Annotated in this window: 46 protein-coding genes (1 of these 46 cut by a window edge); 20 read left to right on the forward strand and 26 right to left on the reverse strand. The window is 41.2% G+C overall.

Features of this window, described 5'->3' with window-relative positions:
- From htpX to apbC, 3 genes are all read right to left on the reverse strand, one after another.
- Positions 1–208: the 5' end (the start) of a zinc metalloprotease HtpX gene (htpX, locus tag PSE69_RS11345; protein ID WP_272675238.1), read on the reverse strand. It extends 749 nt beyond the left edge of the window; the window shows 208 of its 957 coding nt (coding positions 1–208); its start codon is at positions 206–208; the stop codon falls past the left edge of the window.
- Between the two features lie 69 nt (positions 209–277).
- On the reverse strand, positions 278–838 hold the full coding sequence (locus PSE69_RS11350) for a LemA family protein (RefSeq protein ID WP_004917948.1): 561 nt from the start codon (positions 836–838) through the stop codon (positions 278–280).
- Between the two features lie 238 nt (positions 839–1076).
- Positions 1077–2189, reverse strand: coding sequence for an iron-sulfur cluster carrier protein ApbC (apbC, locus tag PSE69_RS11355; protein ID WP_004917946.1), 1113 nt, complete (start codon positions 2187–2189; stop codon positions 1077–1079).
- Between the two features lie 225 nt (positions 2190–2414).
- Here apbC and metG point away from each other — a divergent pair, with 225 nt between their 5' ends.
- The 5 genes from metG to PSE69_RS11380 all read left to right on the forward strand — a co-directional run bounded on the left by metG (position 2415) and on the right by PSE69_RS11380 (position 9070).
- Positions 2415–4442, forward strand: a complete 2028-nt coding sequence (gene metG / locus PSE69_RS11360; protein WP_004917944.1) for a methionine--tRNA ligase — start codon at positions 2415–2417, stop codon at positions 4440–4442.
- A gap of 155 nt (positions 4443–4597) precedes the next feature.
- On the forward strand, positions 4598–5071 hold the full coding sequence (locus tag PSE69_RS11365) for a CidA/LrgA family protein (protein ID WP_014657800.1): 474 nt from the start codon (positions 4598–4600) through the stop codon (positions 5069–5071).
- Entirely contained in the window at positions 5065–5760 is a 696-nt protein-coding gene (locus PSE69_RS11370; protein ID WP_004917940.1) for a CidB/LrgB family autolysis modulator, read from the forward strand. Before PSE69_RS11365 ends, PSE69_RS11370 begins: the two co-directional genes overlap by 7 nt.
- A gap of 177 nt (positions 5761–5937) precedes the next feature.
- A complete protein-coding gene (cdd, locus tag PSE69_RS11375; protein ID WP_004917936.1) occupies positions 5938–6825 on the forward strand; it encodes a cytidine deaminase in 888 nt (295 codons plus the stop codon).
- Positions 6826–7372: 547 nt separating this feature from the next.
- Positions 7373–9070: an NAD-dependent malic enzyme gene (locus tag PSE69_RS11380; RefSeq protein ID WP_004917935.1), complete on the forward strand. Its 1698-nt coding sequence runs from the start codon at positions 7373–7375 to the stop codon at positions 9068–9070.
- Between the two features lie 421 nt (positions 9071–9491).
- Here the strand turns inward: PSE69_RS11380 and PSE69_RS11385 are convergent, their stop codons facing one another.
- Positions 9492–9842 carry a hypothetical protein gene (locus PSE69_RS11385; RefSeq protein WP_004917933.1) on the reverse strand — a complete coding sequence of 117 codons (351 nt, stop codon included), beginning with the start codon at positions 9840–9842 and terminating at the stop codon, positions 9492–9494.
- 338 nt (positions 9843–10180) lie between these two features.
- Between PSE69_RS11385 and PSE69_RS11390 the strand changes: the two genes are divergently transcribed.
- Positions 10181–11026, forward strand: a complete 846-nt coding sequence (locus tag PSE69_RS11390; RefSeq protein ID WP_004917931.1) for a rhomboid family intramembrane serine protease — start codon at positions 10181–10183, stop codon at positions 11024–11026.
- A gap of 12 nt (positions 11027–11038) precedes the next feature.
- Here the strand turns inward: PSE69_RS11390 and PSE69_RS11395 are convergent, their stop codons facing one another.
- Both PSE69_RS11395 and PSE69_RS11400 read right to left on the reverse strand, forming a co-directional pair.
- A complete protein-coding gene (locus tag PSE69_RS11395) occupies positions 11039–11818 on the reverse strand; it encodes a sulfite exporter TauE/SafE family protein (protein ID WP_053110317.1) in 780 nt (259 codons plus the stop codon).
- A gap of 6 nt (positions 11819–11824) precedes the next feature.
- Positions 11825–12667, reverse strand: coding sequence for a MurR/RpiR family transcriptional regulator (locus PSE69_RS11400; RefSeq protein WP_121874780.1), 843 nt, complete (start codon positions 12665–12667; stop codon positions 11825–11827).
- Positions 12668–12944: 277 nt separating this feature from the next.
- Between PSE69_RS11400 and sanA the strand changes: the two genes are divergently transcribed.
- Entirely contained in the window at positions 12945–13646 is a 702-nt protein-coding gene (sanA, locus tag PSE69_RS11405) for an outer membrane permeability protein SanA (RefSeq protein ID WP_004917922.1), read from the forward strand.
- 54 nt (positions 13647–13700) lie between these two features.
- On the opposite strand, the gene yeiB is transcribed toward sanA, so the two are convergent.
- From yeiB to PSE69_RS11420, 3 genes are all read right to left on the reverse strand, one after another.
- Positions 13701–14858 carry a DUF418 domain-containing protein YeiB gene (gene yeiB / locus PSE69_RS11410; RefSeq protein WP_121874779.1) on the reverse strand — a complete coding sequence of 386 codons (1158 nt, stop codon included), beginning with the start codon at positions 14856–14858 and terminating at the stop codon, positions 13701–13703.
- 6 nt (positions 14859–14864) lie between these two features.
- The gene (gene folE / locus PSE69_RS11415) at positions 14865–15524 is read right to left on the reverse strand and encodes a GTP cyclohydrolase I FolE (protein WP_004917919.1); all 660 of its coding nucleotides are present in this window, start codon (positions 15522–15524) and stop codon (positions 14865–14867) included.
- 214 nt (positions 15525–15738) lie between these two features.
- Entirely contained in the window at positions 15739–16908 is a 1170-nt protein-coding gene (locus PSE69_RS11420; protein WP_121874778.1) for a YbfB/YjiJ family MFS transporter, read from the reverse strand.
- Between the two features lie 248 nt (positions 16909–17156).
- On the opposite strand from PSE69_RS11420, the gene moeA reads away from it, so the two are divergent.
- From moeA to PSE69_RS11440, 4 genes are all read left to right on the forward strand, one after another.
- Entirely contained in the window at positions 17157–18398 is a 1242-nt protein-coding gene (moeA, locus tag PSE69_RS11425) for a molybdopterin molybdotransferase MoeA (RefSeq protein WP_121874777.1), read from the forward strand.
- Positions 18398–19156 carry a molybdopterin-synthase adenylyltransferase MoeB gene (moeB, locus tag PSE69_RS11430; protein ID WP_004917908.1) on the forward strand — a complete coding sequence of 253 codons (759 nt, stop codon included), beginning with the start codon at positions 18398–18400 and terminating at the stop codon, positions 19154–19156. Before moeA ends, moeB begins: the two co-directional genes overlap by 1 nt.
- 162 nt (positions 19157–19318) lie before the next feature.
- Positions 19319–19654 (forward strand): zinc ribbon domain-containing protein YjdM, encoded by a 336-nt coding sequence (locus tag PSE69_RS11435; protein ID WP_004917906.1) that lies wholly within the window; start codon positions 19319–19321, stop codon positions 19652–19654.
- 279 nt (positions 19655–19933) lie between these two features.
- Positions 19934–20218: a hypothetical protein gene (locus tag PSE69_RS11440; RefSeq protein ID WP_259465988.1), complete on the forward strand. Its 285-nt coding sequence runs from the start codon at positions 19934–19936 to the stop codon at positions 20216–20218.
- A gap of 386 nt (positions 20219–20604) precedes the next feature.
- Here PSE69_RS11440 and PSE69_RS11445 read toward each other — a convergent pair whose 3' ends face one another.
- The 13 genes from PSE69_RS11445 to PSE69_RS11505 form a co-directional block, all read right to left on the reverse strand.
- Entirely contained in the window at positions 20605–21615 is a 1011-nt protein-coding gene (locus PSE69_RS11445; protein WP_014657791.1) for an MrpH family fimbial adhesin, read from the reverse strand.
- A gap of 54 nt (positions 21616–21669) precedes the next feature.
- Positions 21670–22215 (reverse strand): fimbrial protein, encoded by a 546-nt coding sequence (locus PSE69_RS11450; protein ID WP_014657790.1) that lies wholly within the window; start codon positions 22213–22215, stop codon positions 21670–21672.
- A 9-nt stretch (positions 22216–22224) separates the two neighbouring features.
- Complete coding sequence (locus PSE69_RS11455; RefSeq protein ID WP_121874776.1) at positions 22225–22767, reverse strand: fimbrial protein; 543 nt, start codon at positions 22765–22767, stop codon at positions 22225–22227.
- Complete coding sequence (locus tag PSE69_RS11460; protein WP_121874775.1) at positions 22764–23267, reverse strand: fimbrial protein; 504 nt, start codon at positions 23265–23267, stop codon at positions 22764–22766. Before PSE69_RS11460 ends, PSE69_RS11455 begins: the two co-directional genes overlap by 4 nt.
- An 11-nt stretch (positions 23268–23278) precedes the next feature.
- Entirely contained in the window at positions 23279–23890 is a 612-nt protein-coding gene (locus tag PSE69_RS11465) for a fimbrial protein (RefSeq protein WP_121874774.1), read from the reverse strand.
- A gap of 32 nt (positions 23891–23922) precedes the next feature.
- Complete coding sequence (locus PSE69_RS11470; RefSeq protein WP_116820407.1) at positions 23923–24672, reverse strand: fimbria/pilus periplasmic chaperone; 750 nt, start codon at positions 24670–24672, stop codon at positions 23923–23925.
- Between the two features lie 79 nt (positions 24673–24751).
- Positions 24752–27250 carry an outer membrane usher protein gene (locus PSE69_RS11475; RefSeq protein WP_154610507.1) on the reverse strand — a complete coding sequence of 833 codons (2499 nt, stop codon included), beginning with the start codon at positions 27248–27250 and terminating at the stop codon, positions 24752–24754.
- Positions 27251–27287: 37 nt separating this feature from the next.
- On the reverse strand, positions 27288–27818 hold the full coding sequence (locus PSE69_RS11480; RefSeq protein ID WP_004917888.1) for a fimbrial protein: 531 nt from the start codon (positions 27816–27818) through the stop codon (positions 27288–27290).
- Positions 27819–27863: 45 nt separating this feature from the next.
- The gene (locus PSE69_RS11485; RefSeq protein WP_014657784.1) at positions 27864–28379 is read right to left on the reverse strand and encodes a fimbrial protein; all 516 of its coding nucleotides are present in this window, start codon (positions 28377–28379) and stop codon (positions 27864–27866) included.
- Between the two features lie 141 nt (positions 28380–28520).
- Positions 28521–28847: a helix-turn-helix domain-containing protein gene (locus PSE69_RS11490; RefSeq protein ID WP_004917882.1), complete on the reverse strand. Its 327-nt coding sequence runs from the start codon at positions 28845–28847 to the stop codon at positions 28521–28523.
- A gap of 982 nt (positions 28848–29829) precedes the next feature.
- The gene (locus PSE69_RS11495; RefSeq protein ID WP_014657783.1) at positions 29830–31428 is read right to left on the reverse strand and encodes an ABC-F family ATPase; all 1599 of its coding nucleotides are present in this window, start codon (positions 31426–31428) and stop codon (positions 29830–29832) included.
- A gap of 354 nt (positions 31429–31782) precedes the next feature.
- On the reverse strand, positions 31783–32241 hold the full coding sequence (locus PSE69_RS11500; RefSeq protein ID WP_004917876.1) for a GNAT family N-acetyltransferase: 459 nt from the start codon (positions 32239–32241) through the stop codon (positions 31783–31785).
- Positions 32242–32258: 17 nt separating this feature from the next.
- Positions 32259–32834, reverse strand: coding sequence for a TIGR00730 family Rossman fold protein (locus PSE69_RS11505; protein ID WP_004917874.1), 576 nt, complete (start codon positions 32832–32834; stop codon positions 32259–32261).
- 363 nt (positions 32835–33197) lie between these two features.
- On the opposite strand from PSE69_RS11505, the gene rhtA reads away from it, so the two are divergent.
- On the forward strand, positions 33198–34085 hold the full coding sequence (gene rhtA, locus PSE69_RS11510; RefSeq protein ID WP_072502930.1) for a threonine/homoserine exporter RhtA: 888 nt from the start codon (positions 33198–33200) through the stop codon (positions 34083–34085).
- A 289-nt stretch (positions 34086–34374) separates the two neighbouring features.
- Positions 34375–34878 (forward strand): DNA starvation/stationary phase protection protein Dps, encoded by a 504-nt coding sequence (gene dps, locus PSE69_RS11515; RefSeq protein ID WP_004917871.1) that lies wholly within the window; start codon positions 34375–34377, stop codon positions 34876–34878.
- A gap of 90 nt (positions 34879–34968) precedes the next feature.
- On the opposite strand, the gene dinG is transcribed toward dps, so the two are convergent.
- The gene (dinG, locus tag PSE69_RS11520; protein ID WP_014657781.1) at positions 34969–37077 is read right to left on the reverse strand and encodes an ATP-dependent DNA helicase DinG; all 2109 of its coding nucleotides are present in this window, start codon (positions 37075–37077) and stop codon (positions 34969–34971) included.
- A gap of 241 nt (positions 37078–37318) precedes the next feature.
- Between dinG and PSE69_RS11525 the strand changes: the two genes are divergently transcribed.
- Positions 37319–37480, forward strand: coding sequence for a hypothetical protein (locus PSE69_RS11525; RefSeq protein ID WP_014657780.1), 162 nt, complete (start codon positions 37319–37321; stop codon positions 37478–37480).
- Positions 37481–37507: 27 nt separating this feature from the next.
- Positions 37508–38347 (forward strand): 3-mercaptopyruvate sulfurtransferase, encoded by an 840-nt coding sequence (gene sseA / locus PSE69_RS11530; protein WP_004917864.1) that lies wholly within the window; start codon positions 37508–37510, stop codon positions 38345–38347.
- 137 nt (positions 38348–38484) lie between these two features.
- Here sseA and PSE69_RS11535 read toward each other — a convergent pair whose 3' ends face one another.
- The 3 genes from PSE69_RS11535 to rhlE all read right to left on the reverse strand — a co-directional run bounded on the left by PSE69_RS11535 (position 38485) and on the right by rhlE (position 41198).
- Entirely contained in the window at positions 38485–38733 is a 249-nt protein-coding gene (locus tag PSE69_RS11535) for a GlsB/YeaQ/YmgE family stress response membrane protein (protein ID WP_014657779.1), read from the reverse strand.
- Positions 38734–38898: 165 nt separating this feature from the next.
- Positions 38899–39861, reverse strand: coding sequence for a tRNA dihydrouridine(16) synthase DusC (gene dusC, locus PSE69_RS11540; RefSeq protein ID WP_004917859.1), 963 nt, complete (start codon positions 39859–39861; stop codon positions 38899–38901).
- Positions 39861–41198, reverse strand: coding sequence for an ATP-dependent RNA helicase RhlE (gene rhlE / locus PSE69_RS11545; protein WP_036943538.1), 1338 nt, complete (start codon positions 41196–41198; stop codon positions 39861–39863). The genes dusC and rhlE overlap by 1 nt, the downstream gene beginning before the upstream one ends.
- Positions 41199–41489: 291 nt before the next feature.
- On the opposite strand from rhlE, the gene cecR reads away from it, so the two are divergent.
- The 5 genes from cecR to PSE69_RS11570 form a co-directional block, all read left to right on the forward strand.
- On the forward strand, positions 41490–42176 hold the full coding sequence (cecR, locus tag PSE69_RS11550) for a transcriptional regulator CecR (RefSeq protein WP_004917856.1): 687 nt from the start codon (positions 41490–41492) through the stop codon (positions 42174–42176).
- An 84-nt stretch (positions 42177–42260) separates the two neighbouring features.
- Positions 42261–43253, forward strand: a complete 993-nt coding sequence (gene hlyD / locus PSE69_RS11555; protein WP_116820406.1) for a secretion protein HlyD — start codon at positions 42261–42263, stop codon at positions 43251–43253.
- 12 nt (positions 43254–43265) lie between these two features.
- On the forward strand, positions 43266–45008 hold the full coding sequence (locus tag PSE69_RS11560; protein ID WP_060560670.1) for an ATP-binding cassette domain-containing protein: 1743 nt from the start codon (positions 43266–43268) through the stop codon (positions 45006–45008).
- Positions 45005–46144, forward strand: a complete 1140-nt coding sequence (locus PSE69_RS11565) for an ABC transporter permease (RefSeq protein ID WP_004917851.1) — start codon at positions 45005–45007, stop codon at positions 46142–46144. The genes PSE69_RS11560 and PSE69_RS11565 overlap by 4 nt, the downstream gene beginning before the upstream one ends.
- Before the next feature lie 12 nt (positions 46145–46156).
- The coding region (locus tag PSE69_RS11570; RefSeq protein WP_272675239.1) for an ABC transporter permease at positions 46157–47027 on the forward strand (871 nt) is incomplete at its 3' end.

The raw sequence follows: 47027 nt of genomic DNA on the forward strand, positions 1-47027 counted from the left end.
AAAAAGTAAGTCCTAAAATAATTAATGTAGCAACGGGAAAGCGTTTAAAGGTCGCAAATGCCAGCATATTTTCAAAAAAACCACCCCACTCATCAGGATGTGTCGCTGTATCCACTAATAATCCAACAATCAGTATAATGAAGATATAACTCACCACGACTAATCGTGTACGGATATTGTTTTTGCGTATGACGTTTCTAAAATCCATAACACTATACCCTGCCTAACTTTTCAGGGAGCATAAGGCCCCCTGATAAATACAATGGATTTGTTATCGTTAATCAAAGTTAATACGGCGGGACTCTTCACTTTTTATGGCTTCTTCATCAAGACGCCAATAATCTTTATCAATTTTTAAACTCGGAATGAGGTTAACGATAAAAACGGCTGGCATTGAGGCAATATAGGCTTTATACGCTTCCAATGCTCGGTTATAACCGCGTTTGGCAAATGACAGTTTATTTTCAGAGGAGACGATCTCCTCTTGCAAATTAGCCATGATGGCATCAGATTTCAGCTCAGGATACGCTTCTACTGCAACATTAATCGCACCACTAGAGACCATTTTAGACAAGGCATCTTCCGCTTCTTTCGCCTGAGCCCCTGTTGCTGTTTTCGCCTGAGTTCTTAATTCAGTAATTTTACTGAAAACTTCTGACTCATGGCTTAAATATTTTTTGACCGTTGCTAGTAAACTATCAAATACTTTTCCACGGCGGTCTAATTGTACCGAAATCTCAGTTTCACTCGATATAACAGCCTCACGCATTGCCACAATTCGGTTATAAAAGTAGATAACAATCAATACTAATACGACAATCAAAATTAAAAATTTCATAATCACCTTTTAGGCATCCGCCATAGGAAAAAAATGCAATATCAAAGCCCTAACGAGTAAGCATTAATAAAAAACAGATAATAAACATTCTACGCTATCATAATGAAATAGAGAAATACGCAAATAACAAATAAGAAAAGTTGGAAAGGGATTGGTCGATAAGGCGTATGGTTAGTAGATTGAAATATAAGGGGCTATCCCAGAAAACTGAAATAGCCCCTTCAAATAGAGACCGATATTAAACTGCTCGGAATGAGATCTCGGTCGGGATTTTTTCCCCTTCCCAATACATCAATGAAGAGATATTTGAGGCAATTTCACGGTAGATATCCGCAAATTCCCCTTCAGGATCACGCATCACAGTAGGTTGACCACGATCCAAATCTTCACGTAGAGAAATATGTAAAGGAATTTGCCCTAACAATTGCGTGTTATATTTCTCAGCGAGTCTCTCTGCGCCGCCTGTGCCAAAAATAGGTTCCACATGACCACAATTGCTACAGATATGTGCACTCATATTTTCGACGATACCAAGAACGGGTACATTGACTTTTTTGAACATCACAATCCCTTTCATTGCGTCCACCAGCGCAATATCTTGCGGCGTAGTGACAACAACAGCACCTGTAACAGGAATGTTTTGTGACAGTGTCAATTGGATATCCCCCGTTCCCGGTGGCATATCGATAACCAAATAATCTAAATCAGGCCATAAGGTATCTTGTAGCATCTGCATTAGCGCCTTACTTGCCATTGGCCCGCGCCACACCATTGCATTATCATCGGTGACTAAGTATCCAATAGAGTTTGTCGCAAGACCGTAGGCCATAATCGGAGCCATGTGCTGACCATCTGGTGAAGTTGGTCGCTCCATGGTGGTTCCCAACATATTTGGGATCGATGGGCCATAGATATCCGCATCAAGAATACCGACTTTCGCCCCTTCTTGGGCAAGTGCCAACGCTAAGTTGACAGAGGTACTGGATTTACCGACCCCACCTTTACCGGAACTGACGGCCAAAATGTTACGAACACCGTTAATACCCGGCAAATCATTTGCCCGTTTTAACGTGGTAATATCGTGACGCAATTTCCACTCAACCGCATGAGCGCCAGTCGCTTGTTTCAGTTCCGCCGTTTTTTCGCTGATCAGAGTCTGAAAAGGCCCCTTCCATACGAATGGCATAACTAGTTCAACATGCAACACATTATCCAACATTGCACAGTGATGTAATGCTTTGATAGAAATCAGATTACGCTTCAGTGTTGGGTGTGTAAATGAAGCCAAAACGGTGGAGACTTTTTCAGTCAGCAGTTCTGGATTGTTCTGCTCGGGGGATTTATCGTTCATCCCGGCTCCTTTATTTTATATTTTTAACACTATCGTTCTTTCACTGCTATTTATCATAACAGAGAACCATCAAAATAGTGACCGCCTTACTAACGAAAAGCCACTAAGAGTAAAAAATTCCTTTTTCACATAAATTACGGATTAATATTTTATTACCCTAGCCGCGAAACAATTGATCGGTTAACATCAAAGTCCCTTTTCAATAATGGAAGTAAGAAAGTTACTATGTCTCAAGTCGCGAATAAACTACTGGTAACCTGTGCGTTACCCTATGCTAACGGTTCAATCCATCTCGGTCATATTCTGGAACATATTCAGGCTGATATTTGGGTCCGTTATCAGCGAATGCGCGGCAAAGAAGTTCACTTTATCTGTGCGGACGATGCGCACGGCACACCAATCATGCTGAAGGCTCAGCAATTAGGTGTTTCTCCTGAAGATATGATTGCAGCAGTGAACAAAGAGCATCAGGACGATTTTGCTGGTTTTGCGATTAGCTACGATAACTATCACTCAACACACAGTGAAGAAAACAAACAGTTATCCGAGCTCATTTATAACAAGCTTAAAAACAACGGTTTTATCAAAAATCGCACTATTTCACAGCTTTACGATCCTGAAAAAGGCATGTTCTTACCCGATCGCTTTGTAAAAGGTACTTGCCCAACCTGTAAAGCAGAAGATCAATATGGCGATAACTGTGAGGTTTGTGGTGCGACCTATAGCCCAACAGAGCTGATTAACCCACGTTCCGTAGTTTCTGGTGCGACACCAGAGATGCGTGATACTGAGCACTTCTTCTTCGACCTGCCTGCATTTAGTGACATGCTACAAGCGTGGACTCGTTCAGGTGCCCTGCAAGAGCAAGTCGCCAACAAAATGCAAGAGTGGTTCGAATCAGGCTTACAGCAGTGGGATATTACCCGTGATGCGCCTTATTTTGGTTTTGAAATTCCAGATGCACCGGGTAAATACTTCTATGTGTGGCTAGACGCGCCAATTGGTTATATGGGGTCATTTAAAAACCTATGTGACAAACGTGGCAATATCAATTTTGACGAATTTTGGAATAAAGATTCAAAGACCGACCTCTACCATTTTATCGGTAAAGATATTGTGTATTTCCACAGCTTATTCTGGCCTGCAATGCTTGAAGGCAGTGGTTATCGTAAGCCAACTAACCTATTTGTTCATGGCTATGTGACTGTTAACGGCGCCAAAATGTCTAAGTCTCGTGGTACCTTTATCACAGCGCGTTCTTATCTGGATCACCTAGATGCCGACTGCCTACGCTACTACTATGCCGCGAAACTTTCATCGCGCATTGATGATATCGACTTGAACTTAGAAGACTTTGTTCAACGCGTTAACAGCGATATCGTCAATAAAGTGGTTAACCTAGCATCACGTAATGCGGGCTTTATTGCAAAACGCTTTGGCGGGAAATTGTCCGATAACATCGCAGACCCAGCGCTCTATCAACAATTTATTGACGCGGCACAAATTATTGGTGACGCCTATACAAGTCGTGAATATGGTAAAGCGGTGCGCGAAATAATGGCTCTCGCCGATCTAGCTAACCGTTATGTCGACGAAAAAGCCCCTTGGGTTGTCGCTAAACAAGAAGGTAAAGATCAAGAGCTTCAAGATATCTGTTCAATGGGCATCAATTTATTCCGTGTCTTGATGACTTACTTGAAACCTATTTTACCAGGGCTGGCAAAACGTGCAGAGGCTTTCCTCAATATCGAGCTTACATGGGATTCTATCACCACGCCGTTAACTCACCACGATGTTGCGCCATTTAAGGCGCTATTTACGCGTATTGAAATGGCGAAAGTCGAAGCTATGGTGGAAGCCTCTAAAGAGAGCATTAAGCCAGCTAAGGTGTTAACAGGTCCACTGGCCGATGATCCAATCCAAGAGACGATTACCTTTGATGACTTTGCCAAGATCGATCTACGCATCGCGCTTATCAAACAAGCCGACTTTGTTGAAGGCTCTGACAAGCTATTAAAACTGCAATTGGATATTGGCGGTGAAACTCGCCAAGTGTTCTCTGGTATTCGCAGTGCGTACCCTGATCCAAAAGTATTAGAAGGTCGACTGACCGTGATGGTGGCAAACTTGGCACCACGTAAAATGCGTTTTGGTCTGTCTGAAGGTATGGTGATGGCCGCAGGCCCTGGTGGTAAAGATATTTACCTGCTAAGCCCAGACAGCGGTGCTCAACCGGGTATGCAAGTAAAATAAAATAACGGTTCCCAAACAGGAAAGAGTTAATTATTAAGCGAAAAGCGGGGAATGATGAATTCTCCGCTTTTTTTATGCAGTTTTAACTGTGATCTATAGCACAATTATAAAGTTAATTGTATGATGAATACACTTAGCATAATAGGACGAGTCTCATGTCATTAAAATATGTGCTGATAACCGGATGGCAGTATTTGCGCGCTTTTGCGCTGCTTTATCTCTGTCTGATCGTTGGGAACCTGTTATCAACACTGCTTCCATTTACTGTTCCCGGTAGCATCATCGGTATGCTAATACTGTTTATGTTGCTAGCTCTGCAAATTATCCCAGCCCACTGGGCGCAACCTGGTTGTTCCATTCTTCTCAAAAATATGACCTTGCTGTTTGTACCAATAGGTATCGGCATCATGAATTATTATGGTCAATTAAGTCAGCAACTGGTTCCTATTCTCGTTTCTTGTTTTATTAGCACGCTAATCGTCATGGTCGTGGTGGCTTTTAGCTCCCACTATATCCATAAAGAGCGCCAAATTGTTGGGGTTAAACCTGATGAAGTTCCCCTCCCGCCTGAAGACACTATCAGCGTGACTAGCGATACTGAACAAAATAAGGGGAATGACAAATGCTAGAACATATCTGGTGGTCGTTACCACTAACAATTATTGTGTTTTATATTGCGAGAAAATTGTCAGTAAAATTAAAACTGCCTTTATTGAATCCATTGTTAGTCGCAATCGCCATCATTGTTCCATTACTGATTTTCACCAATACGCCTTATGAACACTATTTTGCGGGAAGTAAGATCTTAAATGACTTATTGCAACCTGCTGTTGTTGCATTAGCTTTCCCTCTATACGAGCAGATGCACCAAATTCGAGCGCAATGGAAGTCATTATTGAGTATCTGTTTAGCAGGTAGCCTAGTTGCTATGTTTACAGGTACTGCAATTGCTTTATGGCTCGGCGCAACACCGGATATCGCCGCCTCTGTCTTACCGAAATCCGTCACAACGCCGATTGCCATGGCGGTTGCTGATTCCATTGGTGGGATCCCTGCTATTAGCGCCGCCTGTGTCATTTTTGTCGGGATACTAGGAGCCATGTTTGGTCACGCCTTATTTGATGCATTGCGCATTCGCACTCACGCCTCACGAGGGCTAGCAATGGGAACCGCTTCTCATGCGCTCGGTACAGCTCGATGTGCTGAAATCAACTATATTGAAGGCGCATATAGCTCTTTAGCCTTAATGACCTGCGGGGTGATTACCTCACTGCTCGCCCCCTTTGTCTTCCCTGTTATTCTTCATCTTTTCGGCTAGACTCAAAACCAATAGAGGCTTATTTGCCTCTTTTGGTTTTTACCGCGTCAAAAATTTGAGATACATCTCTCAATTATAAGATGAGTTTCATTTATTTCATTTGAAAAGTGATATTAATCACATATGGTTTGGTGATTTATTACATAGAATGTAAATAAGTGATTAGGGAGGTATCTCATGCATTCAAGATTTAAGTCCGCTTGGTCTCAACTTCCAGAAAAGTTGCAAACCGCACTCAAACCCATTATTGATACGCCAGACTTTCAAGGGATGCTGAGTGCTGAACAAGTTAATCAGCTTAAAGCTGATTGTGGTTATAGTGATAGTGAATTGGCATTTTTATTATTGCCCTTCGCAGCCGCTTACGCCGTCACACCAATTTCCCACTTTAATGTCGGTGCGATTGCTCAAGGCATCAGTGGCAACCTCTATTTCGGTGCTAACATGGAATTTAGCCATGTCGCTATCGCACAAACCATCCATGCGGAACAGTGTGCCGTCACCCATGCATGGATGAAAGGTGAAAAACAGCTCACTTCCATCACCGTAAACCACACACCTTGTGGCCACTGCCGCCAGTTTATGAATGAATTACGCGGTGGCGGTAAAATCGCAATCCGTTTACCTGAGCGCCAGCCTGCAACATTACATGACTATTTACCCGATTCGTTTGGACCGGCTGATTTAGCAATCACAACGCTGTTAATGGATAGTGTTGATCACGGCTATAGCACACCAAGCCGTAATCGCTTGTTATGTGCTGCTATCGAAGCGGCAAACCAGTCTCATGCCCCTTATAGCCAATCTCACTCAGGCATTGCGCTACAGCTAAAAGATGGCTCATTATTCACGGGTCGCTATGCTGAAAACGCAGCATTTAACCCAAGCTTACCTCCTCTACAAGCCGCGTTGATTATGGTAAACATGGCAGGTAAAGACCTACACGCTATTGAGCAAGCGGTACTTGTTGAAAAACAAGATGCTATCGTTAAACAGTGGTGTATCACTGAAAATACCTTGCAGGCACTAGGCTGCCAACAAAAAGAGTTAATTTATCTTAATTAATCGTTTTATCGCTGATTGCCGCCAGAGAGTATGGCGGCAATTTGTTATATAGCCCTTCTCTACTTTTTAGTGTACTGCCCAATTCGACTTAAAGATTATCAATTGATTTATACGATCTTTTAATATTTCTATAAAACCATTCTTATCAAAAATATTAATACTCACAAAGCTCGCTGCGATTAAAATAAAAAATTCGTAAGATAAAGAATAATATTTATCGCTTAGAAAAGGTTAACTCTATAATTTTTCTTATGTATATTTAACACATTGCTCTAATTGAAAACATCTTACTTAACCTACACTTTGCTTCCCTACAATCGAGATAGATAGGCCATCCCTTCCATTTGACAAAAAGTAAGGGCTAAAAAGACCATTCCAGTGCAATTTCTTTCCATGGTGAAAAAATCGATTATATTATTTATCATATAGATAATGCTATTTAACAAATATTTTAACTCTTTGTATCAATAATCACTGTACATATTTTCTGTTTACCTTAGGATCTACATCGACTGTTGTTTTTTAATCGTCCAAAGAGTGATTTTTCATGGAACATGAATACGAAACAAAACGCCCTCTGTACATTCCCTATGCAGGCCCTATCCTGCTTGAATTTCCTTTGCTAAATAAAGGTAGTGCTTTTAGCGAAGAAGAACGTGCTAGCTTTAACCTATATGGTCTCCTACCTGAACAGGTAGAAACTATTGAAGAACAAGTTGAGCGTGCTTATCGCCAGTTAATCGATTTCAAAACCGATATCGACAAACATATCTACCTAAGAAATATCCAAGATACCAACGAAACCCTGTTTTACCGCCTGATTGATGCTCATTTGACTGAAGTGATGCCCATCATTTATACGCCAACAGTCGGTGAAGCATGTGAGCATTTCTCTGATATTTACCGCCGTGCTCGTGGCTTATTCATCTCTTATCCAAACCGTGAATATATTGATGATATGCTACAAAATGCGACCAAACAAAATGTTAAAGTGATCGTTGTCACTGATGGCGAACGTATTTTAGGTTTGGGTGACCAAGGTATCGGCGGTATGGGGATCCCAATCGGTAAGCTTTCACTGTACACCGCTTGTGGTGGTATAAGCCCAGCCTATACCCTGCCGATTGTTATTGATGTCGGCACTAATAATCCACAACGTTTAAATGACCCATTGTATATGGGATGGCGTCATCCACGTATTACAGGCGAAGAATATGACCAATTTATCGATGAGTTTATTCAAGCGGTAAAACGTCGTTGGCCTAATGTACTGCTGCAATTTGAAGATTTTGCGCAAAAAAATGCGATGCCATTACTCAACCGTTACCGTGATGAGTTGTGCTGCTTTAACGATGATATTCAAGGCACTGCTGCTGTCACTTTAGGTAGTTTGATTGCCGCTAGCCATGCTGCGGGGAGTAAACTCAGTGATCAACGTGTCGCCTTCTTAGGCGCTGGCTCTGCTGGTTGCGGAATTGCAGAGCAAATCATCGCACAAATGAAATCAGAAGGGTTAAGCGATGAACAAGCGCGTTCACGCATTTACATGGTCGACCGTTTTGGTTTATTAACCGATAAACTGCCTAACCTCCTCGATTTCCAAAGTAAGCTAACGCAAAGCAGCAACAACCTAAGTGATTGGGATGTAAACAGTGATTCAATCTCTTTACTGGATGTTGTACGTAATGCAAAACCTACTATTCTAATTGGGGTTTCAGGTCAAGCAGGCCTATTCACAGAAGAGATCATCAAAGAGATGCATAAACACTGTGAACGCCCAATTGTCATGCCATTATCTAACCCAACATCACGGGTTGAGGCTCGCCCAGAAGATATTATTAACTGGACCGATGGTAAAGCACTGGTGGCAACAGGTAGCCCGTTCTCACCTGTAAATTACAAGGATAAAGTCTATCCTATCGCTCAATGCAATAACTCCTATATCTTCCCTGGTATTGGTTTAGGTGTAATTGCTTCAGGTGCAAAACGTGTCACTGAAACAATGTTAATGGCAGCAAGCCGTGCATTAGCCGAATGTTCACCACTTGCTAAAGAAGGGGAAGGCCCACTATTACCACTTCTATCTGATATCCAACAAGTTTCACGTATTATTGCAAAACAAGTCGCCAAAGAGGCACAGGTGCAAGGTGTTGCAACCGTAACGTCTGATAATGCATTGGATGAAGCCATTGAACGTAACTTCTGGAAACCAGAGTATCGTACTTATAAACGTACTTCTTTTTAGTTGTAATTAAGGACGTTACCCTTATATTACAGGCAAAGCCCTAACCTTTTGGTTAGGGCTTTAATCAATTAGAGTCTAAAAAACTTTTTTCATCTATATCAATTGAAAACCAGCCTCTCAATGAATCCTCTTATCAAGGCCATTTCATACCGAAAATGAAGACTGCTATCGATTTTGAACTTACTCAACTGCCACTGCATATCTTTTATGCCAATAGCTAATGAAAACTGCCTAATTGTGGTCACTTAAACTGACTTATTCAAAAACAAAACCCCATGAGGATAATAACATGGGGTTTTAATCTGATAGCACCTTAACGGCCTTTTTCAGCTTTCTCTTTTTCAATCATGATTAGACTGAAAATAAGCGAACATATTATATAATCTTGATGTATTATCAGCGTTTGCTGACATATTCGCTATTAATAGTGCCCTTGCATTGATGCTGCTCCAAATATTGCGATTATTGAAGACAAGAAGAAGAACATAATAAATGTGACAACAATGCTTATAATGAAACAAAATAACCCAGCTCTGTTCCATGTCTCTTGTACCTTCATAAAGGTTTCAACAGAGTCATAATCGCCATTTTTCCAAGCCCATTCATTGCCTTTAATACCACAAACAAATATCCAGACTATATTCAATAAAGGAATTAATGTGAGTAATGGCAAATAAGATTTATTACCAATACCCCAATAGATATTAAAAATAAATGCCCCCCAATTCCAGCGTTTGATTTCATTTGGAACACTTTTGTTTTCGTAAGACATCGATATCTCCCTATCTTAAAAAGATAATTATTTATTTTTTGATAAACATTAAAAAGCAACCACGCATGGTAATAAAAAATTTGGATTAAGTGAAATACTATTATGTTAAAATTGCCGAAATGATCACTTTTATTTCAACATTAGGAATATACTTAAAAGGTAATACTCTTAATATGGAATAATTTTATTTCCTAACACTGGTCATAACTAAAAGCACTGAGAACAGCACATTATGCTTTGGATAACGTCAATCCTCATTCAATTATATTAAAATTAACGAAAATATATTACTATATTATAATATTTCAACTATAGTGGTCGTCTTGTAGAGTAATAATATGGCAGAGCAGCAAAATCCTTTCTCAATAAAATCAAAAGCTCGCTTCTCTTTGGGCGCGATAGCGCTGACTCTGACTCTAGTCTTACTGAATATTGCTGTCTATTTCTATCAAATCGTCTTTGCATCCCCCCTTGATTCTCGTGAAAGTAATCTTATTTTGTTTGGAGCGAATATTTATCAGCTTTCATTAACGGGTGATTGGTGGCGCTATCCAATCAGTATGATGCTACATTCTAATGGCACGCACCTTGCCTTCAATTGCTTAGCATTGTTTGTGATAGGTATCGGCTGTGAACGTGCCTACGGCAAATTCAAATTATTAGCTATTTATATTATCTCAGGCATCGGCGCGGCCTTATTTAGTGCATATTGGCAATATTACGAAATATCAAATAGCGACCTTTGGACTGATAGTACTGTATACATTACTATCGGTGTTGGGGCTTCTGGCGCGATTATGGGAATTGCAGCAGCCTCAGTGATATATTTAATCAAAGTGGTTATCAATAAACCCAATCCTCATCCCGTAATACAGCGTAGACAAAAATACCAACTCTATAATCTGATTGCCATGATTGCATTAACGTTAATTAATGGATTGCAGTCCGGCGTTGATAATGCAGCACATATTGGTGGTGCTATCATCGGCGCCTTAATCAGCATCGCTTATATACTTGTTCCCCATAAGTTACGTGTTGCTAATCTCTGTATTACGGTCATTGCAGCAAGTTTGCTTACGATGATGATCTACCTCTATTCATTTTCTACAAATAAGCACTTACTAGAGGAGCGTGAGTTTATTTATCAGGAAGTCTATACAGAGCTTGCTGATGCCAACCAATAATCTTGAGAAGGGTCAGTTTATCACCTTAAGTGTCATCATAATGGCACTGCATAAGATCAGCAGCAATGTCAGATATTGAAAGGTACGCTCTGATAGTTTGAGCAGCAAATATTTTGCGAGTGGCATAATCAGTAATGCACCAATACATAAGGTTAACGCCAATGTTAAATCGGTGTGTCCATCTTGCGCATAAGCGCATGCAGAAGAGCCGGATAAGACAGTAGTCACCACAATAGAAGTTCCAATCGCTTGCTTAATGTTTAATTGCATATAACGTAATAGCATGGGTAAAACCACCACCCCACCTCCAACCCCCGTCGCACCAAGCACGACCCCAGCTATCACAGCAGGAAAAAACATTCCCCCAATTTGATGTTGTTTCAGGGTCGTTTTTTGTATCGGTGTGGCAAAAAACATACGGTGAATAAATAAGTACAGCGAAAAAATAATAGCGGCAGCAACAAGTAGATTGATCCCCCGCTCAACTTGTTGGGTATATTCAGGCAGACTCCCCAACCAAGTAACAAGGAGGCTTGATAGAAATGTGCTAGGTAGCATGATAGCAAGCACAATTAATGCCCCTTTAAGGGGAATATTCCCTAAACGAAAATGCATATATGACGATGACACTTTCATCAACATCGAAAGAAAATTAGCCGTCGCCACAGCAGCCAGCGCATTAAGACCAAAAAAATAGCTCAATATTGGCAAAACAATAACTCCGCCCCCGACCCCCGTTGTACTAATAACCAAACCAATCAATGCACCGATAACTAACTCAGTAAAAATCATTCTGCCTCATCCTAATTGTATTATGGCTTCTCGTTCCTTCTGTAATGCAAGCACGACATCTTCATTGGTGAGTGTTAAATATTTAAAAAACAGCGTATCAAAAACGACCATTTGCAAAACTTGTGGTGTGATCACGCCAGTCTGAAAGAGCTGTTCATCATAGAAATAGGGAAGGACTAAATCCGCCAAACGCACGGCTTCATCTTGCCCAAAGCGGGTTAATACGATGGTGCTACACCCTTTTTTATTTGCTAACTTTAACATATGGTTAATGTCTGGCGTATTCCCTTTTGCCGTGATCGCGATAACCAGATCATCGGCATCTACATTAGACGAATAACTTAGCTGTACATGTAAGTCAGGGCTAAATAGTGCATACTTGTTTACACGGATTAATTTATAGAAGATGTCATAAGCCACAATCGCAGAAGTACCAACCCCAAATAAAACAATACGTTTCGCTTCAACTATTTTTTGCGCAATCTCATCCATGGTGTTGGGATCAAGTAATTCCAGCGATTTTTCAATGGCTGTAATAAACATTTGCCCCGATTTAGCGATAATTTGCTCTGTATCATCATAAGGGTCCAAGCTACCGCTGAGGCTTTCAGCTTTATATTGTTTTTCATCCGATAAGTAGTCCACTTTAAAATCAGAATATCCGCGATACCCCATTTGGCGAGTAAAACGAATGACAGATGCGCTGCTCACTCCCGCAGCTTGAGCCAACTCCGCCACATTCATTGCAACAAAATTATCACGACTATCTAGCAAAAAACGGGCAAGACGCTGTTCAGTTCCTTTACCTCTATTCAATAAGCTTTCCAATTTTGATGTCAATGTTGACATACCCATTCCTTCTTATTCTTTGTAGGGTAGTTGGGAGCTATTATCATACTGACAATAAAATCGACAATCATGTACCTACTGCCGCAAGTGATAGATAGAAAATTGATCTACATCAACTAGGTTAGATTTTTCTTATTAGCCGCCAATTCGCATTTTTGCACTATCGACAGAACCCTCCCTTAAATCGATTGACAGGACTTTACGTTGCCCGACTTGCTTCCCCTATTTAACTCAAGTAGCCTTATCACCATGACTATTAATATTAAAGGCAAGGACAATGAGGAAACGTCTGCTTTATGGTCTGATAGCGATTTTAGGGATAGCGTTAGTCACTATTATTTTACTTGACCGTTGGATAGCGTGGGATACGGCTCCTGATATTTATGAAGATGTCGCTGATCTGCCAATACGTGATGTTGGTATGGTATTGGGTACATCTAAATATTATTCAAGTGGCGTCCAAAATTTATACTATAGCTACCGAATTCAGGGGGCAGCAGATGCTTATCACAGTGGAAAGGTGAAGTATCTACTGCTTAGCGGTGATAATGGTGCACACAGTTATAATGAACCCATCGCCATGCGTAAGGATTTAATCAAAGCAGGCGTGCCCGCTTCAAAAATTGTTCTCGACTTCGCAGGGTTTAGAACATTGGATTCTGTCGTGCGCACACGGAAAGTATTTGATACCGACAATTTTACGATTATTACCCAGCGCTTCCATTGCGAACGCGCGTTGTTTATCGCTAAGCACAAAGGGATAGATGCGCAATGTTTAGCGGTGCCAACACCAAAAGCGATGTTTAAAGTAAGAATACGTGAAGTGTTTGCTCGGTTGGGGGCTTTAGCGGATCTCTATGTTTTAAACCGCGAACCTAAGTTTTTAGGGGAGCAAGAGTCTATCCCTGCGCCCATTAAAATGCCAGAAGGGATCAAGGGCTATCCGGCTGTTTCTCCCGATGAAATCAACAAAATTTAAAAATTTCTAGCAATCAGGCAGGGTAACTGCCTGAATTGTTTTATCTCGCCTTTTCTATATTCTATCTAACTTTTCGGTTAACCTTCGCCACCCCCACTCCATCGGGCCTTGATGAAAAAAGGAGAGCCAGAAATAAGAAAATAATAGGTTTACCGCCCAAATTGGCACAATAAAGAGCAACAACTCAGACCGTGAAAAATGGTTGAAATAACCTAAATAATAAAAAATCGTCACACAAATTAAGGTTTGCAATAAGTAATTACTTAATGCCATTCGCCCCGTGCACTGTAGCATTTTGGCCAACACACTATGCTGTAGCGTTCCCCAAAAACCGTAAATAAGGGCAATATAACCAAAAGATTGTAATGGGGACATCAATTCGTTGACAACATAGCCTACAATGGCTGTCGCAAAATAACTCCATCCTGATAGGCTTTGCATATAAAGAGATACGGCTTGAACAAGCAAAGCAGGAATAATTAATAGCATTGCCATACGTCGATAATGCTGGGAACTGAATTGCCCGCTTAACCATCCACTGCGCATCGCGACATACCCCGCGATCATTAGCCCCAGCAGCTGCCACCCATACTGAATAAACAGCATTTCCACCATGGTTAACATCGATTGAGTGCGATAGATTAAGCTAACACTCCCCCCCGTAGTGTTTCCCATTGATTCGTACAACGCTTGCTCTTCAGAAACGACCCAAAAATCACTCGACCCCACCGTGCTACCTAACAACAATAAACTCACTAATCCAATAAAATAGACAAAGCCTGCTATTTTTAATAGGTTGCCAGGGTCATATTGTTTAAATATCAGTAATGCAATACATCCCGTTACTGCATAAGCAAATAAAATATCTCCTGACCAAAAACCGATACCATGAATCAGCCCTAGTACCGCCAAAATGACTAAACGACTCATATTCCATCGGTCGCCTTTGCGACGTAATAACGCTAACGTCGCACCAAATAAAATCGAAAAAATCGTTAAAAACTTACCCTGAATAAATAGGTTAAAAACCACCCAAATAGCCATATCAGTTTGGCTAATAGATTGAGAATAAACAGGATTAATATAAGCCATTTGCGGCAAAGCAAACCCAAAAATATTCATTAATAGAATACCTAAGATTGCGATGCCACGTGTTGCATCAAGCCTATCAATTCGCCCTTCTTGGGAGCGATGCGATAATATGGCAGTCATAATAGATTACAGGTGACGCACTGCGCGCAAAAACTCTTGACGTGTGTTTTGACTAGATTTAAACAGTCCTCCCAACGAGGTGGTGGTGGTGGCACTGGTCGCATCACGGATACCTCGAGCTTTAACACAGTAATGCACAGCATCAATTGATACCGCAACATTATTAGTATCTAGCAATGTCTGTAAGGCCACCAAAATCTGCTGAGTTAAGCGTTCTTGTACTTGAGGACGTTGTGAGAAAAATTGAACAATACGGTTGATTTTTGACAGGCCAATCACTTTATCTTTCGGAATATAAGCAACTGTAGCCTTACCATCAATAGTAACAAAATGGTGTTCACATGTACTTGTTAAGGTAATATCACGCACAGTGACCATCTCATCAACTTTCATTTTATTTTCAATGACGGTGATTTTTGGGAAGTTCGCGTAATCTAGACCTGAAAAAATTTCATCGACATACATTTTAGCGATGCGCTTTGGTGTATCCGCCAAGCTATCGTCAGTTAAGTCCAAATTAAGTAACTTCATGATCTCTGTCATATGCCCTTCAATCAGTTGCTTACGCTCTTCGCCTGATTTTGGTTGGATACGCAACGGGGTTTCAAGCCCTCTTGCTTCCAAAGCAGCATGCACCAATTCGGCTTCTTTACTCAGAGATGACATTAGATTCTCCACAAACGATATAACGATTTTTTATGAAAATGCAGGTGTGCGCTGTACTCTAAAACAGCAAGTTTAGATAATCCAGCATTACATCCATAGATCAGATGAAATATTTGCATCAACAAATATTCATTTTATCAGGATAGCCTTTGATGCTCCCCTCGGATATATCATCATTTAACTATAATTAATAACATATTTTCAGAGCTATTCTTTATCGAGAACGCCGATAAACTAACCCACCCGCGACACACAATGCGATAAACGCACTGTATAAGGCAGGCTCTAGTTTTCCGGTGAATGTCGTGGAAATAAAAGACAACATAGGGCCAATAAGCTGCCCGATTGCATAACATGTCGTGAGTAAACCCGCCATAAAACGGTTATGTTCCGGGGCCAATTCACGTCCTAGTTGCATTGACAACTGTACCGCACACATAAGCCCCCCACCAATTAGGATTGCAGCAATCACCAACCCTGAAATACCCGAAATAACTTCTGAGATTAATATTCCGATCCCTTGTAACCATAAAGTGATCGCTAATCGGTTTTGGGTTGTCGAGAAATTACGTAGTAGCATGGCGATTAGAATGCCCACCACCGCGGATATACCAAAGACCGGCCAAACAAATTGGGCAAATAAACTATCAGGGAAACGCTGCGCGGCCATTTGTGATAAAAATGTCGCTGGCAAAATATAACCAAAGCCAGCCAATCCATAGCTCCATACCAGTCGCTTGATTTCTGGCGTAAGCTGAAGTTTTTTTATTTCCCCGACAGGCCGATGCCACTGCCCCGTACGTGGAATATGGCAGCTAATGTATAGACTAAAAATTAGTGCTAACCCACCGTAGATTAACCAACCTTGGCTGGCAGATAATTGCCAATCTTGGATGGCTACCGCAAACAGACCGCTAAGAAATATTCCAGCTCCGGTTCCAGCAAATACCGCCACACTTAATGCAGGTCGATTTAATTTTGCTAAATTCTCATTAGCCCAAGCAACCACGAGTACCAGTGCCATGCCACTCGCCCAGCCAATAAAAAAACGGGCAATACTATGTAAAAGAGGGCCATCAAGAAGTGCGGAAATCAAGGTTATCGCAACGGCTCCCCATATTCCCAACCACATGCGTCTTTCAACGTGTTGACGCGCACGCATTGCATCAAAGGAGCCCAACAAATACCCTAAATAATTAAAAGCAGCGACCACACTGGCTGTAGAGAGTGTAAGTTGATGCTCTTCAATCATTAAAGGGACTTGGGGAGTTAGCGTAAAGCGCCCTATCCCCATAACAACAACGAGCGAAAGAAATCCACTAAAAGCAATATGGAAGGCGGCTGCGCTACGGCTAGGGTGCGCCTGTTCATTGGCGGAAACCATAAATTCCTTAGTTTCATTTAGAATGCAATAATTAATCAGATTACTGTTTAACATAACATTAACAAAAATACAATTTATGTCCGTAGGGCTATCTAAGGCATTTATTCGCGCGAGACTTCTCGTAAAATCCAACGAAAAGCTATTCTTAATCAATTTCTATTCATTCACCCCTCGCGATATCTCTGCCATAATAAGCAGCACGACAAAATCTTAAGCCTCAATGGCAAAGCAGAATAATAGGGGTACTAATGGACATGTGTCATACCGCTGGGTTGATCTCACTTGAGCAAGCACTCGATAAAATACTCACTCAAACACAAACAGTGACTCACTCAGAGCGCATTCCGCTCACAGAATCGGCCCAACGCATCACCGCAGCCGACATCACCTCGCCAATGAATGTTCCCCCATTTGATAACTCTGCAATGGATGGATATGGTTTTCGTTTCGCTGAGTGGGATGGGAAAACCCCTATGCCTGTAGCAGGAAAATCATTCGCAGGTCAACCAATGCAAGGGGAGCTTCCGCACGGTAGCTGTGTGCGCATTATGACTGGCGCCCCTATTCCACAAGGTGTCGATACTGTCGTCATGCAAGAGGAAACGGAAGAGACAGCTCAAGGGGTCCTGTTTACAGGTACAGTTAAAAAAGGCAGCAATATCCGCCGTGCTGGGGAAGATATCGCAAAAGGTAGTAGTGTGATCCCCGCGGGTACTCTGCTATCCACGGCTCAATTGCCTCTTATTGCTTCTTTGGGTATTTCAACGGTTGATGTACACCGCCGTCTAAAAGTTGCGGTATTTTCTACGGGAGATGAGTTGCAAGCGGTGGGGCAACCACTCAAAGAGGGGCAGATCTACGACACTAACCGTTTTACTGTTCGCCTAATGCTCGAAAAACTTAACTGTGAGGTTATCGACCTTGGTGTTATTCCTGATTCCCCTGAAAAGCTCAAGCAGACCTTTATTGATGCAGATAACCAAGCTGATTTAGTGATTAGTAGTGGTGGCGTCTCCGTGGGTGAAGCGGATTACACCAAACAAATTTTAGAGGAGCTAGGAGAAATCGGCTTCTGGAAGCTAGCAATCAAACCCGGTAAACCATTTGCTTTTGGTAAACTCCATTCAGCGTGGTTTTGTGGATTACCGGGTAACCCAGTTTCCGCAGCACTCACCTTTTATCAACTCGTGCAGCCGTTGATTGCTCGCCTTTCTGGGAATAGCCAATGGAAAGCGCCAATGAAATTTAAAGTTCCTGTTACCACACCGTTGAAAAAAAGCCCCGGTCGTCTGGATTTTCAACGCGGGATCCTAAGCGTCAATGAACATGGGCAACTGCAAGTTGCAACAACTGGCCACCAAGGCTCTCATGTATTTAGCTCCTTTAGCTTAGCCAACTGCTTTATCGTCTTAGAAAGGGAGCGTGGGCATGTCGCGGTAGGCGAAACCGTTGATGTCGAAATGTTTAATGACTTACTCAAAAGCGAATAATGACCGTGCAAGAGCTTACCGATCAAGAGATGTTGCGTTATAACCGCCAAATCATTTTACGTGGATTTGATTTTGACGGGCAAGAGAAACTCAAGGCCAGCAAAGTGCTGGTCATTGGCCTTGGTGGTTTAGGTTGCGCAGCCACACAATACTTAGCTGCCGCTGGTGTAGGTCAACTCACTTTAGTCGATTTCGATACTGTTTCACTGTCTAATCTACAGCGACAAACCTTGCACCGTGATGCGACGATTGGTCAACCTAAAGTTGATTCAGCTAAAGCACAGTTAGCCGCAATCAATCCACATATTTGTATTGAAACGGTCAATGCACAGTTGGACGATGCGCAACTGAATGAACGGATAATGACCCATGATGTTATCCTTGATTGCACTGATAATGTGGCTATTAGAGAGCAGTTAAATCGCTTATGTTTCCAGCATAAGAAACCACTTGTTTCCGGTGCCGCTATCCGTATGGAAGGACAGCTATCTGTTTTCACCTATCAAGAAGGAGAGCCTTGTTACCACTGCTTGAGCCGCTTGTTTGGTGAAAATAGTCTAACCTGTGTAGAAGCCGGCGTAATGGCGCCTTTGGTTGGTACGATAGGTACACTCGAAGCAATGGAAACCCTCAAATTGCTCACCCAATATGGCAAGGTCAATACTGGTAACGTGTTGTTTTTTGATGCGATGACGATGGAATTCCGCCAATTCAAACTGACCAAAGACCCCCATTGTGAAGTGTGCGCACACCAATAATTTCTTCCATTAGGGCGGTGACAAACGCACCGCTCTATTAAGAATATTCCTAAAAAATAAATTATTTTTGCTTTAACCTTATACTATCCCCTTTCGTGTTGGCTGACATCAATAAGCAGTCATCACTTTACATTTTTAAATAAGTTACTGAGAGTATTTAATATGCAATTCCCTCCTTGCCCGAAATGTCAGTCTGAATACACCTATACTGATAACGATATGTATATCTGCCCTGAGTGTGCGCATGAATGGAATGATGCCGAGCCTGTAGAAGAAAGCGATGAGTTGATCGTTAAAGATGCTAACGGGAACCTATTAGCGGATGGCGATACCGTCACTGTCATTAAAGATTTAAAAGTGAAAGGTAGCTCATCAATGTTGAAAATTGGTACTCGAGTAAAAGGCATTCGCTTAGTCGAAGGCGACCACAATATCGATTGTAAAATTGATGGTTTCGGCCAAATGAAGCTGAAATCTGAGTTTGTGAAAAAGAATTAATTAACTTGTTCAGTTAAATACTAAGACCTAGCTCAGCTAGGTCTCAAAGTGCGAATAAAGTCCTCATTTTTTATTGAGGCGTTTGATCTAAAAAGGTTCCAGTATCCCCACCTCGTCAGCTGACAAAATTCCCCCCATGAAACTATGATTAACTTTGATCTCAATCGGATGTTTGTATAGGCTGTACCGTAAGATATTATTAGTCTGGTAAATTAAGTGATCGATAAGAGCCAATTTAAAAATCTGAAGTTTTTTGAAAATTAACCATTGGTTCACCATTTGAATTACCCTCTGTCGGAAACAGCCGAAAGAAACATACTGAATGGCTGGCTTCCTTCATGCATGGAAGATAAATGGCTATCATACAGTGAGGATGGCTGTGTTTTCGTTCACAGAAGCTGGACTGGGCATTTGATGTATAAATTCACGATCCGTGATGGAACGATACAACGCGTAGAGATTGCGATGGATGATTTTGTGAATATGACTGTCGAGCGAAAAATCGAGGTCTTTTTATCACTTTTACCGCATTTATCAAAAGAGCATTCGAACGGTTGGGAGTAGCGTAGCCTCTCTGTATGATCAGGGCGCTACGTTCATCTCTATATGCTTGTTGTCGAATTAATTTCTTAGAAAGAATGATGTCTAGATTAGTCATCACCTTTGAGAACTCATTTAACGATAACAGTCTGTTGGCCCAGCTCAGCTAGGTTTCAGAGCGTTCACAAACTTAATGAGGCTTAGATTCGGTCTCGAAACATAATAAATGATGATTAGAAAAATCATTTTTTGACCGACAATACACATTGGGAAACCACACTGTTCCCGATGTTATCAATACATAATCTGCTAAATAATTTTTAGAAACGTGCTTAAAAGGATTGGTCAGTCAATAAAGCAAACGGCTCACAATAACGAAAGCGAGCCGTTTAAAGTCTATATAATACTCTTTAAAACATACTCGTTACTAATACCACAGTTCCCTGATATTCCCCAGCAGCAATACTTCCTGAACTATGTAATGTCGATTCCACATTAAAAGGCGTTTTTACATTCATAGCCGTATCAATCGTGTATTGTTCATTACCTGAAGAGCAAGTGTTGCGTGCACAGACCTTTGCTTCTGAATATAAGCCTGGTGCAAGAATGGTATTGCTGGTAGTGCCGTTACCGAGTAACTGTGTGGTCACTTTGGTATTCCCTGTACAGGTTACATACCCTGTGGCCGTTGCCTTATGTCCATTGAGCTGATTAGAATCTACCGTTCCATGATCCAGTAATGTCGACATCTCAAATGTACAAGCAATCGGTACTTGGGGTGTAGAACGTGTACAGTCCGCTTCATCGATGCCACTACCTGCAACTAAAGAAGATGATGTGTTATTCGCACCATATACATTCACCCGCCAACATATTTGTCTAAAATCGTTCGGATTCGCCACACTAGATATAATTATTGGAGCCGCTTGGCCTACCCCTCTAGTACCTGACATTTGAAACAGCGATAGATCATTTAAGACACTTTCACAACTCCGATTTGCGGTATACCTATAATATGAATGGTTTAATCGTCCAGATGAATTGATGTAGCGTGTTCCTGTCGGTGGTGGAGTTAAGAGAAAAGCGCCATACCTATCATAAACAACGCTTCTTAGTAACAAAATTATTTCAATTTCCACAGTACACTGGTTGACTGTTCTCATCCATGGAAACTGATTCACTGGCGCATAGTGGAAAAGACGGTATGAAGAAATATTGACATTAGAACAACTCCCATTCGTTAAATTTTGGGGGTTATAACAGCGCCCTGAACTCGAAGGGATCCTCACTTCATAACTGTTAACACCGATCCACTGCGAATTTATCCAAGGTGTTGATGCAAAACTTTTAGTGCCTAACAATAACAATACACTAAATAACAGATAATTTTTAAATAAACGTTGACCCCATATGTTTTTCATATGATCCTCGATTTAAACTGAATTATTGGCCCGTTGAAGACATATTTCAGCCACTTATTGGTAGCTTAGGGTGTATGTCATGGTGGCAGAAAAATTACCGGGTTTGATGCTGTTATTGGCAATCGCTCCCGCTTTTCCTTGAAGATAAGCACGTAATCGGATCGTCATGGCACCATTTTTTATCGGCTGTGATGGATAAGATACTCCACTCGTCGGATTCAATGGGAGTTTCACACCACTTAACGTTTCAATACCGATTGCGGCTCCCGATGCCTCACTATTGGCATCAAACTCTAAAAGCCCATCCGGCGTGGCGTTGCCATTAAAAATAGTCGTTACTGAATTTGCAATTGAAGCGTCACAATCTTTCAATTGAAGCTCAAATTCCTTACTTAAGATCCTGCTGTTTGAGTACAACTCTTTCGTTGAGATACTATTGAACTCAACAGAAAAGTTCTCAAATTCAGGCACAATTTCGCAGGGTTCTGCTACCAATGTGCCGCCATATGTCACTTGGCTACTATTTGTGGCAGCATATAAATTTGCAGAAAGCGCCCCCACCAACGAACTTACCCCTAAAAAAATACCCATATGCTTCATTTTTCCTCCTTAGGGGTACTGCAATGCAATGGTTGCAATCGCTTCAAAAGGGCCTTCCTGTAAGTTCACTTGTGGATCCTTTACAGGTACGGCATAGAAATTCAGCGCCGTAAAGCCATTACTAGGCAAATTAAAGGTGAAGTGGCTATTTGGTGCCACAACACTTCCATTTTCATTTCGATATAAACGTACACCGAGACCTGTTACATCGGCTTGTAACGCATTGGCATCAAAACCATTCGCAGCATCACCGCTATAAGACAGTGCTAAAGATGAAGGTCGTGACGTATAACTTCGACAATCTATATTTACGGTAAAAGGCCGTTGATGGTCGATACCGTTAATTTTATTGATACCTATGTCTTGGAAATCAATCTGTATTGATTGATTAATTCCTTTATCGCTATAAACATCACAAGGGGGATTTTCAAGTAATGTTCCTTTAAATTTCACATCCACGGTATTGGCTAATGCAGGCGACATATAAGCGCCTATCATAAAGGCAAACATGGGCTTTATTAGACCTAGTCGCCTGTTTTGTTTGCTCATCATAGGTACTCCACACTTAATGTGCCTGATGCATTGAATACCCCAGCATTCACCGAACCCCCATTTTTTAATACAGGGACTGCGGTTAATTTAGGTAATGTGTTAAAGTAGAAAACAACCCAACGTCCTGGCTCAGTTGCCGTGCCATCAACGCGAATTTCTAACCCCAAATCACTCTCTGATGTTTCAAGATACTGGGTGTTAAAACTGGCTGGCGTTCCACTAAATTTGAGTTTCAATGCTGGATTATTCGCAGAGCCATCACAAGCTAATGTGTAAGGGATCGACGTTTCATAACGCTGTCCATCAATATCCTTAATAACCATGTCAGGGAAATCAACAGTGATAATTTGGTTTTGATTAACGGTACAGGTTTGCTGTAATACTTTGACTTTAATCCTTAAAGTATAAATATCCGCACTAGTATTGGTACTCACTAATAAAATGCTACTGAGCACTAGGCTACGCAAACACCTCACCCGATGAATAAACGATTTTTTCATTATCACTGCTCCTATTCATAGAGCATCTGGAATGAGATCACCGCATGGTATGCTCCAGCGATTAAGAGTGATCCCGTCCTAACCGGTGTAATCGTGTAGGTCAGTTGACGTTGGCCAGAGGGTAATAACACAGGGGGACTCTCTTCCCCTAAAGACAAAACCGTACCTGACGCGTTACTTAGCTGTAACCCAAACCCTTTTGCCCCCTCGACTAAAGCCAAGTTAGGCATTTCATTTGTTGATGGTGCTACAAAGCGTATTTTTACCGCTGGCTGAGAGTGACTCCACGCTGTTTGTCCTGTTTTTTCATCAAGTAATGATGTTGGATGAGAAATACAATCTAATAGCTCTATTTGAAAAGGAACCGCCCGCCCTTTTGCCCCAATACGATTAAGTTGCGCAGTTTCAAAATTGCCCATATCAATAGATTGGTATTCAGATGTCATCGCTAAGCGGCACGGACTTTCCGATAAAGAACCACGAACATACAACACGCCTTGTTGACCATCGACATCCCAATTATTCGCTGAATTATATAGCTGAGTATTTTCATTCATTGCCCATCCCAATGGCGCCCCTATTAGCAGCGTCCAAAAGATAGCCAATCGCTTATGTAAAGTCATTTATCTACCCTCTTTCATAGGCACCATTAGCCTTATTTCTCTGCTGCATCTGGATCAACATGGCACGTACTTCCTTGACAACTGAAAGTGAGATTAGGGCGACCACCATAGTCATTAACATAAGTCAGCACTGGCGTATTACCGAGTTGATGACTATTCACGCCAAGATTTTGCTCACTAAAAGGGGCTAGCATAATCGGCTTAAAATCTTTAATTGGTGCAGACTGATTACTTTCACCAGCTTCAATAACGGTGACATAATAAGGCGTTGGATTATTTATCGTTACGCTATTCCCCTCTTTTAATAAGGTTAATTTTTGTTGCCAAGGAACGGTATTTGGTTCGCTAATAATGGCTTTTGGCCTATAAAAAAGTTTGACCCGTGTTTGTAGTGCAATTTGTAATGTATTGGGTTTATCACTTTTAGGCGGAATTTCCCGTAAGTTGAAATAAAACAACGACTCTCTATCTTGTGGTAATGAATTGATAGCGGGTAATGCTTCAATTTTTACTTGGCTTGATTTCGCAGGCTCAATACGTTGAATAGGCGGTAACACAATTAATGGAGAGGTGATTTTTTCTCCTTTTTCATTTTCTATCCAACCTTGAGCTAAATACGGAAGTTGTTTGTTATTATTAGCGACATTTAACGATACCGATTTCTGCATTCCCTCAAAAATGATACGCGTTCGGTCCATTGAAATAGCCGCTAATACATTGGTGCTGGATAACACGCAACTGGCTAACCCAACCCCTGCAATAAATTTGGTGTTTAGTTTCATTTAATCGTTACCTTCCTATGTAGTACCTAATGTGGTTTATCAATGATTGTTCTGGGCATTTAAGCTATATGCATGACAGCTATACACGGCACGGCAATAACAATGCGTGTTCACTATTTTGAAGTGGCTCAGGGAAGGTGATTTGACATTGAGCATCCCCCCCCCACTGCACACTCATCACTTCATTTGCGTTGATCCCACTAACGTAAGCGCTTCCTGAATCACCGACGATGCCGACTTCTTGCCCTTTTTGATTAAAGATTTGAGCCCCAAATGGTGGGAAAGAATGATCTGCCAAACGGATCTCCACCATTCTCTTTTGCCCTGATATGACAGAGAATTTGCGGTAACCAACAGCACCTTCTGTCAAAGTGGCTTGAACAACAGATTGTTGAGCGTCAACATCATTAGGCAACGCATTGAGGTCGATACTGGCTTTATTGCGATAATAGCTACTGAGCTCAGTCACTACCGCTTTACCAAATCGGTTTGACGTTATCGGGCTGCCATAACCTTTGATAGGAACATCAGAAATACCATCAGTATCAACTAATAGACGCGTTCCTCCCATCGAACTCATACGATGGAAAGCACCGCCATTTGGTGTTAGTGTTAAACCACCATTAAAAGAAGCTCCCACTGCGCTATATTGCCCACGCATATAGCTAGCATTAGCTGTAATGCGCGAAAGATCGCCTTGATGAGTCACGAACGCACTACTTGATAGCCCCTTACGCGTATTCCCTACACTCAATTGATAGCTATTACGTTCATCAGTGCTGTTGTAATACGTCATACGATTGGTTGTATCGTGACGGTTAGTATCGAGCGAGTAGCCGATTTGTACCCCACTGCCCCATGGAATATTCACCGATAAATAACCGCTATCGTCATGGCTCTCTTGGTAAATACTACGATTTGCCGAAACCGTTAGACTGACGTTTTTAATCGTTCCAATATCAAAATATTTGGAAAACATAACGCTGTAATAATCATTATCAGGACGATCCCAGAAGGTTTGATGATTATAATTGAGGTAAACAGATGCGCCTGCGTCACTAAAATTCTTGCTCATCGATACGGTGTATTGCTCCTTACTACTGCCGTAACGTTCACCATATTGCCTAGCACTTAGATAGTCAGACATAGTCATATAGTTGCGATCAGAAAAACGGTAGCCCGCAAATTGAATTTGACTGTCGATCGCTTCGAAACGTTTTGAGTAATTCACACGATATGAGCCACCATGTATGCGCTCTTCACTCGGTAATTTAGAAATCGAGTGCGTAATATCTCCTGAAATAGCCCCCCAACTGAGCAAATCACGTCCTAGGCCTAATGAGAGTGCATTATAATTTTGGCTATTTAGCGTTCCACTGAACAAAGACCAGCCATTAGTCACCCCCCATGAAAACTCCCCTGTGGCAAAGCTATCACCTTGGCTATGTCGATCGATATCCGTTGGCTGCCCTAAAGCTAACTTATATTGCACTTGTCCCGGACGCGTTAAGAAAGGTAGACTTGCCGTATCTACTTGGAACTGTTGCGTCGAACCATCTTGCTCTTTTACAGTGACATCAAGCTTGCCGGAAACCGCATCACTCAAATCTTGAATACGAAATGGGCCAGGTGCGACCTGTGTCTCGTAAATAGTGCGTCCTTGTTGGCTAATCATCACTGTCGCGTTGGTTTGTGCGATCCCTGTTACCTCTGGCGCATAACCACGTAAGATCGGTGGCATCATATTGATATCCGAGCGCAAGCTACCACCAATAAAGCGGAAACTATCAAAAATATTTGACTGTAAGTAATCCTCACCCAGTGTTAGTTTTGACTGTAATGATGGAATTGCACGATAGGTATAAAAGCGGTTCCAACGAAAATCGTTATTCGTTTTTACGTATGACTGAGTATTATAATCTAAACGGCTTTGCCACTCTGCACGCCAGCGCCAAGCACCTGTATTGATGCCGACAAGCCCGTTACCATTTAGTGCATAAATATCGTTACCATCATTGTAAGAATGATTGGCTGTCGCGTTTAAATTGTAATCCAACATTATTGCTGGAATACCTTCATCCCAACGAGAAGGTGGATCCCAATTAGGTGCACTATATTCTAAATAAGCCTGAGGAACGCTTACATTTAAAGAAGATGTTGAAAAATCCCCAGTAATTGACATCCCTACTAAGCTATTAGGATCCACACATTGATTATCGTTCCACCATGCCAGTGAATTATAAGCGTCTTTCGTTAGCCCCAACTTTTGTGTTTCTACAGGTGAAAGACAGGGTTCACTTCCTTTTGGATCATTTTTAGGCGTAATAAATTTAACGGGTATTTCTGATAATTCATCGCCATTCACTCTGAGAGTCAAAGAATAGCTACCCGGTATAATATAGTTGGCGCGGGAAAAATGATTTAAATTAATATTTTTTTTATCTTCGACATCTAACACATCCGTGTTAAATTCAATATCATTATGAGCAATAGAGTTTATTGGGTATATATTTAACGCAACTGAAATATATAAATAAACCATATTTGGCCGATAGGAAACCAATTTATATGAATACATATAAGCATCCCTAATTAAATAATTTCATCAATGATTTTTAATAATATTCAAGTTTGAATCGAATCGCAGAGTAATAAGACCCTGATTGTAATGGTTTGGTATTGGAGACTAATCTCACATGATAATCCAATCTCATTGATGGTGGAGTAATATCTATTTTTGATACTGGCCTACCGGGAATAATATTTATATCGCTCGAATTCCTTAAAGATAACCCCACACCCTGAGCATCGCCAAAAATTGAAAAAATATTATCTTCAGATGGACCATCAAAAGTTAATTCAACTGCATTCCATAATTGATTCTGGCTGTTATGCCTTATTAAATTGCAATTAATAAGATGAATTGAAAAACTTTTTTCCGGACCTTTGCCATCTTGTTTAATTAAACTTATAGGAATCGTTCCTAAATCAATAGATTGTTCTTTCGAGCCTGTCGCGATTGCACATGCTGCATCTGTAATTTCTCCTTGAATAGTTAACAACCCTGTTTCTTCATCAGCATGTGCAAATGAAAGGACTCCAGAAATCAAGAAGGCCATAGTGGTATAATACATATTTTCTTTCATACTGAAGTCCTATGTTCAAAATTAAATATCAATACTTTTCAAGTATTATTTGTACTCTAATAAGAAATTAGATACTGCGGTAAAATCACCAGGAACAATCGCTTGGCCACTTAATCCTTGTAAATAAGCAGAAAAGTTCAGTGTATTTCGACCTGTTAGTAGGTTTTGGTTAGTGACCGATGAGCCATCGAATTTCACTTTTTCACCATTCATGCCTATAACCACAACACCTGCACCTGATGCTGAACCTTGTATCGCTAACATATCGCTATCAGTACCAATTGCACCGCCAGTAAAAGAAACATCAACTGTTTTCAGTGTGCTAACATCACAATCAACTAATTGAATATTAAAATTTTGTGCAGTAGATTTACCACCATCCGCTAATGAAGCATTGGAGATTTTACCCATTGGTACAATTTGGCTAGCAGTGTCAGCACTGATACCGCATGGAGCATCAATGATTTCACCTTGAAAAGATACCGTGCCACTTCCTGCGGCAAAAACGGATGAACTCATTACCCCGGAAATTAATGCTGCTAAAATAATTTTTTTACTCATAACTGCCTCTATAAAATAAGATAATAGATACCCATTATAATAAGGGGTATTGTTTCGTTTTATTTCCCATTGAGAAAATAAACATAATATCCAATATGGATATTATGTTTATTCTTACATATGATTTTAAATAAAAAGAATTTATATAACTAAAAAGTCATTCCTACTGGCATTGTTAATATCTAATATATAAATATCACTTAACTTCATTTCTTCTAATATATATTGAATCAAGATTTCATAACTAATATCTAGCGCTAATATAAAATTAAATAGCGTATCGACACTAATATGATTAATTCCCCTTTCATATCTCGAGATTTGTTGTTGAGAGATATTTAATTTAACTGCAATTTCATATCCAGATAATCCCTTTTCTCTTCTTGCTCTTTTCATGGAGGCACCAACTATCTTTGTAATAGACTTACCATCATTGGTGCTAGAATAATTAAATTTTTCTATATGCATATAGCGTCTCCACTCCTGATATTTAAGACTAATACTTACTACTTCCTTTTGTCGCGATAATTATACGAATTTAATTTATTATTTAAATACCTGTGAAAATCTCACTTTATCTAAATATAAAAAAAACCATCAATACAAAAAAATAATCTCATTTGATTACAATGAGTTATGATGATCTAATTTTGATGTTCTTTATTGGAAGATGATAATCACCACAATTACTCACTTCTGGTGATTTTATGACGATATATATTATAAAAATAAGGCATATTTTTGGTCATTTAAGTTATAACTGCTCAATAATTAACCATCAAATTATGAGTAAAAAGTCAATTGTAAATCATGTACATCTATTTACTCATTTTTTAACTACTTCTTATTAAAATACAATAACATGTTAATATCGACTTAATTTATAGGGATATAAGACATTGAAAAGATATTTTATACAAATAAATTAAATTAATAAATTAATGACAATGGCTCTGAGGCTATTTCCTAATACAGCACATGTTTTATATTGAGATCACCATATATCGCTTAATATTGAGTTATATAAACTTAATGATATCTCTCAGAGGAGCCACTACCTCTAGCACTCGCTACCAAAGTAGAAAGTTACATTATGTGGTCACAAGCCATTAAAACTGCTCGCGGGAAATGTTTAGTGAAAACGATATTGTCAGTTGGGTTAAGCTGAATGCGTATTACTTGAGGAAATGCGTTTTTGAGTATTTCGTAATGGAGAGCCGAAAATAACCCTAGCGGCACTGAATGTCATTTTCGGTTGACGAAACCACATGAAGACGCCAAAACGGGTCGAGGGCTTGCTGCAAATTTCACTAATTTTTTAATATTACCTACTTTATTGGGTAATTTAACCTATCTAAAACAGGTAACGATGCCATTTAAATTGCAGGTTCAGTCATCTCAGACCTAGCTTAAAGCTAGGTCTTCCATTGACTATCTGACGCCAGTAAACTTATTCAATCACACCTTGGCTCTTCAAATATTCATCATAAGTTCCTTTGAAATCAATGACTTTATCTTCTTTGATTTCTAAGATACGACTTGCTAATGAACTGACAAATTCACGGTCGTGAGAGACAAAAATCAATGTGCCTTTATAAAGCTCTAAGGCTAGGTTTAAGGACTCAATAGATTCCATATCCAAGTGGTTGGTAGGTTCATCCATAATTAAGATATTTGGTTGTTGCATCATTAGCTTACCAAATAACATGCGACCCTGCTCACCCCCCGACAGTACTGATACTTTTTTCTTGATGTCATCTTGAGTGAAGAGTAAGCGTCCTAAAACACTGCGAACCGCTTGTTCATCATCGCCTTCACTTTTCCACTGACTCATCCAGTCAAAAACGGTCAGATCTGTTTCGAAGTCTTCTGCATGATCTTGTGCATAATAACCAATAGCACTATTTTCAGACCACTTAACCGTACCACTCTTAGGAGGAAGTTCGCCAACGAGTGTTTTCAAAAATGTGGTTTTACCGATACCGTTCGCACCGATAACCGCCATTTTTTCCCCTACTTCAAGTAATAAATTTAAGTTTTTAAACAGCGGAGCTTGATCATAACCATTCGTCACCCCTTCCAACTCAAGGGCATTACGGAATAATTTTTTCTCTTGTTCAAAACGAATGAATGGGTTTTGACGGCTAGAAGCTTTAACTTCCTCAAGCTGAATTTTATCAATTTGACGTGCTCGAGAAGTGGCCTGTTTTGATTTTGAAGCATTCGCACTAAAGCGACTCACAAAGGATTGCAATTCGGCAATTTGCGCTTTTTTCTTCGCATTATCTGCAAGTAGGCGCTCTCTGGCTTGTGTTGCAGCAATCATATACTCATCATAGTTACCCGTGAACAAACGCAATTCACCGTAATCTAAGTCAGCCATATGCGTGCAAACCGTATTCAAGAAGTGCCTATCATGGGAAATAATGACCATAGTGCAATTACGATCGTTCAACACTTGCTCTAACCAACGAATAGTATCAATATCCAAGTTGTTGGTTGGTTCATCGAGTAACAAAATATCGGGATCTGAGAACAGTGCTTGAGCCAACAGTACCCGTAATTTCCAACCTGGAGCGACTTCACTCATCGGGCCGTAATGCTGCTCGACAGGAATGCCCACACCGAGTAACAGTTCACCCGCACGAGCTTCCGCACTGTAGCCATCCATTTCACCGTAAGCGACTTCAAGATCAGCAACGCGGTAGCCATCTTCCTCACTCATTTCAGGAAGTGCGTAAATACGGTCGCGCTCTTGTTTTACATTCCATAGCTCAACATGCCCCATAATGACAGTATCGAGCACTGTGTATTCTTCGAAGGCAAATTGATCCTGACGGAGTTTACCAATGCGCTCATTAGGGTCAGTGGTACTCACATTCCCCGCAGTTGGTATAAGATCGCCCCCTAATATCTTCATAAATGTCGATTTACCGGCGCCATTTGCCCCGATTAAACCATAACGGTTCCCTGTTCCGAATTTAACGGAAATATTTTCAAACAGCGGCTTACTGCCAAACTGCATAGTGATATTGCTTGTCTGTAACACTTCTATGCCTTTAATTTACGATGTCGAGGATACCCAACCAAATAGCGGCGCATTATGCCACAATCATTCGCTTAGATCTTGTACTGATTGCATCACCTAGATGAATAGTAATCCATTCAGCCCTGTATATAATCAAACGAGGTAAGCATTTATCGGTTATGCCACAATATACCAATACTTATTATTGCTATTATGGCAATATAATAAATGGAATTAAAAAGTCGTATGATGAACTTTAAGTTCTAAATAAAAATATTGTTCGCTAAGGCAACTTAATATCGCGATAATAAAAGATAGAATTTATTTATAATGTCGTGATGGCCTAATATTTATTATTAGACCATCAATGGTATTTTATAACTTAATTCCCATGGTACGCGTGATTTCTGTTAACCCCTCTCTCTCATAAAACTTAATTGCCTTATGGTTTTGTGCTAACACAGTAAGCTCTAAATGGCTTAATTGATTGTCTTTTGCCCATGTTTTCATTTGCTCAATTAATTGATGCCCCACTTTTTGGCCTCTCAACTCGGGAGATACGACAAGGTCAAAAATATAGGCAAATTGTCGAGGAACCATACAATTATAAGGCGGTGCCGTTTGCTTTTGAGCAATGCAAAAGCCTTTAACTTGCCCATCATATTCCGCCACGAGCAAATGAAAGTTTTCATCACTAATGGTATTTTCAACAAAATCTCTCATCTGTTTAGCAGGCTGCATTCTTTCACTATCAAGCGCTGCCATTTCAGTAAATAACAGCTCATAGAGAGACAGCACAGCTTCAATATCGTGTTTTACTGCACAGCGGATCATAAATACCTCACCGAAGTTTAATCATAAGTTTTAACCGATGGCGCAAGATAGGTTTCAAAACGATCGAGTAGTGCTGCTGGATCATTTTCAACTATCGCCATATGGCGATATTTTTCCTGTAAAAAAGCCTCATCAGCCATTTTGTTCGTCATATCAATTAGTGGCTGCCAATAGTTATTAATATTAAATAGCCCACAAGGCTTAGTGTGTAGCCCTATTTGACTCCAAGTGAACACCTCACTAAATTCCTCAAGAGTGCCGTAACCTCCAGGTAGAGCAACAAAGCCATCGGCAAGCTCAATCATCTTACTTTTACGTTGATGCATCGTGTCAACTTTATACAATTTAGTCAGATTTTTATGAGAAATTTCACGCTCTTCAAGTAGTGAAGGAATAACTCCAATTGCTTGACCACCTTGAGATAAAATAGTGTCGGCCACCGTGCCCATAATACCAACGCTTGCCCCACCATAAACTAAAGTAATATTGCGCTTGACCATTTCTTCTGCAAATTTAATCGCCTGTTGCTTATAAACTTCATTAGCTCCCATGCTGGAACCACAATAAACGGCAATACTGTTAATTTTTCTCATTTTTTCCTCGTTTTTATCGTGTTTTTATGGAAAATAATTATACGTTACATAAGGATAAGCTCAACACACATTCTCATCCCGCCCTCATCAACATATAAAACTCTGTCTAAAATTAATTAAAGCGCCTACACATGGGGTATATAGTCAACAAAATAAATATTAAATGCTATGTTTTATCGTGCTCTCTATTTTATAAATACATATTATCCATGTTAAATTTATGTCATAATCACCGCTTATGTTATGTACCTGAGTTGTTAATAGTCAGCACGTACATTTTCTTTGTCAAAATTTTCTTTTATTGAAGAATAATCAGCCATTTTTTTGCTGATTTTATTACGTATTTCTGAGGTTCAACGATCCATGTCTGCCGATACTAAAAAGAGTGCCTTTCCTCTATTACCCGTGGGATTGCTATTACTGGCAATGACCTCAATTCAGAGCGGAGCATCTCTAGCTAAAACACTGTTTCCTGTTATCGGTGCACCAGGAGTGACTGGGCTACGCTTATTGCTTGCGACCATTATTTTATTTGTCATTTTTAAACCTTGGCGATTAAAGTTTAGGCGAAACTCTCTTATTCCCCTGTTAACTTATGGTCTTTCTTTGGGGACCATGAACTATTTGTTTTATTTATCCTTAGAACGAATTCCACTTGGGATCGCGGTAGCACTTGAGTTTACAGGGCCACTGGCTGTCGCAATGTTTTCATCCCGCCGCCCCATTGACTTTTTATGGATAGCGTTGGTCATCGTTGGGCTGCTCTTTTTATTGCCTATCGGTGATGATATTAATGGCCTAGATCTTGTCGGTGCCTTATATGCCCTTGGTGCGGGCGTTTGTTGGGGGATCTATATTATTTTTGGCCAACGGGCTGGCGCAGGTTATGGTGCCGCAACCGTAGCAATAGGCTCCTTTATTTCAACCCTGATCTTTTTCCCTATTGGGCTAATGCAGACAGGTGTTGAAGTTATGTTTGACCCTGCTATTTTGCCGTTGGCGTTGGCTGTTGCTGTTCTCTCTACAGCCTTTCCTTATACCTTAGAGATGATAGCGCTTACCCGACTTCCAGCAAAAACCTTCGGGACTTTGATGAGCCTTGAGCCTTGTATGGGGGCATTCCTTGGAATTGTCTTCCTCCAAGAGCATTTAACCGTTACTCAATGGTTAGCACTATTATGTATTGTTTTTGCCTCAATAGGCTCAACATCCACAGCACGCCCTAAAACAAAAATAGAAGAGGTTTCTTAAATAAATAGAGGAAGAAATTTCTTTATTATTTAATTTGTATAAAGGTTAATAAAGTTAACAACATTTTCTTTATTAACCTTATTTATTGTAAACTTTCTTTAATATCATTGAAATATTAGCTTATTAATCCTATAGTAATATTTATTAAGCGTTTATTTAATTATAAGCCGTTATCAATTTTACCTATCAAAGTAATAGAATATTGCATTATGACAAGTTGGTTCTGTTGTTTTATATTAATTAACAGAAACAGATTATTGAATAATTAATTACTTATAAGGGGAAGATTATGAGTACAGCTAAATTAGTAAAAGCACCTCAAGCAAATCTTTTATATACCCGCAATGATGTTGAGGATAGCGTTAAATTAGAGTCTATCAATATTTTGAATGTTATGGTCATCCATTTTACTGATCTTTCTTTAATGACCAAACAAGCACATTGGAATATGCGCGGTCGTAACTTTATTGCCGTACATGAAATGCTAGATGGCTTCCGTACCACTTTAGTTGAGCACCTTGATGAATTTGCTGAGCGTGCTGTACAACTTGGTGGAGTTGCAATTGGTACGACTCAGCAAGTCAATAAATTTACATCGTTAGAAGCTTATCCAATTGATATCCACGATGTTCAAGATCATCTAAAAGCATTAGCAGACCGTTATGCGGTTGTGGCTAACGATATTCGTAAAGCTATCGATGAAGTCGAAGATGAGGATACCGCGGATATGTTTACTGCGGCATCACGCGACCTCGATAAGTTCTTATGGTTCTTAGAAGCTAATATTGAGTAATGTCGATAAAAATAGTCAACGTTGATTGACCCCTTGGCCACACTAATGTGTGGCCTTATTGTTATTATACTATTAAGAAAGACGTTAACGTTACGTACCGCTTGGCATAGCCGGCCGTTCAATCGGGAACACGGGTAATGCGTTCAGCAACCGCTTACCATAATTTTTGGTGATCAATCGATTATCATAGATAACAATCTCACCATAGCATTCATGGCTACGGATCAACCTTCCTGCTTGTTGAATCAAATTAAATGATGCACTTGGTAAACTTTGTACTTCAAACGGATAACGTTTAAGCGATTTTAACCATTCACCTTCAGTAATAATCACGGGGTTAGTCACCGGTGGAAAAGCGATTTTATGGATATGTACCTGTGTTAAATACTCACCTTTTAAATCAAGCCCTTCCGCAAATGACTGCAACCCTATCAGTACACTGGTTAACCCTTTATTGATCCTGTCACAATGGGTTTCAACTAACCGATAACGCGGCTGATCCCCTTGCACTAACAATTGTAGGCGTAAATCTTTTACATGTTCCAGAAACCCTTCCATCGCTCGCTGGCTACTAAACAACACTAGCATACCTCGATGAGTACCTTTTTCTAATTGATGCCGGAAATACGTTGCCATCTCCGCTAAATGTAGCTCTTCATTCGAGATAGTTGGTTCGTACTTCATTTGAGGAATAATCAGTTTACCCTGTTCAATATGATTAAAGGGTGAAGACAGCGTCACAAAACGGTCATCACTTTTTTCTGATAACCCACTCAATTCTTGAAAACGAGAGTAGCTATTAAGTGAGCGTAACGTCGCTGATGTGATCACGATGTGTGGCACATTGCGCCATAATAGCTGCTGTAATTGCTCACTAACCCGTATCCCAGCACAGTGCAGAAATAAACGAGACTGGTTTTTCTCATAACGACGGCTAAGCCATTTCGAAATTGGCGCTCCTGATGTTTGGTCAATTGACGCTAACCGCCATAATTTCGCCATATTTTCAAAATAGCCCATTGCTCGGCTAGTTAATAGAATAGAGCGATGTAAGCGAACAATATCCTGTTTAGCCGTTTGCTCGGTTAAATCATTGAGAATTGATTCCGCTAACCCTCTTAGCCCGTCGGTCAGTTTGAAAAGTTCTTGGCAACATAGCTGCATTGCCTCAGGCAACAGCCCCATCGGAAATAAGTACTCATTATCCTTTGAGGTTTCTGGTAATAATGCGTTGGTTAGTAGCGAAAAATCACGAAATGCTTCTCTTAACTTTTCCGCGTGCTGCTGTAACCGCTCTGGGTTCGCTAATTTTGGCGGCTTGGCAGGCCTAAACTGAGCGAGATATTGCCCCACATGATGAAGAAAATTATCCACCTGTGCTGTTAATTGAACGAGTGTGATCTCGCCTTCCACTTCCAACGCATCCCTTGCTACGTCAGGCACATGATGCCCCTCATCCAGTACTAAAAGGAGTTTTTTAGGATCTGGTAATACCGATTCGCTTTCCATTGCCGCCATCACCAGCGCATGGTTTGCAACCACCACATCCGCATCTTCAATTTCCCGCCGAGCAATAAAAAAGGGACAACGCTGATAAAATTGGCAATTACGGCCTAAGCAATTCATTTTGTCAGTGCTGACCTTACGCCATAAGCTATCGCTAAAAGCACGCTTATGGTGATCCCGTAAGCCATCCCATGCAAAACTATGAAAATCATTACGTAACTGCTGGCAAATCGCTCTCTCTTCACTGTTTGCGATTTCGGTTTTATCTTCCACCAGCAACATTAAGTCAATTTGTTCACCTTCTGCGGCACAGATTGCTTCCAGATTGCGTGGACACACATAGCGTGCTCGCCCAAAAGCCCCTGTATATTTAAGATCAGGAATAATTTTACTGAGTAAGGGCAGATCCTTACTGAATATTTGATCTTGTAATGCAACATTCGCAGTACTGACAACCAATGTTTTGCCTTCTTCTCGGCCAACAGCAATACCCGGTATCAAATAAGATAATGTTTTACCAACCCCTGTAGGAGCCTCAATAACCAAATGCCGCCCTTCTTCGTCCGCCAAATTTTTAGCAACTTCAGCAATCATTTGGCGCTGAGGCGCGCGGGATACGAACCCGTCAATGTGCTGTGATAACCCTTTGTACCATTGGGTTATATGTTCTTTCATTTTATTTGACAGGGACATAGGCTCACTGCTGTTCACATTAGAAGATATAGGATAACCAAGTAGGTCAATAACATCGAATTAAACAATATATGCTTACGAAGGCGCTCGCAAAAACTACTGTTTAAAAAACCATTATGCCATAAAATTGGGAACAGGTTGGCAAATTCCGGATCCATCCGCACAAAAAAGAGTATTTAACTTGTCTGCAACAAACATCGGGTTATACTTTGGGTTTATTTCTTCAATTCAGGCTATAAAAATGAAAAAGGTTGTTATCGCGCTTTGCGCACTCTGCGCATTCGGCTCCATCGGTGGAATTGTCTTAGCTGGCATGAATATTTATACACGCTCAACGACACCTATTGAGCAGAGTCAGGCACAGCAACCCTCAATTATACCTTCAGCGGGTCAGGTTCAATAATATTTACATTCAGGATGAAGATAATTTATGTATGACGCTTATTTTGTAACACCCGAATGGTTACATGACCATTTGTCTGACTCTAACCTTATCGTACTAGATGCTTCATCTCCGCCCCCAACAGCACCCTATGATTGCCGACAACGTTGGTTAGAAGAGCATATTCCAAGCGCACAGTTTTTTGATCAAGATAAGGTTGCTGATACTCGAACACCCCTGCCTCATATGCTGCCTGACGCTGAAACTTTTAGCCGTGCGGTCGGTGAAATGGGAATTAACAATAACACTCAGGTTATTATTTACGCCCAGAATAATTTATTCTCAGCACCACGTGCGTGGTGGACATTCACCACAATGGGCCATAAAAATGTCAAAATTCTCGCGGGTGGCATTGAAGCATGGAAAGCACTCGGTTTCCAAACTGAATCCGGTGAGGTCACGCCGCCAGCCCCACAGCACTACACCGCTCAGCGCCACGGTGACAACGCATTAAATCAAACACAAATGCTTAACCTCGTAGAACAGGGAAAAGTACAAATTATTGATGCTCGTGCCGCGGCACGTTTCTTAGCGCAAGCACCTGAGCCTCGCCCAGGGCTACGTATGGGCCATATCCCCGGTAGTAAAAACATGCCTTGGGATCAATTAGTTGAAAATGGTGAATTTAAATCACCGGCCCAACTTAAAGCCCTATTTGCAGAGCAAGGTATTGATATTCATGCCCCTTCCGTCACAACGTGTGGCTCTGGTATGACGGCGGCTGTGGTGCTCATGGCTCTGACTCTATTAGGCAACACAAATGTTAAGCTATATGATGGCTCTTGGGCAGAATGGGGCCAAGACAATGGGTTACCTATAGAGTCTTAATTATTCATCTAATCAAAAGATTAATTGAACTAAAAATCGGATTAATACTTAATCAACATTAAATAGTATTCAAAAAAATAACCCTCTATTCACGGAGAGGGTTATTTCTTTCAAATCGAGATAAGTTTAGTCAATCGCTATTTGGCAAATATCCCAGCTAAAAATAGCACGACGATCGCACCGATAACCGCAACAACAAAACTACCGAAATTGAAGCCGTCTACTTTACCTTTACCGAAGAAGGTACTGATGTAGCCACCCACAACAGACCCAACAATTCCGAGTACAATAGTCATGATAAAACCAATATGGTAAGTGCCTGGCATAATCCATTTAGCCAATACCCCTGCAATCAGACCAAAAATGACCCAAGAAATGACTCCCATCATCGACCTCCAAACGAATTAATACGGTAAAAATAGATTTTAACCATGTTAGTTTGCCATCTTATGACATACGATTTAAGTCAATTTAGCATGATTAAAAAAGCCATTAGCCCTTTAAGTTAAGAACTAATACTCTATTTTAGCAAATCATAAACAACCGAATGATTAAAATTCCATCATTTTTGCTGGCTTTTTTACTTCAGATTCGATCACTTCAGCGATCTGGCGAGCACTCTTTAGCGCTCGGATCAGAGAAAATAGTCTGTCTGCTTGCTGATATTCTTTACGTAAATAACCTAACCATTGCTTGATACGTGCGGCATGGTAATTCCCCGTATCTCCTTGTTTTTCAAGCTCTGTATATTTTAATAGCAAGCTGCCGACGTGCTCCCAAGCCATTTTGGGCTGATTGCTTTTTATGACATGACTTAAATTAGGCGTATGCAGAGCGCCCCGCCCAATCATAATCGCATCACATCCCGTTATTGCTAGGCAGTGCTGAGCACTTTCATAATCCCACACCTCACCATTGGCAATTACAGGGATGGATAAGCGGCGACGAATATCGCCAATAGCTTGCCAATTAATCTTTTCAGCTCGATAGCCATCTTCTTTGGTACGGCCATGCACCGTCAATTCCGTCGCTCCAGCCTGCTCCACGGCATCTGCGATTTCATGACAAAATTGGCTATTATCCCACCCTAACCTGACTTTAACAGAAACAGGTAATTCCTCTGGAACAGCCTCTCGCATCGCCTTTGCGGCACGATAAATAAGCTCTGGTTGCTTTAGTAAAGTTGCACCACCCCCATGGCCATTCACGGTTTTAGAGGGGCATCCACAATTCAGATCTACCCCCCATGAACCCAGCGAAACTGCCCTATAGGCGTTTTCAGCTAACCACTGAGGGTGCTGCCCCAATAACTGAACGCGTACTAACGTACCTGATGGTGTCCGACTGCCATGACGCAATTCCGGACATAACCGATAAAACGTTTTTGCCGGTAAAAGGGTATCGACAACTCGTACAAACTCAGTAATACAGAGATCGTAATCATTGACCTCACTGAGTAAGGAGCGCACAAGCGAGTCAAGTACCCCCTCCATCGGGGCAAGTAACACACGCATTAGCCTTCACCGCGTCCCTGACGCACTTTTTTTTGTGCGCTTTTCCATGGTGAGGCTGATGCCGATTTATCTTTTGAGCTATCAGCACCAGTACGTTCGCGGCGCGGCTTCACAGACGTATTATGGCGTTTATTTGCACTACGCCTTTCATTATTACGCTGCGGCGCTTTTTGGATAGGTTCAGGTTTAATGGAAGGATCAGGCTCATAACCTTCTATCGCCATAACAGGAACCGGTTTTTTTAGTAGCTTTTCAATATCTTTTAGCAGCTTTAACTCATCAACACATACCAGTGAAACAGCCATTCCTGTTGCGTCTGCTCGCCCTGTACGACCAATACGGTGAACATAATCTTCCGCTACATTAGGCAGTTCAAAGTTAACAACATACGGCAATTGTTCGATATCTAAACCACGTGCCGCAATATCTGTCGCCACCAGTACTCGAACATCACCTGATTTAAAATCTGCTAATGCACGTGTACGCGCGCCTTGGCTCTTATTACCATGAATTGCCGCCGCTTTTACGCCATCTTTATTTAGATGTTCAGCAAGGCGGTTCGCACCATGTTTTGTGCGTGTAAAAACAAGAACTTGCTGCCAGTTTTCACGGCCTATCATGTAAGATAACAGCTCTGCTTTACGTTTCTTATCGACATGATGGACAAACTGGGTGACTTGCTCAGAAGCCGAGTTACGAGGAGCGACTTCGATCGTCACAGGGTTATCCAGTAATTTATTCGCTAATTGTTTAATTTCATTAGAGAATGTAGCTGAAAACAGCAGGTTTTGACGTTTTTTAGGTAACTTACTGATCACACGGCGAATATCATGAATAAACCCCATATCAAGCATACGATCGGCTTCGTCCAAAACAAGGATCTCAACTTGAGATAAATTGACCGCATTTTGATGCTCTAGGTCGAGTAATCGCCCCGGCGTCGCAATCAAAATATCAACACCGCCACGTAACTTCATCATTTGTGGGTTGATGCTGACACCACCAAACACGACAAATGAGCGGATCCTTAAATGACGGCTATATTCCTTAACATTCTCAGCGACTTGCGCAGCCAATTCACGTGTCGGCGTTAAGATCAATGCCCTAATCGGTTTGCGATCTTTTCCAATTCTAGGAGTCGAAATTAATTTTTGTAAAATGGGTAAGGTAAAACCCGCCGTTTTCCCTGTTCCTGTTTGAGCACTCGCTAAGAGGTCGTGACCATCAAGGACTGCTGGGATAGCTTGCTGTTGGATAGGCGTAGGGGCTTCGTAGCCTAACTCATTAATGGCGAGCAGAATTTCCTCGTTTAATGCGAGGTCTGAAAAACTAGTCAAATTAAATTACTCCGGACTTCACCACTCTGAATGATCAGAGGCAGTTCGAGGGGAAGGATTGTAGATGAAGAAAAGATGCAAACTGCCGTGCAATTGCGGGAAGTCTAACATTATTTGGCTCTAATAAGTATATTAATTTAGTTTAGAAAATAAATTAATACAAAATTACTCAAATATAGTATATATAACTATTACAAACTAGAATATGTCGTTTTCCGTCACTGAATTATGCAAAAAGCCGTGTAGAGCTTGTTAGGTTGATATTTAGTTTTGAATGTTTAAGGAAATTTCATGATTACAAACACACCGTCAACACATCGAGGAGAAAACGCCAGAGTGCAGTTGCTATGCTCAGCTGCAGATGTCTATGGTGAATTAGGTCTCGACGGAGCAACAACCCGCAAAATTGCTCAAGTTTCGGGGCAAAATATTGCCGCCATTTCCTATTATTTTGGTTCAAAAGAGGGGCTGTATCTCGCTGTAGCCCAATTGATTGCGAACACAATAAAAGAAAACTTTAGCGAGACAACCGCGGAAATTGATACATATCTTCGTCAAACCAATCCCCCTCCTGATGAGGCCATCAAACTCTTGCAAAAAGCATTAGTCGGTTATAATTACTTTCAGCTAGAAAAAAAGAACCTGAGTTTTTCTCGAATACTCGCTAGAGAGCAACTCAACCCAACCGAAGCCTATACCATTATTCATGAGCAGGCTCTCGGACCTATTTACACCAAATTAAACCGTCTTATTGCCATTTATATAGGCTCCGATCCCAACAGCCTAACCACCTTAATCCAAACCCATGCCATCTTAGGGGAAACGCTCTCGTTTCGTATCGCAAGAGAGACGTTACTTCGGCAAACTGGCTGGAAACATATCAATGAAGAGGAATATAAAATCATTAACCAAGTACTGATAGAGCACACCAATATCTTGTTGGAAGGATTGCGTCATCGCAAAGAGGCACAAAAGTGATATCATTAATCCATAAAAAACGGTTATAGATTATCGAACTATCTATTTTTAGACATGTAATCTACACGAAGAATAAGGTTAATTATGAACAATAAACGTCGTTCAATCTTTTTAATTCTTATTGTCATAGTAATCGGTCTCGCTGCGGGTGGTTATTATTGGTATCAATCACAGCAAGATAAAACATTAACCTTATATGGTAATGTTGATGTACGAACCGTCAACCTTGGTTTTCGTGTTGGTGGGAAGCTCGCGTCTTTGAATGTTGATGAAGGCGCGCGCGTTACCCCCGGTCAAGCTTTAGGCCAGCTTGACCAAGCGCCTTATATCAACGCATTAAACAAAGCAAAGGGCGTTAGAGACAGTGCAAAAGCCCAGCTAGCTATGAAAGAAAAAGGCTATCGCACTCAAGAAATTGCACAAGTTGAAGCAGAGGTTGCCCAAAAACAAGCGGCATGGAAATACGCTGAAAGTTTTTACCAGCGCCAAAAAGGACTCGCAGCCTCCCATGTGATTTCTGCCAATGAGCTAGACAATGCAAAGACAAATCGAAATCAAGCACTTGCCGCATTAAAAGCCGCACAAGATAAACTAAACCAGTATCAAAGCGGTTTCCGTCAAGAAGAGATAGCGGCTGCACGAGGCGAATGGCTACAAGCTGAAGCGGCTGTTGCACAGGCAGAATTAGACTTAAAAGATACCGTATTAACAGCCCCCTCAGATGGAACCATCCTAACGCGAGCCATTGAGCCTGGCAGCATTGTCGGTGCTGGTAATACTGTATTTAGTGTCACTCTCACGACGCCTGTTTGGGTAAGGGCTTATGTCGATGAGCCTAATTTAGGGATGGCCGTTCCTGGTCGAGAAGTTTTGCTCTACACCGATAGCCGTCCAGATACCCCTTATCACGGTACCATTGGTTTTGTATCACCAACCGCTGAATTCACGCCAAAAAGCGTACAAACTCCGCAATTACGTACTGATCTTGTATATCGGCTACGCATCGTTGTCAGCGATCCTGATGAGGCACTACGCCAAGGCATGCCAGTTACCATCCGCTTTGCTGAAATTCAGTGATAAGAGTGCATGATGAGTAAGCACGATGACTGCATTCGTCTTCAAGGGGTTGAAAAAACATTTCAGGGTTTAGACTCCCCCGCAGTAGAGAGCTTAACGGCCGAGATCTATGGTGGCTCGGTAACGGGTTTAGTCGGCCCAGACGGTGCAGGCAAAACGACGTTAATGAGAATGCTTGCCGGTTTATTAAAACCTGATTCAGGCACAATCAGTCTAATGGGATTAGATCCGATTAAAGACAGCGTACAAGTGCATGCTAATTTAGGATATATGCCACAAAAATTTGGCTTATATGAAGATCTGACCGTCCAAGAAAATCTTGATTTATATGCTGATTTACGTGGCGTCCTCGGTGAAGAGAGAGAGAAAATTTATCGTCAGTTGCTCACCTTTACTGATTTAACAAATTTTACAGGTCGACTTGCCGGTAAATTATCCGGCGGTATGAAACAAAAGCTAGGGTTAGCTTGCACACTGATTGGCAGACCAAAGGTGCTACTTTTAGACGAGCCTGGGGTTGGGGTTGATCCCATCGCACGACGCGAATTATGGCGAATGGTACACACTTTAGCCGATGAGGGGATGCTGATCCTTTGGAGTACCTCCTATCTTGATGAGGCCCAACAGTGCAAACATGTTTTGCTCCTTAACCAAGGCCAATTGCTTTTTTCAGGGAAACCTCAAGATCTGACCCAAACTATGGTTGGTCGCTCCTATTTATTAGATGTTCCGGCCGCCAATAAACGTACAATATTGCAAAATGCCCTCGTTCTTCCGGAAACCAGCGATGGCGTGATCCAAGGGCGTTATATCCGTTTAATATTAAAGCCTAATGCGTCTAAAACGTCGCTACTTCACCGTTTGCATATGCCTGATGGGAAGCTGATTGAGGCAGAGCCACGTTTTGAAGATGCTTTTATTGATCTCTTAGGTGGGGGGCCTTCCCATCGCTCAGAATTGGCGGCTATCATGCCGCAAATCCCTGCTAATCCAAGTGAAACCGTTATTGAAGCGCGTGATCTAACGAAAAAATTTGGTGATTTTGCCGCGACGGATAGCGTCAATTTTCAAGTAAAACGCGGTGAAATTTTTGGCTTACTCGGCCCCAATGGTGCGGGGAAATCAACCACCTTTAAAATGATGTGTGGATTGATGAGACCAACCGAAGGTCATGCCTTAGTGTTAGGAATGGATTTAAAGACCAGCTCAGATAAAGCACGGCAACACCTCGGCTATATGGCGCAAAAATTCTCGCTCTATAGCAATTTAAAGGTTGGGCAGAATCTCAAATTCTTTTCTGGTGTTTATGGTCTGCATGGTAAGCATCAAACACATAAAATAGCTGAAATGGTTGAGGCCTTTAATTTTAAGCCAATTATTAATCAAATAACTGATTCACTCCCTCTTGGCTTTAAACAACGCCTTGCCCTTGCCTGCTCCCTTATGCATGAGCCAGATATTTTATTTCTTGATGAACCGACATCGGGGGTCGACCCTCTCACTCGACGTGAGTTTTGGCTACATATCAACGGCATGGTCGATAGAGGCGTAACCGTCATGGTGACAACTCACTTTATGGATGAAGCAGAGTATTGTGATCGCATAGGATTAGTGTATCACGGCAAGATCATTGCCGCAGGTACGCCAGATGAGCTAAAACAGCAAGTCGCTAGTGAAAGTCATCCAAATCCATCAATGGAAGATGCTTTTATTGGGTTGATACTTGATTATGATAAACAGCGGGAGGAACAATGACCGCCAACGCGTCTCATTTTTCTTGGCGTAGACTCCGTGCATTATGCATTAAAGAAAGCAAACAAATCGTACGCGATCCCAGTAGTGCATTGATTGCCGTTGTGATCCCCCTAATGCTGTTATTTATTTTTGGTTATGGGATCAATTTGGATTCCAGTCAATTACGTGTTGGCATCTTGATGGATCAACAAAGCCATGAAGCACGCCAACTCGTCGATACATTTACAGGCTCCCCTTTTATTGACGCTACGGTTAGCGATAATCGGCAACAATTAATTGCAAAAATGCAAGCGGGCAAAATTCGCGGCATTATCGTTATCCCCGTGAACTTCTCAGCCCAATTGCTACGTCCTGAAGGGCATGCCGCCATACAAGTGATTACCGACGGCAGTGAGCCTAATACTGCGAACTTTGTACAAGCCTACACCAAAGGGATCTGGTATACGTGGTTGATACAACAAGGTGAAAATCGAGGCTATCCCACAGATCCCCTCATTGAGTTAAATATGCGTTATTGGTTCAATGAAGCTGCAATTAGTCAGCATTTCATTATACCCGGTGCCATTAGTATCATAATGACGGTAGTTGGAGCTATTTTGACATCACTGGTTGTTGCTCGTGAATGGGAGCGCGGCACAATGGAAGCCCTTCTCTCGACACAGATTACACGCACCGAATTACTTTTATCCAAATTATTACCCTATCAAGTCTTAGGCTCCTTTGTGATGATCTTGTGTATGATTGTCACGACATCACTATTAAATATACCTTATCGAGGCTCACTCTTAGTGCTGTTTTTGATCACTAGCCTCTATTTAGCGACCGCTCTCGGAATGGGGCTATTGATTTCCACCATCACTCGCAATCAATTTAATGCCGCAATGGTCGCATTGAATGCGGCATTTTTGCCAGCAATTATGCTATCAGGCTTTATTTTTGAAATCTCAAGCATGCCAATATTTGTCCAAATCGTGACTTATTTCATTCCGGCGCGCTATTTTGTCAGCAGCTTACAAACGCTATTTCTGGCAGGCGATATCTATATTGTTTTGTTCACCAATCTGCTGTTACTTATCGCCTCCGCTATTTTATTTATTGGCTTAACGGCATGGAAAACACGCCGTCGTCTTGATTGATAAGGATGAAATATGTTTTACCGCCTATATACCTTGATCATGAAAGAACTACAGACGTTATTGCAGGAGAAGCAAACGCGGATCATTTTGCTCATGCCTGTTATTTTCCAAATGATCTTGTTTCCTTTGGCTGCAACCCTTGAGGTTACCAACACCACGATCGCCATTTTCGATCAAGATGGCGGGAAGCACTCTATTGAATTAACTCAACGATTAGCAAAAGCAGAAGCCTTTTCTCAAGTACGATTACTCAAAAATGAGCACGAGATCCGAGAAACACTGGATAACCGAGAAAGCTTATTAGTCGTACGCTTCGGGCAAAATTTTAGCGCTGACATCGATAGCCAGCACACCGCGAAGATGATGTTATTACTTGATGGACGTAACTCTAACAGCGCGCAAATTGCCGCTAACTATATTGAACAAATCGTATTACAATATCAAAGCGAGCTAACGGCAGGCCGCCCTTTAGCCAATAATAGCGAGTTAGTGGTTCGTAACTGGTATAACCCTAATCTGGAATATAAATGGTTTATCGTGCCATCACTGGTGGCATTAATCACGACCATTGGCGTACTGATTGTCACTTCCCTGTCGATTGCCCGAGAGGCCGAACAGGGAACCCTTGACCAATTACTTGTATCGCCGCTCACGACTTGGCAAATTTTTATCGGTAAAGCCGTACCCGCATTGATTATTGCCACCGCGCAAGCGACTTTAGTCTTAGTCATTGGTATCTTCTGTTACCAAATCCCCTTTGCAGGCTCCCTCACGCTATTTTATGCAACTATGGTGGTTTATGGCCTTTCACTAGTGGGTTTTGGATTATTAATATCGGCTTTGTGTTCAACCCAGCAACAAGCATTTATCGGTGTATTTGTTT

Source organism: Providencia sp. PROV122, assembly GCF_028482365.1.
Classification (GTDB): domain Bacteria; phylum Pseudomonadota; class Gammaproteobacteria; order Enterobacterales; family Enterobacteriaceae; genus Providencia; species Providencia stuartii.

What these genes read in the sequence shown, in the direction of transcription:
- PSE69_RS11350 (WP_004917948.1), bottom strand. Translation starts at nt 838, where the DNA reads ATGAAATTTTTAATTTTGATTGTCGTATTAGTATTGATTGTTATCTAC.
- apbC (WP_004917946.1), bottom strand. Translation starts at nt 2,189, where the DNA reads ATGAACGATAAATCCCCCGAGCAGAACAATCCAGAACTGCTGACTGAA.
- metG (WP_004917944.1), top strand. Translation starts at nt 2,415, where the DNA reads ATGTCTCAAGTCGCGAATAAACTACTGGTAACCTGTGCGTTACCCTAT.
- PSE69_RS11365 (WP_014657800.1), top strand. Translation starts at nt 4,598, where the DNA reads ATGTCATTAAAATATGTGCTGATAACCGGATGGCAGTATTTGCGCGCT.
- PSE69_RS11370 (WP_004917940.1), top strand. Translation starts at nt 5,065, where the DNA reads ATGCTAGAACATATCTGGTGGTCGTTACCACTAACAATTATTGTGTTT.
- cdd (WP_004917936.1), top strand. Translation starts at nt 5,938, where the DNA reads ATGCATTCAAGATTTAAGTCCGCTTGGTCTCAACTTCCAGAAAAGTTG.
- PSE69_RS11380 (WP_004917935.1), top strand. Translation starts at nt 7,373, where the DNA reads ATGGAACATGAATACGAAACAAAACGCCCTCTGTACATTCCCTATGCA.
- PSE69_RS11385 (WP_004917933.1), bottom strand. Translation starts at nt 9,842, where the DNA reads ATGTCTTACGAAAACAAAAGTGTTCCAAATGAAATCAAACGCTGGAAT.
- PSE69_RS11390 (WP_004917931.1), top strand. Translation starts at nt 10,181, where the DNA reads ATGGCAGAGCAGCAAAATCCTTTCTCAATAAAATCAAAAGCTCGCTTC.
- PSE69_RS11395 (WP_053110317.1), bottom strand. Translation starts at nt 11,818, where the DNA reads ATGATTTTTACTGAGTTAGTTATCGGTGCATTGATTGGTTTGGTTATT.
- PSE69_RS11400 (WP_121874780.1), bottom strand. Translation starts at nt 12,667, where the DNA reads ATGTCAACATTGACATCAAAATTGGAAAGCTTATTGAATAGAGGTAAA.
- sanA (WP_004917922.1), top strand. Translation starts at nt 12,945, where the DNA reads ATGAGGAAACGTCTGCTTTATGGTCTGATAGCGATTTTAGGGATAGCG.
- yeiB (WP_121874779.1), bottom strand. Translation starts at nt 14,858, where the DNA reads ATGACTGCCATATTATCGCATCGCTCCCAAGAAGGGCGAATTGATAGG.
- folE (WP_004917919.1), bottom strand. Translation starts at nt 15,524, where the DNA reads ATGTCATCTCTGAGTAAAGAAGCCGAATTGGTGCATGCTGCTTTGGAA.
- PSE69_RS11420 (WP_121874778.1), bottom strand. Translation starts at nt 16,908, where the DNA reads ATGGTTTCCGCCAATGAACAGGCGCACCCTAGCCGTAGCGCAGCCGCC.
- moeA (WP_121874777.1), top strand. Translation starts at nt 17,157, where the DNA reads ATGGACATGTGTCATACCGCTGGGTTGATCTCACTTGAGCAAGCACTC.
- moeB (WP_004917908.1), top strand. Translation starts at nt 18,398, where the DNA reads ATGACCGTGCAAGAGCTTACCGATCAAGAGATGTTGCGTTATAACCGC.
- PSE69_RS11435 (WP_004917906.1), top strand. Translation starts at nt 19,319, where the DNA reads ATGCAATTCCCTCCTTGCCCGAAATGTCAGTCTGAATACACCTATACT.
- PSE69_RS11445 (WP_014657791.1), bottom strand. Translation starts at nt 21,615, where the DNA reads ATGAAAAACATATGGGGTCAACGTTTATTTAAAAATTATCTGTTATTT.
- PSE69_RS11450 (WP_014657790.1), bottom strand. Translation starts at nt 22,215, where the DNA reads ATGAAGCATATGGGTATTTTTTTAGGGGTAAGTTCGTTGGTGGGGGCG.
- PSE69_RS11455 (WP_121874776.1), bottom strand. Translation starts at nt 22,767, where the DNA reads ATGATGAGCAAACAAAACAGGCGACTAGGTCTAATAAAGCCCATGTTT.
- PSE69_RS11460 (WP_121874775.1), bottom strand. Translation starts at nt 23,267, where the DNA reads ATGAAAAAATCGTTTATTCATCGGGTGAGGTGTTTGCGTAGCCTAGTG.
- PSE69_RS11465 (WP_121874774.1), bottom strand. Translation starts at nt 23,890, where the DNA reads ATGACTTTACATAAGCGATTGGCTATCTTTTGGACGCTGCTAATAGGG.
- PSE69_RS11470 (WP_116820407.1), bottom strand. Translation starts at nt 24,672, where the DNA reads ATGAAACTAAACACCAAATTTATTGCAGGGGTTGGGTTAGCCAGTTGC.
- PSE69_RS11475 (WP_154610507.1), bottom strand. Translation starts at nt 27,250, where the DNA reads ATGTATTCATATAAATTGGTTTCCTATCGGCCAAATATGGTTTATTTA.
- PSE69_RS11480 (WP_004917888.1), bottom strand. Translation starts at nt 27,818, where the DNA reads ATGAAAGAAAATATGTATTATACCACTATGGCCTTCTTGATTTCTGGA.
- PSE69_RS11485 (WP_014657784.1), bottom strand. Translation starts at nt 28,379, where the DNA reads ATGAGTAAAAAAATTATTTTAGCAGCATTAATTTCCGGGGTAATGAGT.
- PSE69_RS11490 (WP_004917882.1), bottom strand. Translation starts at nt 28,847, where the DNA reads ATGCATATAGAAAAATTTAATTATTCTAGCACCAATGATGGTAAGTCT.
- PSE69_RS11500 (WP_004917876.1), bottom strand. Translation starts at nt 32,241, where the DNA reads ATGATCCGCTGTGCAGTAAAACACGATATTGAAGCTGTGCTGTCTCTC.
- PSE69_RS11505 (WP_004917874.1), bottom strand. Translation starts at nt 32,834, where the DNA reads ATGAGAAAAATTAACAGTATTGCCGTTTATTGTGGTTCCAGCATGGGA.
- rhtA (WP_072502930.1), top strand. Translation starts at nt 33,198, where the DNA reads ATGTCTGCCGATACTAAAAAGAGTGCCTTTCCTCTATTACCCGTGGGA.
- dps (WP_004917871.1), top strand. Translation starts at nt 34,375, where the DNA reads ATGAGTACAGCTAAATTAGTAAAAGCACCTCAAGCAAATCTTTTATAT.
- dinG (WP_014657781.1), bottom strand. Translation starts at nt 37,077, where the DNA reads ATGTCCCTGTCAAATAAAATGAAAGAACATATAACCCAATGGTACAAA.
- PSE69_RS11525 (WP_014657780.1), top strand. Translation starts at nt 37,319, where the DNA reads ATGAAAAAGGTTGTTATCGCGCTTTGCGCACTCTGCGCATTCGGCTCC.
- sseA (WP_004917864.1), top strand. Translation starts at nt 37,508, where the DNA reads ATGTATGACGCTTATTTTGTAACACCCGAATGGTTACATGACCATTTG.
- PSE69_RS11535 (WP_014657779.1), bottom strand. Translation starts at nt 38,733, where the DNA reads ATGGGAGTCATTTCTTGGGTCATTTTTGGTCTGATTGCAGGGGTATTG.
- dusC (WP_004917859.1), bottom strand. Translation starts at nt 39,861, where the DNA reads ATGCGTGTGTTACTTGCCCCGATGGAGGGGGTACTTGACTCGCTTGTG.
- cecR (WP_004917856.1), top strand. Translation starts at nt 41,490, where the DNA reads ATGATTACAAACACACCGTCAACACATCGAGGAGAAAACGCCAGAGTG.
- hlyD (WP_116820406.1), top strand. Translation starts at nt 42,261, where the DNA reads ATGAACAATAAACGTCGTTCAATCTTTTTAATTCTTATTGTCATAGTA.
- PSE69_RS11560 (WP_060560670.1), top strand. Translation starts at nt 43,266, where the DNA reads ATGAGTAAGCACGATGACTGCATTCGTCTTCAAGGGGTTGAAAAAACA.
- PSE69_RS11565 (WP_004917851.1), top strand. Translation starts at nt 45,005, where the DNA reads ATGACCGCCAACGCGTCTCATTTTTCTTGGCGTAGACTCCGTGCATTA.